Annotated in this window: 51 protein-coding genes and 1 pseudogene (2 of these 52 cut by a window edge); 42 read left to right on the top strand and 10 right to left on the bottom strand. The window is 35.0% G+C overall.

Features of this window, described 5'->3' with window-relative positions:
- The 7 genes from WAX78_RS04585 to WAX78_RS04555 form a co-directional block, all read left to right on the top strand.
- Nucleotides 1–134, top strand: partial view of a branched-chain amino acid ABC transporter substrate-binding protein gene (locus WAX78_RS04585; protein WP_336481083.1) — the 3' end only. Its footprint begins 1,069 nt before the window's first position; the window shows 134 of its 1,203 coding nt (coding positions 1,070–1,203); its start codon lies beyond the left edge, outside the window; the stop codon is at nt 132–134.
- Nucleotides 135–200: 66 nt separating this feature from the next.
- The gene (locus WAX78_RS04580) at nt 201–1,187 is read left to right on the top strand and encodes a branched-chain amino acid ABC transporter permease (protein ID WP_336481082.1); all 987 of its coding nucleotides are present in this window, start codon (nt 201–203) and stop codon (nt 1,185–1,187) included.
- Between the two features lie 9 nt (nt 1,188–1,196).
- Nucleotides 1,197–2,480, top strand: coding sequence for a branched-chain amino acid ABC transporter permease (locus WAX78_RS04575; RefSeq protein ID WP_336481081.1), 1,284 nt, complete (start codon nt 1,197–1,199; stop codon nt 2,478–2,480).
- Between the two features lie 10 nt (nt 2,481–2,490).
- Entirely contained in the window at nt 2,491–3,267 is a 777-nt protein-coding gene (locus tag WAX78_RS04570) for an ABC transporter ATP-binding protein (protein ID WP_336481080.1), read from the top strand.
- 63 nt (nt 3,268–3,330) lie between these two features.
- On the top strand, nt 3,331–4,032 hold the full coding sequence (locus WAX78_RS04565) for an ABC transporter ATP-binding protein (protein WP_336481079.1): 702 nt from the start codon (nt 3,331–3,333) through the stop codon (nt 4,030–4,032).
- A gap of 158 nt (nt 4,033–4,190) precedes the next feature.
- Nucleotides 4,191–5,219: an oxidoreductase gene (locus WAX78_RS04560; RefSeq protein WP_336481078.1), complete on the top strand. Its 1,029-nt coding sequence runs from the start codon at nt 4,191–4,193 to the stop codon at nt 5,217–5,219.
- A gap of 194 nt (nt 5,220–5,413) precedes the next feature.
- Nucleotides 5,414–6,565 carry a branched-chain amino acid ABC transporter substrate-binding protein gene (locus tag WAX78_RS04555; RefSeq protein WP_336481365.1) on the top strand — a complete coding sequence of 384 codons (1,152 nt, stop codon included), beginning with the start codon at nt 5,414–5,416 and terminating at the stop codon, nt 6,563–6,565.
- 27 nt (nt 6,566–6,592) lie between these two features.
- Here WAX78_RS04555 and WAX78_RS04550 read toward each other — a convergent pair whose 3' ends face one another.
- Nucleotides 6,593–7,183: a TetR/AcrR family transcriptional regulator gene (locus WAX78_RS04550; RefSeq protein ID WP_336481077.1), complete on the bottom strand. Its 591-nt coding sequence runs from the start codon at nt 7,181–7,183 to the stop codon at nt 6,593–6,595.
- A gap of 163 nt (nt 7,184–7,346) precedes the next feature.
- Here WAX78_RS04550 and WAX78_RS04545 point away from each other — a divergent pair, with 163 nt between their 5' ends.
- From WAX78_RS04545 to WAX78_RS04525, 5 genes are all read left to right on the top strand, one after another.
- Nucleotides 7,347–8,237, top strand: a complete 891-nt coding sequence (locus WAX78_RS04545; protein ID WP_336481076.1) for an ABC transporter ATP-binding protein — start codon at nt 7,347–7,349, stop codon at nt 8,235–8,237.
- The gene (locus tag WAX78_RS04540) at nt 8,234–9,040 is read left to right on the top strand and encodes an ABC transporter permease subunit (RefSeq protein WP_336481075.1); all 807 of its coding nucleotides are present in this window, start codon (nt 8,234–8,236) and stop codon (nt 9,038–9,040) included. Before WAX78_RS04545 ends, WAX78_RS04540 begins: the two co-directional genes overlap by 4 nt.
- 739 nt (nt 9,041–9,779) lie before the next feature.
- Complete coding sequence (locus tag WAX78_RS04535; protein ID WP_336481074.1) at nt 9,780–11,486, top strand: peptide ABC transporter substrate-binding protein; 1,707 nt, start codon at nt 9,780–9,782, stop codon at nt 11,484–11,486.
- A 532-nt stretch (nt 11,487–12,018) separates the two neighbouring features.
- Nucleotides 12,019–13,725 (top strand): peptide ABC transporter substrate-binding protein, encoded by a 1,707-nt coding sequence (locus WAX78_RS04530; protein WP_336481073.1) that lies wholly within the window; start codon nt 12,019–12,021, stop codon nt 13,723–13,725.
- 220 nt (nt 13,726–13,945) lie between these two features.
- Nucleotides 13,946–14,665 (top strand): class I SAM-dependent methyltransferase, encoded by a 720-nt coding sequence (locus WAX78_RS04525; protein WP_336481072.1) that lies wholly within the window; start codon nt 13,946–13,948, stop codon nt 14,663–14,665.
- A 141-nt stretch (nt 14,666–14,806) separates the two neighbouring features.
- Here WAX78_RS04525 and WAX78_RS04520 read toward each other — a convergent pair whose 3' ends face one another.
- On the bottom strand, nt 14,807–15,214 hold the full coding sequence (locus tag WAX78_RS04520; protein WP_336481071.1) for a hypothetical protein: 408 nt from the start codon (nt 15,212–15,214) through the stop codon (nt 14,807–14,809).
- Between the two features lie 177 nt (nt 15,215–15,391).
- Between WAX78_RS04520 and WAX78_RS04515 the strand changes: the two genes are divergently transcribed.
- The 5 genes from WAX78_RS04515 (at nt 15,392) to WAX78_RS04495 (ending at nt 22,889) form a co-directional block, all read left to right on the top strand.
- Nucleotides 15,392–15,727, top strand: coding sequence for a hypothetical protein (locus WAX78_RS04515; RefSeq protein WP_336481070.1), 336 nt, complete (start codon nt 15,392–15,394; stop codon nt 15,725–15,727).
- Between the two features lie 69 nt (nt 15,728–15,796).
- Nucleotides 15,797–16,837 carry a DmpA family aminopeptidase gene (locus WAX78_RS04510; RefSeq protein WP_336481069.1) on the top strand — a complete coding sequence of 347 codons (1,041 nt, stop codon included), beginning with the start codon at nt 15,797–15,799 and terminating at the stop codon, nt 16,835–16,837.
- Nucleotides 16,838–17,209: 372 nt separating this feature from the next.
- A complete protein-coding gene (locus WAX78_RS04505) occupies nt 17,210–19,312 on the top strand; it encodes a vWA domain-containing protein (protein WP_336481068.1) in 2,103 nt (700 codons plus the stop codon).
- Nucleotides 19,313–19,329: 17 nt separating this feature from the next.
- On the top strand, nt 19,330–22,692 hold the full coding sequence (locus WAX78_RS04500) for a tubulin-like doman-containing protein (protein WP_336481067.1): 3,363 nt from the start codon (nt 19,330–19,332) through the stop codon (nt 22,690–22,692).
- A gap of 56 nt (nt 22,693–22,748) precedes the next feature.
- Nucleotides 22,749–22,889 carry a phosphonate ABC transporter permease gene (locus tag WAX78_RS04495; protein WP_336481066.1) on the top strand — a complete coding sequence of 47 codons (141 nt, stop codon included), beginning with the start codon at nt 22,749–22,751 and terminating at the stop codon, nt 22,887–22,889.
- 665 nt (nt 22,890–23,554) lie between these two features.
- On the opposite strand, the gene WAX78_RS04490 is transcribed toward WAX78_RS04495, so the two are convergent.
- Entirely contained in the window at nt 23,555–24,046 is a 492-nt protein-coding gene (locus tag WAX78_RS04490; RefSeq protein ID WP_336481065.1) for a CarD family transcriptional regulator, read from the bottom strand.
- A gap of 243 nt (nt 24,047–24,289) precedes the next feature.
- On the opposite strand from WAX78_RS04490, the gene WAX78_RS04485 reads away from it, so the two are divergent.
- The 4 genes from WAX78_RS04485 (at nt 24,290) to shc (ending at nt 28,026) form a co-directional block, all read left to right on the top strand.
- Nucleotides 24,290–24,538 (top strand): DUF1294 domain-containing protein, encoded by a 249-nt coding sequence (locus WAX78_RS04485; protein WP_336481364.1) that lies wholly within the window; start codon nt 24,290–24,292, stop codon nt 24,536–24,538.
- 94 nt (nt 24,539–24,632) lie between these two features.
- Nucleotides 24,633–25,562, top strand: coding sequence for an EamA family transporter RarD (gene rarD / locus WAX78_RS04480; RefSeq protein WP_336481064.1), 930 nt, complete (start codon nt 24,633–24,635; stop codon nt 25,560–25,562).
- A gap of 78 nt (nt 25,563–25,640) precedes the next feature.
- Nucleotides 25,641–26,066, top strand: a complete 426-nt coding sequence (locus WAX78_RS04475) for a divergent PAP2 family protein (RefSeq protein ID WP_336481063.1) — start codon at nt 25,641–25,643, stop codon at nt 26,064–26,066.
- A gap of 100 nt (nt 26,067–26,166) precedes the next feature.
- On the top strand, nt 26,167–28,026 hold the full coding sequence (gene shc, locus WAX78_RS04470; protein ID WP_336481062.1) for a squalene--hopene cyclase: 1,860 nt from the start codon (nt 26,167–26,169) through the stop codon (nt 28,024–28,026).
- Nucleotides 28,027–28,046: 20 nt separating this feature from the next.
- On the opposite strand, the gene WAX78_RS04465 is transcribed toward shc, so the two are convergent.
- The gene (locus tag WAX78_RS04465; protein WP_336481061.1) at nt 28,047–28,196 is read right to left on the bottom strand and encodes a YfhD family protein; all 150 of its coding nucleotides are present in this window, start codon (nt 28,194–28,196) and stop codon (nt 28,047–28,049) included.
- Between the two features lie 134 nt (nt 28,197–28,330).
- On the opposite strand from WAX78_RS04465, the gene fabG reads away from it, so the two are divergent.
- Complete coding sequence (gene fabG, locus WAX78_RS04460; RefSeq protein WP_336481060.1) at nt 28,331–29,071, top strand: 3-oxoacyl-ACP reductase FabG; 741 nt, start codon at nt 28,331–28,333, stop codon at nt 29,069–29,071.
- Between the two features lie 226 nt (nt 29,072–29,297).
- Here fabG and WAX78_RS04455 read toward each other — a convergent pair whose 3' ends face one another.
- Both WAX78_RS04455 and WAX78_RS04450 read right to left on the bottom strand, forming a co-directional pair.
- On the bottom strand, nt 29,298–29,804 hold the full coding sequence (locus tag WAX78_RS04455) for a hypothetical protein (RefSeq protein ID WP_336481059.1): 507 nt from the start codon (nt 29,802–29,804) through the stop codon (nt 29,298–29,300).
- Between the two features lie 493 nt (nt 29,805–30,297).
- Nucleotides 30,298–31,782 carry an aldehyde dehydrogenase family protein gene (locus WAX78_RS04450; RefSeq protein WP_336481058.1) on the bottom strand — a complete coding sequence of 495 codons (1,485 nt, stop codon included), beginning with the start codon at nt 31,780–31,782 and terminating at the stop codon, nt 30,298–30,300.
- A 430-nt stretch (nt 31,783–32,212) separates the two neighbouring features.
- Between WAX78_RS04450 and WAX78_RS04445 the strand changes: the two genes are divergently transcribed.
- Together WAX78_RS04445 and panF are read left to right on the top strand one after the other, a co-directional pair.
- On the top strand, nt 32,213–32,491 hold the full coding sequence (locus WAX78_RS04445) for a YhdT family protein (protein WP_336481057.1): 279 nt from the start codon (nt 32,213–32,215) through the stop codon (nt 32,489–32,491).
- A 2-nt stretch (nt 32,492–32,493) separates the two neighbouring features.
- Nucleotides 32,494–33,933 carry a sodium/pantothenate symporter gene (gene panF, locus WAX78_RS04440; protein ID WP_336481056.1) on the top strand — a complete coding sequence of 480 codons (1,440 nt, stop codon included), beginning with the start codon at nt 32,494–32,496 and terminating at the stop codon, nt 33,931–33,933.
- Between the two features lie 155 nt (nt 33,934–34,088).
- Here the strand turns inward: panF and WAX78_RS04435 are convergent, their stop codons facing one another.
- Nucleotides 34,089–34,463, bottom strand: a complete 375-nt coding sequence (locus WAX78_RS04435) for a DUF3888 domain-containing protein (RefSeq protein WP_336481055.1) — start codon at nt 34,461–34,463, stop codon at nt 34,089–34,091.
- Between the two features lie 379 nt (nt 34,464–34,842).
- Here WAX78_RS04435 and WAX78_RS04430 point away from each other — a divergent pair, with 379 nt between their 5' ends.
- From WAX78_RS04430 to WAX78_RS04415, 4 genes are all read left to right on the top strand, one after another.
- Nucleotides 34,843–35,790, top strand: a complete 948-nt coding sequence (locus tag WAX78_RS04430) for a nucleoside hydrolase (RefSeq protein ID WP_336481054.1) — start codon at nt 34,843–34,845, stop codon at nt 35,788–35,790.
- 113 nt (nt 35,791–35,903) lie between these two features.
- Nucleotides 35,904–37,013, top strand: a complete 1,110-nt coding sequence (locus WAX78_RS04425; RefSeq protein ID WP_336481053.1) for a serine hydrolase — start codon at nt 35,904–35,906, stop codon at nt 37,011–37,013.
- A gap of 100 nt (nt 37,014–37,113) precedes the next feature.
- Nucleotides 37,114–38,622 (top strand): argininosuccinate lyase, encoded by a 1,509-nt coding sequence (gene argH, locus WAX78_RS04420; protein ID WP_336481052.1) that lies wholly within the window; start codon nt 37,114–37,116, stop codon nt 38,620–38,622.
- A gap of 71 nt (nt 38,623–38,693) precedes the next feature.
- Entirely contained in the window at nt 38,694–39,533 is an 840-nt protein-coding gene (locus WAX78_RS04415; RefSeq protein WP_336481051.1) for a GNAT family N-acetyltransferase, read from the top strand.
- A 24-nt stretch (nt 39,534–39,557) separates the two neighbouring features.
- Here WAX78_RS04415 and WAX78_RS04410 read toward each other — a convergent pair whose 3' ends face one another.
- A complete protein-coding gene (locus WAX78_RS04410) occupies nt 39,558–40,310 on the bottom strand; it encodes a (S)-benzoin forming benzil reductase (RefSeq protein ID WP_336481050.1) in 753 nt (250 codons plus the stop codon).
- A gap of 134 nt (nt 40,311–40,444) precedes the next feature.
- On the opposite strand from WAX78_RS04410, the gene WAX78_RS04405 reads away from it, so the two are divergent.
- The 3 genes from WAX78_RS04405 (at nt 40,445) to WAX78_RS04395 (ending at nt 42,251) form a co-directional block, all read left to right on the top strand.
- Nucleotides 40,445–40,900 (top strand): ferritin-like domain-containing protein, encoded by a 456-nt coding sequence (locus tag WAX78_RS04405; protein ID WP_336481049.1) that lies wholly within the window; start codon nt 40,445–40,447, stop codon nt 40,898–40,900.
- 247 nt (nt 40,901–41,147) lie between these two features.
- Nucleotides 41,148–41,576 (top strand): NUDIX domain-containing protein, encoded by a 429-nt coding sequence (locus WAX78_RS04400; protein WP_336481048.1) that lies wholly within the window; start codon nt 41,148–41,150, stop codon nt 41,574–41,576.
- Nucleotides 41,577–41,633: 57 nt separating this feature from the next.
- Complete coding sequence (locus tag WAX78_RS04395; RefSeq protein ID WP_336481047.1) at nt 41,634–42,251, top strand: acetate uptake transporter; 618 nt, start codon at nt 41,634–41,636, stop codon at nt 42,249–42,251.
- Between the two features lie 53 nt (nt 42,252–42,304).
- On the opposite strand, the gene WAX78_RS04390 is transcribed toward WAX78_RS04395, so the two are convergent.
- Nucleotides 42,305–43,417 carry a phosphodiester glycosidase family protein gene (locus WAX78_RS04390; protein ID WP_336481046.1) on the bottom strand — a complete coding sequence of 371 codons (1,113 nt, stop codon included), beginning with the start codon at nt 43,415–43,417 and terminating at the stop codon, nt 42,305–42,307.
- A 526-nt stretch (nt 43,418–43,943) separates the two neighbouring features.
- Here WAX78_RS04390 and cspD point away from each other — a divergent pair.
- The 8 genes from cspD (at nt 43,944) to WAX78_RS04350 (ending at nt 52,632) form a co-directional block, all read left to right on the top strand.
- Nucleotides 43,944–44,144 carry a cold-shock protein CspD gene (cspD, locus tag WAX78_RS04385; protein ID WP_035430809.1) on the top strand — a complete coding sequence of 67 codons (201 nt, stop codon included), beginning with the start codon at nt 43,944–43,946 and terminating at the stop codon, nt 44,142–44,144.
- Nucleotides 44,145–44,279: 135 nt separating this feature from the next.
- Nucleotides 44,280–45,128 (top strand): exonuclease, encoded by an 849-nt coding sequence (locus tag WAX78_RS04380; RefSeq protein WP_336481045.1) that lies wholly within the window; start codon nt 44,280–44,282, stop codon nt 45,126–45,128.
- Between the two features lie 1,001 nt (nt 45,129–46,129).
- A complete protein-coding gene (locus WAX78_RS04375; RefSeq protein ID WP_336481044.1) occupies nt 46,130–46,678 on the top strand; it encodes an AarF/UbiB family protein in 549 nt (182 codons plus the stop codon).
- 376 nt (nt 46,679–47,054) lie between these two features.
- The gene (locus WAX78_RS04370; RefSeq protein ID WP_336481043.1) at nt 47,055–47,711 is read left to right on the top strand and encodes a PIG-L deacetylase family protein; all 657 of its coding nucleotides are present in this window, start codon (nt 47,055–47,057) and stop codon (nt 47,709–47,711) included.
- Nucleotides 47,708–49,012: a glycosyltransferase family 4 protein gene (locus tag WAX78_RS04365; RefSeq protein ID WP_336481042.1), complete on the top strand. Its 1,305-nt coding sequence runs from the start codon at nt 47,708–47,710 to the stop codon at nt 49,010–49,012. Before WAX78_RS04370 ends, WAX78_RS04365 begins: the two co-directional genes overlap by 4 nt.
- A gap of 15 nt (nt 49,013–49,027) precedes the next feature.
- A complete protein-coding gene (locus WAX78_RS04360; protein ID WP_336481041.1) occupies nt 49,028–50,203 on the top strand; it encodes a carboxylate--amine ligase in 1,176 nt (391 codons plus the stop codon).
- Between the two features lie 5 nt (nt 50,204–50,208).
- Complete coding sequence (locus tag WAX78_RS04355) at nt 50,209–51,264, top strand: phosphotransferase (protein WP_413789168.1); 1,056 nt, start codon at nt 50,209–50,211, stop codon at nt 51,262–51,264.
- 39 nt (nt 51,265–51,303) lie between these two features.
- Complete coding sequence (locus WAX78_RS04350) at nt 51,304–52,632, top strand: glycosyltransferase family 4 protein (protein WP_336481362.1); 1,329 nt, start codon at nt 51,304–51,306, stop codon at nt 52,630–52,632.
- Between the two features lie 174 nt (nt 52,633–52,806).
- On the opposite strand, the gene WAX78_RS04345 is transcribed toward WAX78_RS04350, so the two are convergent.
- A complete protein-coding gene (locus WAX78_RS04345; RefSeq protein ID WP_336481040.1) occupies nt 52,807–53,607 on the bottom strand; it encodes a thermonuclease family protein in 801 nt (266 codons plus the stop codon).
- Between the two features lie 452 nt (nt 53,608–54,059).
- On the opposite strand from WAX78_RS04345, the gene WAX78_RS04340 reads away from it, so the two are divergent.
- The 3 genes and pseudogenes from WAX78_RS04340 to WAX78_RS04330 form a co-directional block, all read left to right on the top strand.
- A complete protein-coding gene (locus WAX78_RS04340; protein ID WP_336481039.1) occupies nt 54,060–55,322 on the top strand; it encodes an ATP-binding protein in 1,263 nt (420 codons plus the stop codon).
- A 187-nt stretch (nt 55,323–55,509) separates the two neighbouring features.
- A pseudogene (locus WAX78_RS04335) lies at nt 55,510–56,123 on the top strand (IS3 family transposase); the annotation flags it as partial.
- Between the two features lie 313 nt (nt 56,124–56,436).
- Nucleotides 56,437–57,671: the 5' portion of a hypothetical protein gene (locus WAX78_RS04330; protein WP_336481038.1), read on the top strand. 487 nt of this gene lie beyond the right edge of the window; only the first 1,235 of its 1,722 coding nucleotides appear in the window; it begins with the start codon at nt 56,437–56,439; its stop codon lies off the right edge, out of view.

The following is a 57,671-nucleotide window of genomic DNA, read 5'->3' as shown; positions in this document are numbered from 1 at the left end:
ATAATTTTGAAGGAGCGGTAACAAACGTAGGGTTTGATAGCAAAGGTGATAATAAGTTTGCAAAAGTATATATTTATAAATTTGCAGAGCAAAAATATCCAGGTAGACAAGAAGGAGAAGTAGAGAAAAAGTAAGGTGATATGGGTACGGTACTTATGTTCCGTACCTTTTTTAAAGAAAAATAAAAAGGAGGAAATTTTATGTTCGGAGAAATCATGCATACACTTCCTCAAGTGCTAATTGACGGATTAACACTTGGTGCAGTGTACGCAGTTGTTGCGTTAGGATATACGATGGTATATGGAATATTAGAACTTATCAATTTTGCTCATGGAGAAATTTTTATGACGGGTGCTTTTATTGGCACAACAATTTTCCTTGTTTTTATGGGGTTTGGTTGGATGACGGTTATGCCAGCTTTGCTAGCGTTGTTACTTGTTTTAGTTGCAACATCTCTTATAACAGGTTTTCTTGGGATGGGGATTGAAAGGGTCGCGTATCGACCGCTTCGAAAAGCACCGAAGCTTATTACGTTAATCACAGCAATTGGTGTTTCTTTTTTGCTGCAAGATATCGTTCGTTTTATTGCTGAATTAAAAAAAGGAAACTACATTATAACAGGTCCAACCTTATTCAATGATCAAATTACAGTACAGGCTTCAGTAATTATGTCTTCTTTTAATAACGCTCAACTTAAAACATCTTCACTTATACTACTCATTCTTGCGGTTATTATGATGCTCTCTCTAGACTTTTTCGTTAATAAAACAAAGTGGGGAATGGCGATGCGTGCTGTTGCGCAAGATCGTGACACTGCTTCGTTAATGTCAGTAAATGTGAATAAAGTGATTTCCCTTACGTTTTTTATTGGTTCTGCGCTTGGCGGAGCAACAGGTGTACTGTTTGCTGTACAATATGGAACAATAGACCCGTACATTGGCTTTATTTTAGGATTGAAAGCGTTTACGGCAGCTGTTCTGGGTGGGATTGGTAATATTCGAGGTGCGATGGTTGGCGGTATATTGCTTGGGCTGTTAGAAATGTTTGCGGCTGCAAATTTATCGATCTTGTCTTCTGGAATATTGGGAGCTGAATATAAGGATGTGTTTGCCTTTGGAATTTTAATTCTCGTTTTAATTTTTAAACCAGAAGGTATTTTCGGCAAAGCAGTTGCCGAGAAAGTGTAGGTGATGATAATGACAAAATGGCTAGAAATGATAAGGAAAAATACGAGAATGCAACTTATATTATTAGTCCTTTATATGGGCATAACTGCTGCGAGTCTATATTTTGCACAAAAGTCAGTAACGGCATTTCTACTATTACTATTGTCTCTTTTATTATTGTATTACACAAATTTGCACAGTAAATGGAAATGGTTGATAGGGTTATTTGTATTAGTTATATTGCTTCCATTCACAGCTAGTGGTGGTCCGGCTTATCAGTCTTATATGGAAGTGGCGACATTAGTTGGAATTTATATAGCAATGGCGCTAGGGTTAAATATTGTTGTCGGCTTTGCAGGACTGCTAGATTTAGGATTTGTCGCTTTTTTTGCAATAGGAGCTTACACATACGGTATTTTTGCAACAGCTCAAGCAAATAACTTTATGCCATTTGGTCACTACCCATTGTCAGGAGAAAGCTTTTGGATTTTTATTTTACTAGGCGGTTTTATTGCGGCAATATTTGGAGTCTTGCTTGGTATCCCAGTGTTACGTGTGAAAGGCGATTATTTAGCAATTGTAACACTTGGATTTGGAGAGATTATCCGTATTATTTTTAATAATCTAGATAAGCCGGTTAATATTACGAACGGTGCAATGGGTTTATCTTCTGTAAAACCACCTTCTTTATTTGGGTTTACATTTTTGCAATCAAGTCAAGTGTACTACATTGTACTCGGTATTTTACTACTTGTAATCTTTATTGTAAAACGACTAGAGTTTTCGAAAATAGGCCGTTCTTGGAAGGCAGTTCGTGAAAATGAAATTGCCGCCCAAGCGATGGGAATTCCGCTTGTGAAAACAAAGCTGTTAGCATTTGCAATCGGTGCATCATTTTCAGGAATGATGGGTGTTGTCTTTGCAGCAAAACAAACTTTCGTCGATCCAACCAGTTTTACGTTACTAGAGTCGATTACTATTCTTGTTATGGTATTACTTGGTGGTATGGGAAGTGTACCAGGCGTTATTTTAGGAGCAGCAGTTATGACGATTTTAAATTTACAAGTACTTACTGAATTAACAAACTGGCTAAACCAATTAAACTTAAGTGGAACAGTTGCAATCCCGGATGCACTTTCTCCAGCTAAAATGCAGCGTTTTATCTTTGGGGGAATTTTAATTTTATTTGCTTTGTATCGCCCGCAAGGACTCATACCTGCGAAAAATCGGAAATTTAATGAAGAGCAGCTGAAAAAAGGTAGGATAAAACAAATCGAATCGAAAACACAAAAAGAGAATGTATTTGGAGCCTAGGGGTGAGGATATGACGATTTTAACAGTTCGGAATATTACAAAGCGGTTTGGCGGGCTTGTTGCAGTGAAAAGTGTTGATATGAAAGTAAACAAAGGATCGATTACTGCTGTAATTGGACCGAACGGAGCAGGAAAAACGACCTTCTTTAATATGGTAACAGGCGTGTATAAGCCCGATGAAGGGGACATTCTACTTGGTGCAGAAAAAATAACTGGTTTGAAGCCGCATGGTATTTCAAAGCATGGCATTGCCCGTACGTTTCAAAATATTCGTCTTTTTAACAATATGACGGTACTTGAAAATGTAATGGTAGGACTTCACAATCATTTGAAAAGTAATCTTTTGGGGATTTTGTTACACCTGCCAGGGGTAAAGAGAGAAGAGGAAAAAGCCCAGCAAACAGCATACGACCTTCTAGAATATGTTGGTTTAGCTCACTTATTAAATGAAGAAGCGCAAAATTTATCGTACGGGGCACAGCGGTGCCTTGAAATCGCTAGGGCGCTCGCGGCAAAACCTCAAGTGCTACTATTGGATGAGCCAGCGGCCGGGATGAACCCGAAGGAAACGAAGGAATTAACAGCGCTTATTTATCGTATGCGTGAAGAGCTGGACCTAACAATTGTATTAATTGAACATGATATGAAACTTGTCATGGAGATTTCTGAGCATATCATTGTATTAGATCACGGTGAAAAAATTGCAGAAGGAAGGCCGGAAGATATTCGCAACAATCCAAAAGTTATTGAAGCGTATTTAGGGAAAAGCGCAGTGTTAGAGAAGTAATGCGGGATAAAGTAAAAAAATGCTATAAAATCGTTCGGAAAAGATAAAAAGGAGGGAAGTATTTTGCTAGAGCTTACCAATATAAATGCGTATTATGGTGGCATTCATGCGTTAAAAGCTATTAATATTTCTGTAGGAAAAGGTGAAATTGTAACGCTTATTGGATGCAATGGAGCTGGAAAATCAACGACATTAAAGGCGATTAGTGGCCTTGTTATACCGAAGTCAGGAGAAATTTTGTTTGAGGGTAAACAAATTACGAAACAATCCCCTCATGTAACAGCATTATCCGGAATTGCTCATGTACCAGAGGGGAGACGCATTTTTTCACGCCTCACAGTAAAAGAAAATTTAGAGATGGGGGCATTTTCAGTAAAGGATAAAAGAATAGTGAAGGAACGGATGGAGCGCACTTTTCACTATTTTCCAAAGTTAAAAGAACGGCTAGAACAAAAGGGCGGTACGATGAGTGGTGGCGAACAACAAATGCTCGCGATTGGACGTGCGCTTATGAGCGGTCCTCATTTACTTATGTTAGATGAACCTTCAATGGGACTTGCGCCAATTATTGTTGAGCAAATTTTTGAAATTATTTCAGAGCTTAATAAAGAAGGAATGACGATTCTACTTGTTGAACAAAATGCGTATCAAGCGTTACAAATTGCACATCGTGGATATGTGATTCAGACAGGGGAAATTAAAATGGTAGGAGAAGGAAAAACATTAATGCATAATGAATTTGTGAAAGAAGCGTATTTAGCATAGTATGAGGGCTACCCTAAGTAGGGTGGCTTTTTGGCATGTTAATCTATATTACCATTAGTACTAAAGAGCAATTTAAAAAAGCAAAACATTATGTAGAAAAAAGATAAGTTGATATAATAAAAGTTCATCATATTCCATACATAATTTGGAGGGGTTTTATGAACAAAATAGGTGTTGGTATTGTAGGTTACGGCTTTTCTAGTACAACCTTTCATATTCCGCTGCTACAAACAATTGAAGACTATGAAATCCGTACGATTGTTTCTTCACAAGAAGAAAAAGTAAAAGCATCATTTCCACATGCAGAAGTTGTGACAACAATCGATGAGCTTGTTATGCAAGAGAACATTGATCTTATTATTATTACATCTCCTAATACAACGCATTTTGAATATGCAAAAAAAGCAATTATTCACAGTAAACATGTTGTTGTTGAAAAGCCTTTTGTTGTTTCTGTTGAAGAGGGGGAAGAATTGATAGCACTAGCAAAGCAGCATGGCGTTGTCTTAAGTGTATATCATAATCGCCGCTTTGATAACGATTTTAGAACGGTTCAAAAACTATTACAAGATGATAAAATCGGTAAAGTTTATACGTATGAGGCTCATTTTGATAGATTTCGTCCGCATGTTCGCGATCGCTGGCGAGAACATAAATTACCAGGATCAGGGATGTTATTTGATTTAGGTTCACATCTCATTGATCAAGCGTTACATCTATTTGGAATGCCGGAAGCAGTTTATGCAGATATTGTCAATCAGCGTCCGGGGTCACAAATAGATGATTATTTTCATATTATTCTTCATTATGAAGAAATGCGTGTTATTCTTCATAGCGGTAGTCACGTTAAATATGCAGGACCACATTTTAGCATTCACGGTGAAAAAGGCTCGATTGTTAAATATGGAATGGATTCCCAAGAAGAGCAGCTAAAGGCAGGAAAGAAACCTGGTGATGAAGGATATGGAGAAGATGCTATGCATATGTATACTGTTCTTTCTACAGAGGAACAAGAAATTCATATTCCAACAGAAATCGGGTGTTATGAAAACTATTATAAAGGTGTCCGAGATGCGATAATGAAACGAGAAATGCCACCTGTTACTGCTGAGGAAGCTCTAAATGTAATTCGTATTATTACAGCTTGTTTACAAAGTAGTCAGCAAGGAATGATAGTGAAATGGTAGAGTCAGTGTATGCGCTGACTCTTTTTATATGTTAGCAAATCATGTCGGAATTTTACGAGAAAACGCTAACGATTTTTATTGTACAACCTTTAAGTATGGATTAATATTTTAAATATTATAAATATTAAGAATTTAGGGGGAGTACTGTGAAGAAAAAGATATCGCTTTTGTTATCAGGGGTTTTATTAGCGGGAATGATGGCAGGGTGTACGAGTAAAGGAACTGATAATTCAGCTTCTACGAAAAATGAAGCAAGGACAAGTAAAGTAATTAAAATTGCTTCTGAATCCCCTCTTTCTGGTGGATCAGCTGCGTTTGGAGAATCTATTAAGCTTGGAACGCAGCTTGCAGTAGATAAACAAAAAGAAGAGTTTAAAAAACTAGGTTTTGAATTGCAATTTGTTCCGCAAGATGATCAAGGTGACCCGAAAAAGGGGGTTGCTAATGCTCAGTCTGTCGCAGCTGATAAAGATGTATTAGGCGTTGTCGGACATTTAATGTCAGGTGTATCTATTGCCGCTTCCGAAACATATGAGAAAGCAAATCTTGTTATGGTATCACCATCAAGTACGGCAGTTGAATTAACAGAACGTGGATTAAAGACTGTTGCACGGCTTGTTGCAAGAGATGATTTCCAAGGCCCGGCGGCAGCTAAATATGCGATTGGAACAGTAAAGGCAAAAAATATTTTTGTAATTCAAGATAAAACGGCATACGGTACAGGCTTAGCTGACGCATTTAAAAAAGAAGCGGAAAAGCTAGGAGCAAAAATTGTAGGTTATGAAGGGATTACAGTTGGTGAGAAAGATTTTAGTGGTGTGTTAAACCAAGTTGTCGCGAAAAAGCCAGACCTTGTGTATTTTGGTGGTATGTATTCAGAAGGATCCGTTTTAGTAAAACAAGCACGTGAAAAAGGAGTTACAGCACCAATTATGGGTGGTGACGGTATCGATTCTCCAACGATGGCAGAAGTTGCAAAAGATGGATTAAAAGATACGTATTATACGACAGTAGCGACAGCACCAACAGTAACAGAGAAAGGGAAGACATTTGTAACAGAATATAAAGAGAAGTTCAAAAAAGATGTGGAAGCATACTCTGCATATGGATATGATTCGGCTGGCGTTATTTTACAAGGAATTAAAGATGCTATTAAGAAAAATGATGGCAAGTATCCAACACGTGAACAAGTACGCGATGCAGTTCGGGCTATAAAAGAATACGATGGCGTTATTACGAAAGTAGCTTTCGATGATAAAGGTGATAACAAATTTGCCAAAGTTTACATTTATAAGTATGAAGGTGCGAAATATCCAGGAACGCAAGAAGGAGAGGTAAGTAAATAAGGAAAAAGCCCGGCCTCGGCCGGGTTTTTAGTTTGGATTAGAAAGTCCATAGAAAAACATTGTGAGGATTTCTTTTGTTTGCTGTTCGCGATGTTCACCAACTAAGTGGGCAACGAATTGATCACTCATTTTAGAAAACGTATTGATATATAACAAAATCATTTCTTTTGAAAGATCTGGATTAATTTCTTTTTTCTGCTGTGCTTCTTCAATAAAGTGAAGAAAAAGGGGGAGCGCTTTTTCCATTTGATATGTAAATAGAAAATTACGCAATTCTTCATCTGTTTGCATTGCTTGTTCAATCATTTCAGGATGTAAACGGTTCACACTTTGTAATTTTCGAGTCATAATACGATGTATTTTTTCTTGAAAAGATAAGTCGCTCGTGAACAGTTCTTCATAATAATGAACCTCTTGCATGCTAAACTCTTGAATGAGTTCGCGAAATAAAGCATCTTTACCTCCGAAATGATTATATATTGTAACTTGTGAAACCTTCGCTTGTTTTGCAATATCTTCTATTTTTACATCTTTATATCCATATTTTGAAAACAGTTCTAATGCAGCCGCTTTAATAGCCTGTTTTTTCTTCTGTTTCACCTTTTCAAAACCGTTCATATGAATCACCTCCACTTAAATATACAAGATGATAAGAAAGGAAACAACATTTTTGAAATATAGGCTTTATTAAATTTCAAAAAATGTTGCTTCTCTTATAACTGAGGAGTATAATAATTTTGAAATATAAAATGTTTAATATTTCAAAAAATGAGGTGGAATCATGTTAATCGTTCAAAATGTCACGAAAAAATTTTCAAACGGAAAAGGCTTATTCGATGTTTCATTTCAAGTAAAAGAAGGCGAAGTATTTGGCTATTTAGGACCAAACGGAGCCGGAAAATCAACAACAATTCGTAATTTAATGGGATTTATACAGCCTACTTCTGGGACAGCGACGATGTTCGGATTGGATTGCTGGAAGGATGCGGCTGATATTCAAAAAAGGGTTGGATATTTACCAGGAGAGATTTCTTTTATAGAAGGAATGAATGGATTGGGATTTTTGCAGCTTATGCAAGGAATGCGCGGTATGAAAAGTAATGGTCGACGTGATGAATTAATTGAGCGCTTTCAGTTTGATGTGAAAACGCCTATTCGAAAAATGTCTAAAGGAATGAAGCAAAAAGTAGGGATTGTAGCAGCCTTTATGCACGATCCGGAAGTGCTCATTTTAGATGAACCGACTTCAGGTTTAGATCCGCTTATGCAGCAGTTATTTGTTGATCTTATATTAGAAGAGAAACAAAAAGGAAAAACAATTTTTATGTCGTCTCATATTTTTACAGAAATTGAACGGACATGTGATCGTGTAGGGATTATTAAAGACGGAAAGTTACTCACAGTAGAAAATATTCATGATTTGAGAGCAAAACAACGGCAAGTTATTGATGTGACAGTATCCTCACAAGAACAATTGCAAGCGTTAAAGAAAACGGCACTACAAATTGATAGCGTGCAAGGAAATACAGCTTCGATTATTGTACAGGGAAATTATAATGAACTTCTTCAAATATTAGCGCAATATGATGTCATTGGTTTTCAGATGAGAACAATGGATTTAGAAAATATCTTTATGCATTACTATGATGAGGAAGGAGTAGATCGGTTATGAGTAAAGCATTATTTGTTGCTAGTTTAAAAGCAAATGCCAAAATGATTTTGAACTATGCTATTGGTTCAGTTCTTTATTTATGGTTACTAATTTGGATCTTTCCATCATTCTCATCTGTAAAGGGATTAGATGAAGTACTGAAAGCGATGCCTCAAGGGGTATTAAAAGCAGTGGGATTTGAAAAAGGGATTGAACAATTGAATGATTTTTTAGCCGGAGAATATTATGGTTTAATCTTTGTTTTATTGTTGATGATATATAGTATTTTAGCATCAACACAATTAGTTGCTCATCTAGTTGATAGAGGATCAATGGCTTATTTATTATCTACTTCTGTTTCGCGTACAAAGGTAATTTTGACACAAGCATCTGTCTTAATCATAGGGTTATTTACGATCGTTATAGCTACTTATCTTGGCGGTTTAGTCGGGGCAGAATGGCTAATTGAAAAGGTATCTCTTGATAAAGTATTATTTTTTAAACTCAATCTTCTTGGTGGACTTGTATTTCTTGTAATTTGTGCATATTCATTTTTCTTTTCCTGTTTATTTGATGATGAAAAGAAAGCACTAAGTATTTCTACAGGTATAACAGTATTGTTTTATGGACTGGATATGTTAGGGAAATTGAGTGATAAATTGGAATGGATGAGAAAGTTATCTATATTTAACTTGTATCGACCGCAAGAAATTGTTGATGGAACATATAACATATGGCCTGCAAGCATTGGTCTACTTGCAGCATCTTGTATTCTCTTTGTAATGGCTGTTATGTTGTTTAAGAGAAGAGATTTGCCTCTATAAAGATGTTTTGTAAACATAATATAAAATACAAACAACCTTATTTCGCTATTTAACTGAAATAAGGTTGTTTTTTAATCTTTTCATCTTGTAATCAGCGCTTCATATTCAAAATAACAATACTTGTTTCTGAGAATGCTCATTTAAAATGATATATTCAAGTGCCCCCTGGGGAGGTCGAGAGCATCTGGCCGTGCATAGAAGCGATCAGGGGGTTTTCCTGCCACATGCGAGGTTTAAAACAAAGGGAGCAACTGAGTACAGGGCATGTTGTATTTTGTATAGCATCGACTTATATTTCGAGAAAATGGGATTATTTGATATCAGAGAGAATAAGCCATTGTTGTGAGTAGTAAAAATAAATTTATCCAATAAAACATGAGCAAGTTTTTTCAGCAATTCGAGAGGAACAAAGAAAAGGGCTAAAAAGAAGATATGTATAAGAATACAATAGCACTCAAATGATTGTTTTGAATGAGCTTAACAAAGTATTAATAAATAAAAGAGTTATAGCACACATTTAGTGAAGGACTGCTTTTTTCTTAGTGTATTTCATAGAATTATTATTAATGTTACTGTAATAAAATAACTTTTTGATTTTTTTGACAATATAACTTTACAAAACAGGAAAAAATAGTAGAATATTAATTAGTAGAAATTTTCTGATAATTATATAGAAACATAGAGCTATCAAAAATTTTCTCGTAGGTAGTATCGTACATAATATTAGGGAGGGTACAAAATGAAAAAAAAGATGAAAAAAATCACAGCTGTAGTAGCGCCTGTATTAGCGATGAGCGTAGCACTAACAGCTTGTTCTGGGGCAGGGGACAAAAAAGCAAGTACAGAGCCAAAAAGTGGAGACAAACAAACAGAAGGTAAGTTAGCGGCAAAACAAGTATTAAACTTAGTAGAAGCAAATGAAATTCCTACAATGGATGTTTCAAAATCATCAAATACAGTTTCTTCCCTTATGTTAGGGAATACGATGGAAGGTTTATATCGTCTTGATAAAGATAATAAGCCTACTCCAGGTGTCGCAGAATCTTATAAAAAGAGTGATGATGGTAAAAAATATACATTTAAACTTCGTAAAGATGCAAAATGGTCAAATGGTGATCCTGTAACAGCGAAAGATTTCGTATTTGCGTGGCAACGTCTGCTAGATCCAAATACGGCTTCTGAATATGCATTTATTATGTATGATGTGAAAAATGCAAAAGCAATTAACGAAGGAAAATCACCAGTTGACTCTTTAGGTGTAAAAGCAGTAGATGATAATACATTAGAGGTAGAATTAGATAATCCTGTTCCATATTTCCTTGGCTTAACAGCATTTACATCTTTCTTACCATTAAATGAGAAAGTTGTAAAAGAAAATGGAGATAAATACGGTTTAGAAGCTGATAAGATGGTTTATAATGGACCATTTAAAATGACAGAATGGAAGCATGAACAAGGCTGGAAAGTAGTGAAAAACGACCAATATTGGGATAAAGCGACAGTTAAGTTAGATGAAATTAATTGGAGCGTTGTAAAAGAACAGTCTACTCGTGTAAACCTATATGAAAGTGGCCAACTTGATCGCGTCGGTTTAACAGCTGAATACGTTGATAAATACAAAGCAAATAAAGATGAATTTGGAACGCTGTTAGAACCGGCAACATTCTTCTTACGTTTAAATCAAAAGCGTAACGGTCAAGATACAGTACTTAAGAATAAGAAAGCTCGTGAAGCAATTGCAATGGCCTTTGATAAAAAAGCATTAACAAATGTTATCTTAAATGATGGTTCTAAACCAGTAGACGCTCTTATTCCAGAAAAGTTTGCTGCTGGCCCAGATGGAAAAGATTACCGTGAAACATTTAAATCCACAGGCGTAAAAACTGATGTAAAGAAAGCGAAACAGCTTTGGGAAGAAGCAAAAAAAGAATTAGGTAAAGAAGAAGTAGCAATTGAGTTCTTAAACTATGATACGGATAGTGCAAAGAAAATTGGTGAGTACATAAAAGAACAGCTTGAGAAAAACTTACCAGGTTTAAAAGTGAATATTAAGCTTCAGCCGTTCAAGCAAAAATTAAAATTAGAAACAGCACAAGATTATGATATGTCTTATGCGGGCTGGAACCCAGATTATGCGGACCCAATGACATTCTTAGATATGTTCCAAACAGGAAATCCACAAAACGAAATGAGCTATTCAAATGCGAACTATGATGAAATTGTTAAGAAATCTCAAGGTGAATGGCTGACAGATCAGAAAAAACGTTGGGAAGAAATGGCGAAAGCTGAAAAAATCCTACTTGAGGATGAAACAGCAATCGTACCGATGTTTCAAAGCGCAAAAGCATTCTTACAACGTCCTACTGTACACAATATTTATAAGCACAATGTTGGTTCCCAATATAGCTACAAATGGGCATATATCACTGAAAAAGAAGGTAAATAATCATTTGAAAAGAGGAGGATGCGATATCGTATCCTCTTTTCGCTGTGCACATTTTGAATCGGGATGAGTACATATGCAGTACTACACTAATTGGAAGTTCCGCATTATTTCATAGAATGATTATAAATATTACTGTAATAAAATATTTTTCTGAATTTTCATAATAATAGGAAATCTTTGTTAGAAATACAAGAGTACAAAATGAAGGTATACAAAGTAGATATGTATAAGAATGCAATATCTAGTAAATAATTGTTTTATATATTTTTTAAAAAATAGTAATAAACAAAAGGATTTAAGCATCCATATAGCAAAGGGATGCCTTTTTTTCTTGAGTTATTTTACGGAATGATTATAAATATTACTGTAATAAAATAATTTTTTTAATTTTTTTAATAATATCACTTTACAAAATCGAAAAAATTAGTAGAATATTAATTAATAGAAATTTTCTGATAACTATATAGAAACATAAAGTTATCAAAAAGTTTCTCAAAAGTAGTATCGTACATATAATTAGGGAGGGTACAAAATGAAAAAGATTAAAAAGATCACAGCTGTAGTAGCGCCAGTGTTGGCGATGAGCATGGCTTTAACAGCTTGTTCAGGGTCAGGGGACAAAAAAGCAAGCACAGAGCCAAAAAATGATGAGAAAAAAACAGAAGGTAAGTTAGCATCCAAACAAGTGTTAAACTTACTAGAAACGCAAGAAATTCCGTCTATGGACTCTTCTAAAGCAACAGACGCAGTGTCTTTCCTTGCTTTAAATAACGTAATGGAAGGATTATATCGTCTTGATAAAGACCAAAAGCCAACTCCAGGTATGGCTGAATCGTTTAAAAAGAGCGATGACGGTAAAACATATACATTCAAGCTTCGTAAAGATGCGAAGTGGTCAAATGGCGATCCTGTAACAGCGAAAGATTTCGTATTTGCATGGCAACGTTTATTAGATCCAAAAACGGCTGCTGAATACGCATTTATTATGTATGATGTAAAAAATGCACAGGCAATTAACGAAGGGAAAGCACCAGTTGATTCCTTAGGTGTAAAGGCTGTTGATGATTATACATTAGAAGTACAATTAGACAACCCAGTTCCATACTTCGTTGAATTAACAACATTCGGTTCTTTCTATCCATTAAATGAAAAAGTTGTAAAAGAAAAAGGCGATAAGTATGGCCTTGAAGCAGACAGCATCGTATACAATGGTCCGTTCGCTATGACAGAATGGAAACACGAACAAGGTTGGAAGCTGAAGAAAAATGATCAATATTGGGACAAGAAATCAGTTAAGTTAGAAGAAATCAACTTTAGTGTTGTAAAAGAGCTATCTACTCGTATTAACTTATATGAAAGCGGCCAAGCTGATCGCGTTGGTTTATCTGCTGAATATGTTGATAAATATAAATCGAAGAAAGATGAATTTGGTAGCTATTTAGAGCCATCTGTATTCTTCTTACGATTAAACGAAAAACGTCTGAAACAAACAGACACACCGCTTCAAAACAAAAAACTTCGTCAAGCGATTGCAAAAGGATTTGATAAGAAAGCATTAGCGAACGTAATCTTAAACAACGGTTCTAAGCCAGCTGACTATCTTGTACCAGCTGAATTCGTAAAAGGTCCAGATGATAAAGATTTCCGTAAAGTCAATGGAGATGTAAAATCTGTAACATATGATGCGAAAGAAGCGACAAAACTTTGGAATGAAGCGAAGAAAGAGTTAGGTAAAGATGAAATCACACTTGAATTATTAAACTATGATACTGATGATTCGAAGAAACTTGGTGAATACTTAAAAGAGCAATTAGAGAAAAACTTACCAGGCTTAAAAATTACCCTGAAAAACCAACCGTTTAAACAAAAATTAAAACTAGAAACAGATCAAGACTTTGATATCTCTTTCGCCGGTTGGGGTCCTGACTATGCAGATCCAATGACATATATCGATATGTTTGAAACAACAAACTCTCATAACCAAATGAGCTACTCAAATAAAGAGTATGATGACATTGTTCAAAAAGGTAAAACAACATTGTTAACGCAAGAGAAAACTCGTTGGGAACAACTTGCAAAGGCAGAGAAAATGTTACTTGATGACGCTGCAATTGCACCGCTGTACCAACGCGGAAGTTCTTACTTACAACGTCCAACTGTACACAACATTATTAAGCATAATGTCGGTGGAGATTTCAGCTACAAGTGGACATATATCACTGAAAAAGAAGATAAATAATGATTCAAAAAGAGGATGCGGTGACGTATCCTCTTTCTTTATGTGCACATTTTGAAGTGTGATGAATACATATGCAGTACGAAATAAAGTGCAACATCCATGAATGAATGTTGCACTTTATGATAGTCAATTCCACTAATGGGGTCTTTACGGGCAAGAATCTTCTATCGATAGCTCTTTTTAAATATGCCCGTTACATGTGAGATAGAAGGAGATGAATATGAAACAATATTCTTATTTAGATTTCCTTGCAGCATTTGGTATTGGCAGTGCACATCCAGGAGGTTTTACGCTTACAAAGCAATTGTTAGCACAGCTTTCATTAGACCAGCATACAAAATTATTAGAGATTGGTTGTGGAACGGGCAGGACAGCTTCCTATATTGTGAAACAATATGGCTCAAGTGTAAGTGCAGTTGAAATGAATGAAACGATGATTGAAAAAGCAAAGAAAAGATGGTACAAGGATGGAGTGAATATTGAACTCATTGCAGGAAACGCAGAAGAACTGCCATTTCGTGATGAAGTGTTTCATATTGTATTAGGAGAATCTGTTCTTGCGTTTACAAATAAAAGAAAAGCGATAGATGAATGTTATCGTGTATTACAATATGGCGGGACGCTGCTTGTGATTGAATTGGTAATTGAGCAACATTTACCAGTACATGAGGAAAAAAATATAGTAACTTTATATGGAATGGAACAACTGTTAACAGCGCAAGAATGGGTTATATTCTTTAAACAAGCAAATTTTAAAACAGTACGTGTACTTGGAGGCGGAACAATTGCAGCAACGACTTCTGCACCTGTAGAGGAACAAGAGTGGGATATATCAGATTTTATTTCACAAGATCTGTATCATGCATGGATTGCGCATGAACATATTTTACATCAATACAAGCATATATTAGGGCACCGGATTTTTATTTGTCAAAAATAAAGTGGAATTTTGATTAATGGTGGACTTCATTCCCCGTAAAAGTCCGATTGGGCGAGCTTTCCATCAGTGGTGGATGAAGAACCCCCACTGATGGAAGTTTCACTTTATTAAAAAAGCCAACAAAATATAGTTGGCTTTTCTTTAAATAAAAAATAAAGCAGCTAATGTAATACCGAAAATAAATCCAAAACCAAGTTCAACGGCTCCAAATCCTCCACCAAATCCACCAAATCCTCCACCAAATCCGCATCTACATTCATCAAATCCACATCTACCACATCTATCACGTCTACCACGTCTACCACGTCTACCAGATCTACATTCATCAAATTCACAATGGTTACAACCTAAACCACCGCAGAAATCACAGCCGAAGCCACCAAAGCCAAACCCGTGGTCAAATCGCTTACGATGAACGGGTTCAATCCAAACTGATTCATCCGTTACATCAACAATTCTTCCAATATGGATATTGCCTTTATGGTCTTCAATACGTACGACTCGCCCATAATAACGCCGACATGTATCAAAATATTTATGAGAACTCATATAATTTTGCCCCTTTCTCTTTCCAATATTACGATATGTTAAAGGGACAAGAGCGGCTTGTACGTTTGTCTATTCCATCATAATTGCAGTGAAAAACGGGAATGATAAGGAAGGACTGTTTTCTAGTAATGAAAAATGTTACTCCCTGTTAGAGTGAGATAAAAAGGAGAGAAAAAAATGAATCATTCAGATACATTTCAAACGTATGAAGTGTCATGGAATGCATTAACGGATGCACTTCGAAAAGAGATGACACGTCAAGTAGGGGCTGATATTATTGATACCATTGTCTGTGATTTACAAGATGGCTTTGAAGTGTATACATATATACAAGGAGATCTTGCGTTTGAATATAAGGAAGCACTTGAACGAAAATATGGCACAGATAGCAAATTTCCTAACATATTAACAGTATTACTATTGGCGGATATCTACAATGTAAAAGAAAGTAACATTCGTCTTCATGCTGATCACAAAGAAAATCCAGTTGTAGAAGTATACGTAAAACAATGAGAGTGCTTGTAGATTGCACTCTCATTTTTGTTATAATAAAAGATAGAAAATTAAGAAAAAGGTGAAAGTATGAAGCGAGTGCGGTTACGTGAACTAGGAGTCGAAATTGGAAAATATGATGCGGGAAAATGGAATGCCATTACTGATGTTAAAGGTGTTTTAGTGGGTCATGTTACTTTGAAGGAAGAAATGCATATTCGTACTGGTGTCACGGCGATTTTACCGCATGATGGAAATATATTTCGTGAAAAAGTATTTGTTAGTTCTTATGTTATTAATGGCTTTGGAAAAACGATTGGAACGATTCAAATACAAGAACTAGGTGTACTTGAAAGTCCGATTATGCTGTCCAATACATTTGCAATTGCTCCGGTATTAGAAGGGACATTACGATATATGCTAGAGCAGAATGAAGAAATTGGTGATACAACTGGAACTGTAAATATTGTTGTTGGAGAGTGTAATGATGGATATTTACATGACATTCGAACGCTTTATGTAAGACCAAAGCACGCAATTGAGGCCATTACAAACGCAAAGAATGGTCCAGTAAAAGAGGGGTGTGTGGGAGCCGGTACAGGAATGGCTTGTTTTGGATATAAAGGCGGAATTGGTACAAGTTCACGCAAAATAACCTTTACAAAAGAAACGTATACAGTAGGTGCTCTTGTTGTTACGAATTTTGGGAGAAAAGAAGACTTATATATTCGAAATGAGAGCGAGGAAACTATGCCAGATGGCTCTATCATGATTGTTATCGCAACCGATGCACCATTAAGTGATAGACAATTACATCGCATAGCAAAGCGAGCGACTTTTGGACTTGCAAAGGCAGGTTCTTATGGAGCTCATGGGAGTGGAGATATCGTCATTGCCTTTTCAACAGCACATCGTATTTCTCATACGCCCACTACAGAATTATTACAATATCAATTTTTACGTGAAGATGGGGAAGAGATTTCTCATATATTTGCGATGACAATTGAAGCCGTGGAAGAGGCAATATGGAATGCTTTATCTATGGCAGAAACGATGGAGGGTAGAGAGAAAAGAAAATTAGAAGCCATACCTTATGAAATTTTGAAAAACATAGCAAAAAATAGATTGTGATAATTTAATTATGTAAACTAAATTAGGCTATAAAGGAGAGTTTCAATTATTACCATTGCATACAAACTACAAAGCACAAATGTCAGTTTTTTCATTGCTAAACAGAAACGAATAGAATTTAAACCGGAAAGTGACATATTATATTTAGCCTAGGAAGTTGAAATGTACTTCAATAGGAAGGGGCAGAAGTATTGAGAGAGAAAGAAATTTAGGAGAAAATAAAAAACTGCATATGAACAGTTTTTTATTAAATTACAGTTTACATAATAATATTATGTTTTTAATTGTTTTTCGAAATACAAGTCATATCTTGTATTTCTTCTCATAAGTTTAAACATAGGAATTTGTCTACAAAGGTGGCGAAGCTTCAACATGTATATTCGAATCATAGCCACATCTATTTTGTTTTTACTACTCATATGTATTAGTCCTTTTTCTAGTTTAGCGAAAGGAGAAGAAGCGAGACAGCGCGTTGTTTCACTTGTGTATGATGATTCTGGTAGTATGCGTAATAATGATCGTTGGAAATATGCAAATTATGCATTGCAAAGTTTGATTGCATTGTTAGATGAAAAAGATACGTTTTCCTATGTAGCAATGAGTCATCCATCGCAAGAAAAAACAGTTTCTCTAGCGAATAACAAACGGCAAGAGGAAATTGAGAAGATTCAAACATGGAATGAACATGCTAATACACCTTTTCAATCAGTAGAAACGGCAATCCAGTCTATTAAGAGGCAAGCTCAGGTAAATGCCAATCGTGAATTCTGGCTTATTATTCTAACAGATGGAGCATTCAATGAGCTAGAAAAACAAGATGATAGTGTGAAAAAACGGATTTCAGAAACGCTCAGCACTTTCAAAAAAGAAATGGAAGTAAAAAATATTTCTTTACATGCAGTATTAATTACAATGGAAGAAAATTTAGGGGTGCAAGAACAAGCACAAATGAATGTCTTTAAAGATATTTGGAAACAACAGATAAATGGAATCGTGCTCCCTACAAGTGGAGAAGACGGGGTTATCAACAGCGTCAATCAAGCAGCTGCCTTAATAGCAAATCGTGATCCATTTTCATCAGTAGAAGAGGCGGTGAAAACAAATATAATAGAAAACAAGGTTGAAATTACAACGCCATTTCCGTTAAAACAAATTACACTTGTTGATCAATCTTCTCAGAACATACCGTATCGTGTCCAAAATATACAAGGAACACTCAATCTACAATCGAAATTTTCGATTCAAGCACCGGTGGGAATGGGGTTATATGGTGGAATTACACATATTATGCCTAAAAACAAAGCTGTAATGGAACCAGGGAGATATATAGTAGAAATGAATCAAGCAGTGACAAAGGAAAATATGAAAGTACTGGCAGAACCAGCATTAGATTATACTGTTTCCATATATGAAAAAGGAAAGGACCAGAAAAAAGAGACAGAACAAATCTATGAAGATCAAACAGCAATTATAGAAGCAAAACCAACAAATGTACCAGTAGATGCTTCATATTTTACCGCTCAAATAGAAATAAATAATCAAATGTATTCGATGCAATGGGATGAGAAGCGAAAAGTCTTCTATTATGAAATAAAGATAGGAAAAGACGCGGTACATGGAAATGTGCATATGAATATAAAAGGGTTTTATCGCCAAACGAAAGAATTTCGCATTCAATCCGTTCCAAAACAAAAATTATCATTCAAAGTTGTTACAAAAAATTATAAAGAAAAAGTAACAAATTTGGAGCATAGCGCACCATTTATTATACAGCCATTGCTAAATGAAGAATCAATGTCAGAAGCAGAAGTAAGGGAATTGTTGAAAACAGCAACCATTACATTTCATAAATCTATCAACTATGAGTTAAAGCAAAATAGAAATCAAATATATGTATATCCTCGTCCTTATTACTCCAACACATTTAATTTTACAGATACCGGCATCATAGAAGCTACCATCACATTACGAGATTCACAATCGCAAAAAGTTAGTAAACAAATTTCGTTGTCTATTATTGACGTTCCTTTTTTAGAGCGTTATGCGACCATTTTTCAGTTCGTTTTACCGTTTAGTATCATCTTATTCATTATTGGAACTCTTATCATTGGGTGGATAGTTCGTCCGCGTTTTCATAAGAAAGCGCTTATGTATTATGAATGGGATCAATCTATTGCGGAAGATTGGTTATATAAATCTGAACCAGAATTGCTAAGAACGAAATGGTGGAATCATTATTTTGGTATTCCATTTCGAGCGGAGCGGAAAACAGTGCAGTCGGTTACATTTATTGCAAAAAAAGGCTCAAAATCTATATTTGTTACGAAAGATTCTCAAGTACCAGGCATGGTAATTGATGGTATGTTTCTAACAGATGAAGAAGTAGGACGTGAGCATAAAACGTTATATCCGAACGAAATGGTTGTTATTGACCGCGGCTATGGAAAAGAAGTATACAGATATGAATGTGAATAAATAGGAAGGTGGTTCACATGGATTTTCAAGTGCCAACAATTTTAATTGGACTTGGAGGAATTGGAAGTACAGTTACACATGATATTTACCGGAAACTTCCGAAAGAACGGCGTAAAAAAGTAGCGATGCACGTATTTGATACAGATATTAATACGTTAAGTCACTTTCAGCATATACGTAAATTTGTGACACAAACGAGCTCCAGTAAAACACCACGCGAATATATGGCAGAAGATCCAACGATTCCAGATTGGTTTCCAATTGATCCGACCGTACTAGATAAACCATTAACAGAAGGCGCTGGTCAACTTCGGGTTATTTCTCGATTGGCACTGCGCGCAGCGATGAAGGAAGATAAATTAACAACTTTTTGGCAAGAAATTGAGAAGATTTTCCCAGTAACAAGTGATACAACGGAATATGGTGTGCGCGTTATTATTGTTACGTCACTAGCTGGTGGCACAGGTTCCGGTATGTTTTTACAAATTGCTCTATATTTACGAGAAATGCTTCGGAAAAAGTTGCAACATCACAACATTTTAATTCGCGGTGCTTTTTTACTTCCTGATGTTCTCGTTAAAACACGTACAATAAGTGGCAAAGAATTTGAATCAGTACAGGCAAACGGGTATGCATCATTAAAAGAATTACATGCAATTACTTTAGGATCAACAGGAGAATTATCACGTCGCGGGGGCGTTACAATTGAGTTAGAATATCGTCCTGATCAAGTGGATGAAGATGGACGCACAAATCATACCATTATGCAGCATCATTTACCGTACAATTATTGCTTCTTATATGATTATGAAAATTTACATGGTCATCATTTGCATAGTTTGTCTGATTATATGGAACAAATGACAAATACAATTTATTTACAATTATTTAGTCCGATGTCAACGAGTCATTTTGCACAAGAAGATAATCAAATTCAACAACTTGCTGATTCAAATGGTAAAGCTCGTTATTGCGGAGCAGGAGCTGCAAAACTTATTTATCCATACGAAAATGTTCTTCGTTACTGCGCTTTAAAATGGGCGGTGCAAGGACTAGATGAATCATGGCTTCATCTAGATCGACTTTTTCAAGAGAAGAAAAGTCGGTATGAGCAAGACGTTCGCCGCGGCATGCAGCGTGAAAAGCCTGAGCGGGGAAAAAGTTTCTTGGAAGATTTAGAGCATTTGGCGACTCGTCCAGAACAGGCACATGTGTTTTATAAGCAAATGTATTATGAAACACGTGAAGGAGCAGAAGGCGGAAAGATTGGTATATCAAAATCAAAATTATTTTTAGAAGCAGTAGAAAATTATGTGCAGCGTACAGTACAAAAAGATGAAGAGTTAAATCGCTTGCAGCGAGAGTGTAAAATTTCAGCTGCAAAGCTGAAAATTGCTGAACAAATGAAAGGTGAAGTGGCACGAGTAGACCATGCTGCACGTTTATATGCGTATGCAATACCAAGCCGCGTGCACGAGCATGTAACAACGTTGATATATGATATGATTGAAGCTGATCGATTTACACCAAGCGGCTCAGAAGGACAGTCATATCAGTTGAATACATGGTTTTTAAAGAAAACAGATCCTGTTCACCCTGTTGCTGCACGTTACATGTTATACGAAATTCGTAAATTGTTAACCGAAAAAATGAATCGGTTACATGAAAATAATGAACAAAAGCGCAGTCTTATCCAAAATTATGATAAAAAATTTAATGTAAGTAATATTGAAGGAACGGTAACAGCTGTTAGACGTGTTGAATTGGCGCAACAGCAAAATTGGTTTGGGAAAATGTTTCACAATGACCAGCGGACATTTCGAAAAGAATTTCAAGATATTATAACTCAATATATACACAAATTAAATGAATATCGAAAAGAAATGCTACTAGAGCTTGTATATCAATCTTTATATCAAGCTGTTGATAAAATGATTCAATATTGGGAGCGTTTCTTTGATAATTTGCAAGAAACTCGTGAAAATTTATTATTAGACATTCAAAAACGTAGTAAAGAATTTGAGGGGAAAACAAATCCAACAAATGTATATGTATTAGCAGATGAGCGAATGCAGGAAGAAATGTGGAAGGATATTCATCACCATGTAAACAATGGTGTGCTGCCAAAAGAGATATCTGCTGAAATTTATATGAGTTTATATCGTGAATATTGCAGGGGAGCGCAAGCAGAGGAAGGGCAATCACAAAAAGTAGAAGATTTTTATCGGAAACATATTTTGACATATTGTGAGCAGGAATTACAAGATCGCTACCGAGATAAATTAGAATTAAATATTATTGATGCATTGCGGAAAGAAGCGGCTATTCAAAAGCGCGATATGACAGAGTATGTAAGTGAGAAAATTGAAGATTTGCTGCATCTAGCAAGTCCATTTATACCGAAAGTTGCGCATCATCGTGAATTGCAATATTGGGGTATTCATCCACTCGTTCATCAAGGATTAAATGAAGAAACGTTACAAGAGATGTTCCAGGAAAAAGAAACGGTTGATGCAGCCTTTTCACCGTATGAAATTGTATGTTACCGTGCGCATTATGGATTGTCGCTGCAAGATTTTCCGAAATTATCGTCTGGACATATTGCAAATGGTTATGTGAATGAGAAGGGAGATTACTTTCAGTCTTATTATCGCCGTGTAAATAAATTAAACGTTCGCAAATCGAATTTAACACCGCATCTTGATAAGTATTGGCACTTACCTGCTTTTATGCCAGACTTAAATGCTACACAAACAAAACTGGATTATGATAAGTGTAATCGTGCTTTATTGTATGCATATATATATCGTTGGATTAGTCTAGCCGCTGTGGACGGTCAGTTTGTTTACCAATATAACGGGGTGGGGAGAAGCTCTCTTATTCAATCGATGGGGAAAAATGTAACAAATGAAGGATATAAATTGCATCGTGCACTGCTTCATAACCCATTTATATATGAAAATATCATTTCTCGTTTTGAAGAGGAACAAGAAAAAGCATTGCAGCACGGAGGACATTTATATACACATTCCTTTCTGTTAGGTGCGCAAGATATAAAATGGCTTCGAAAAGAACATGTTCACAATATTTTAGATGTTATCTTGATGTACGATAAGGAAGCAAAATATGATCCGACATTAGAAGAAACATCTGATGAATTGTTACGATTACTTGTTAATGAAGTTGAACAATATTTTAAAGCTTATTACGGGACCGGAGCGGAAACAGCAGCAAAAAAAGAAGCGACTTTATTTGTAAAGCAACTATGGAATCGCTCATATGCAAAAGAATTTGTAGATCCAAACAGTGCACCGTATAAGAAATGGTTACATCTTCTTAACGTTCAAATAGAAGAGGAAGATACAAATGCGAATGTTTAGGAAAAGATAGGGAATCCTTAACTTTGGAATTTATTATTTGGAAAAGAGGGATTCTCATGCCGTTTCTTGGAAGTGTATATCAAGTGTTTGGCTTATATTCAGAAATTTATCATGCGATGATTTATATGGAGGGAAAAGATAGTCAACCTATTGATGAATGTATGAATCGAGATGAAAAAGAAACTGTAGAAGAATAATAAAGAACATGCAGTAAATTACTGCATGTTCTTCTCGTTTTCTTATAGTTTTACAACATTCTTAGGTTTTGACCTCTGTTAACTTGTTTGAATGCAATTTACTGTAACATTACTATCATTTGGTACTTCGTACATTCAAATCCTTTTTCACTATTAAACCATTTTACTGTCTTGATTGTTTTCATATAAAAAACTTTTAAAATATTACTAAAGATGTGTTTCCTATTTATATGAACCGAGCAAATATAAGCATATATTTAAATCTGTTATCGTTTTTACGTTAAAATGGAAGATAAGAACAGTAAATGTTCATTATCGTTTTTGAAACCTCAAAACAACGAAAGCCCTACCTCTCTTTCGTCCTTACGGCTCCGATGACCGTGCCAGTATGAATCGGGATATCCAAAAACAATGCTTGGATAAATGAACCTCATCGTATACTTAGAAGTATGAGAATAAAAAGTGGTGAGAATAATTCATTTAGAGGAAAAAGAATTTTTTCTTAGAGGGTAATGTTCCTATAATCAAATCGTATTTGTAATCATATCATATTGAGGTACATAAAGCAAAAAAAAAACAAAATAGATGTTAGGCTATTTTGTCGTTTTAGGTATCTTATATAATTTAAAATCAAGTTCAAAACGGTTTTAAAAGGATTTCTTTACCTAACCGACTTTCGTATTTAACAAATCAATTGCCTGATTTTCAGTAATTCCTTTAATTAAACTCAATTCACTAATTAAAATTTTTTGTGCGTTGTCTAACATTTGTTTTTCACTTGCATTAAGCGCCCTTACTTTATTCCTACGTATTAAGTCGCGAACTACTTCAGCACCTTCTTGTATTTCACCCGTCTTCATTTTCTCCATGTTTTGGGTATATCTTTGCTTCCATGAGAGTGAATCATCTGATTCACCGTACTGAAAAATAAGTAATACATTTTCTAATGTAAGCTTATCGGCAATTAATCGTATACGTGATTGTATCATTTTTTTCATCGGAATCATTACTTCCATATTACTAATTGGTATTCTTATTACATAATATTTTTGTCTTTCTCCTAGGACTTCTTTTTCTTCTATGGCTTCAATCACACCTGCTCCGTGCATTGGATAAACAATTTTATCGCCAATTTGAAACAAATAATCCACCTCCATATGGTAACCTTTCTAAGTTTATCATATATAAGATGATAAGTAAAATTATTTATAATATCACAAAAATATTATCATAGTCAATATTTTTTGTTTGATTAGATAAAATCATTGTTACATATGTATAAAACTAAAAATAAAATGAGTGTATAATAAATTGAACCTCCTATCAGTGGGGGCTTACTGCCCAAAAGTAGCGGGATAAATAATTGATTGAAAAATGTATGAAAGAGGTTTAATAATATGCTGAAATGGAGTTATTTTGTATTTATTAATATTCTCGCTTTTATGATGATGGGACTAGATAAAAGAAAAGCAAAGAAGAAACAGTGGCGCACGCCGGAGAGTACGTTGTTTTTGGTCGCTGCAGCAGGGGGAGGAATTGGAGCTTGGATTGGGATGTATGTGTTTCATCATAAAACACATAAAAATAAGTTTGTGTTTGGTATTCCATTTCTTGCGGCTGCGGGGGCGTATATCTTTTGGATATTATAGTAAGGTGGTCCGTGTAAAAAAGTTATGTAGCGGAAAATTGTAAAAAGGTAGAAGGACACTTTATAATGAAGAAAAAAGAAAAGAGGGGAGTCAAATGGAAGCGCAAAAAAAGGGGATCATATATGCGACAAGTGCATATATGATGTGGGGAATTCTGCCGCTTTATTGGAAATTGGTAGATGAAGTTCCTGCAGAAGAAATTTTAGCTCATCGCATCGTTTGGGCATTCGCTTTTATGTTACTTGTTTTATTGGTTTGCAAACGTTTTGGTCAATTTACGAATGAGCTTGCGCAGCTTTTTAAACGTCCTAAATTATTCATGTCATTAACTGTTGCTTCTATATTAATTAGTGGAAACTGGTTTGTGTACATATGGGCTGTTAATCATAATCATGTAATCGAAGCAAGTCTAGGTTATTATATTAATCCGCTTGTTAGTATTTTACTTGGCACGCTCGTTTTAAAAGAAAAACTTAATTTTTGGCAATATATTGCCGTAGGGTTAGCGGCATTTGGGGTTGCAGTTTTAACAGTTCACTATGGATCCATTCCGTGGATTGCGATTTCGTTAGCATGTACATTTGGTTTATATGGTTTATCAAAGAAATTATTAGATTATGATTCAATGATTGGGCTCACGATGGAAACGATGATTGTAATGCCGATTGCTCTTGTGTATTTAGGGATGTTAGGTGTTCAAGGAATTGGTTCGTTTGGATCAGTTTCAATTACGTCGACGTTACTTTTAGCGGGTGCTGGTATAGTTACTGCATTACCGCTTTTATATTTTGCAAAAGGTACAAAGCTTATTCCGTTATCAATGGTCGGATTTTTGCAATATATTGCACCGACAATCAGTCTTGTATTAGGAATTTTCGTCTTTCATGAACATTTTACAGGGACTCATATGATAGCATTTTTCTTTATTTGGATTGCGTTATTTACATTTTCGATAGCGAAAACGAAATTTATGTTAAATAAGCAGCCGAAATTTATAAAAAATAAATCTGCAAAAGTTTCGTAAAACGGCATAGTATTATGTATGCCGTTTTCTTTATAATGTAAGTAAGGATATTCCATTATAAGCGGTGAGGTGCAAATTATGGAAACAATTTTACATAACAATCCATTAATGTCTGCAGTGATTGCTTGGTTCTTAGCACAACTTACAAAAGTTATAATCACTTTAGTAAAAAAGAGAGAATTTGATTTTGCACAGTTTTTTGCTTCTGGTGGAATGCCGAGTTCTCATTCTTCTACTGTCACAGCATTAGCAATAGCAATTGGGATTGAAGAAGGAATTACGAGCTCCGTATTTGCAATAGCGACGATTTTTGCGATTATTGTCATGTATGACGCATCCGGAGTGAGACTTGCTGTAAGTAAACAAGCAAAAATTTTAAATGACTTTTTTCATGGAAGACAAACGGATTATAAAAAATTGAATGAACTTGTCGGTCATACGCCATATCAAGTCGTTGTCGGGGCGATTTTAGGAATTGTTGTTGCGATTTGGTATTGTTCGTAAGCAAAGTGAAGAATGAACTTCACTTTGCTTTTTTTGTTTTACACATATTTACGTAAATTATGGAATATTGTATATGGATTCAGTGAAGAGGGGGGTATCTATGCTACTACATGACAAAGTGAAATATGAAATGGAGCGACAGGTTACAGCATTACGTACGATGCAACATAGAGATGGAACATGGCGCTTTTGCTTTGAAGGAGCCCCGCTTACGGATTGTATGATGATTCTATTGTTACGCACGTTAAAAAAAGAAAAAGAAATAGAACCCTTTGTAGCAAGACTTATTTCTTTACAAGCAAATGAAGGGACATGGAAATTGTATGAAGATGAGCTGAATGGAAATCTTTCTGCTACAATTCAAGTGTATACTGCATTGTTAGCTTCTAGGAAATTTAAGAAAGAAGACCGTATGATGCGTCGTGCAGAACAATTTATTCTTGAACAAGGTGGCATTACAAACGCTCACTTTATGACGAAGTTTATGTTAGCCTTACATGGGCAATACGGTTACCCTGCATTGTTTCATTTTCCCATGACTTTTTTCTTTCTACCGGATCATTCCCCGTTTAGTATGTATGAATTGAGTAATACTGCACGTATTCATTTCGTTCCTACGCTCATTTGTATGAATAAGAAATTTGTAATAGAAGAAAATATTATTCCTAATCTTAGTTACATAGTGGGTGCGAATAAATCAAATTGGTTTCATAATAAACGCTCTTCTGTTTTGCAAACAATTTTATCAGAAGGGAAAAAGCTCATTTCTTATCCATATTCTCTTCATCAAAAAGGATATAAAGCAGCGGAACGTTTTATGCTAGAACGTATAGAAGGAAATGGAACGCTTTACACTTATGCGAGCGCTACCTTTTATATGATTTACGCTCTCCTTGCTCTCGGTCATTCTATACATTCTCCTATTATTGAGAAAGCTGTATCAGGGATACAGTCGTACATATGGAATACAAAAAATGGTGCCCATTTGCAAAACACACCTTCAACAGTGTGGGATACTGCTCTTTTAAGTTATGCTCTGCAAGAAGCAAATGTGCCAGAAGATGATGCGATGATTGAACGAGCAAATCGTTATTTATTAAAGAAGCAGCATACTTCTTATGGGGATTGGCATGTTCATGCACCTTCTTTACCTCCTGGCGGATGGGGATTTACTGATACGAATACCATTGTGCCAGATTGTGATGATACAACAGCGGCGCTACGTTCACTTACTTACATTGCGAAGAAAGATAAGAAAGTAAAACAAGCTTGGAATAAAGGGATACAGTGGATTCTTGGAATGCAGAATAAAGATGGAGGCTGGGGAGCGTTTGAGAAGGATGTTGATAAGCATATGTTTACGCATGTTCCTCTCGATAGTGCAGAAGATATGATTCTTGATCCGTCTACAGCAGATTTAACAGGGAGGGTGCTTGAGTTTTTTGGAACGTATGCGCCAAATAAAATAAGTACAAATGATTTACAACGGGCAATGCAATGGCTCCTCCGTACTCAAGAGCAAAATGGTTCTTGGTATGGAAAATGGGGAGTTTGTTACATATATGGTACATGGGCTGCTGTAACAGGTCTGCGGGCAAACGGATTGCCAGCAAATCATCCAGCGTTAGAAAAAGCAGCGCGGTGGTTAGAAACGATTCAACATCGTGATGGTGGATGGGGAGAATCGTGTAGAAGTAGTAAAGAAAAGCGGTTTATTTCAATACCTTTTAGTACACCTTCTCAAACGGCATGGGCTTTAGATGCCCTAATCGCTTTGCATGATACAGAAACAGCATGTATTCAAAAGGGAATCAATTATTTGTTAGAGCATTCTTTAGAACATATTGAATATCCGACTGGAGCAGGATTGCCTGGGGAATTTTATATTCGTTATCATAGTTATCATCGTTTATTTCCCTTACTTACCTTTGCGCATTATGTAAAAAAATACAAAAAATAAACCGAGAATATGTCCTCGGTTTATTTTTTGTTTGGTTGGTGTTTTTGACGTGCATCTGCAGCATCTGCACGAGCTTGAGCTTCTAAGTCATCTTGGTCAGCGAGTTCTTGAGAAAACTCAACATCAATGCCATCAGACACTTTGTTTTGCTGTAAATTCTTATTTTTCATCTCACACAATCTCCTTGTGTTTTGCTAAGTTGCAATTATAGTGTGACACAAATAGACTTTTTTATGCAAAAAAGGAGAATGAAATATATAAGACGAAATATATAGAAAATACATAGAAAAAGCGAGGGAGAAAGATGAATTTTTTAGAGGGGAAAACAGCTGTTGTTACAGGTGCAGGGCAAGGGATTGGAAAAGAAATTGCACGTGTATTTGGCGCTTTAGGAGCGAAAGTATTACTAAGCGATATTAATCAAGAAGCTTTAAACAGTGCGACAACACAATTGTTGCAAGAAGGATATGATGTAGGGGCGTATGTTTGTGATGTAAGCAGCCATACGGATGCAAAATCGCTAATTGAATATGCGATTCAAACATACGGTGCTTTGCATATTTTAGTAAATAATGCTGGAATTACACGAGATGCAATGTTGCATAAAATGGAAAAAACAGCATGGGAGCAAGTATTGCAAGTAAATATAACGGGTGTATTTAACTGTATGCAACCAGCGCTTTTGCATATGCGTAAACAACAATATGGACGTATTATTAATATTTCTTCAATTAGTTGGCAAGGAAATATCGGTCAAGCAAACTATGCGGCTGCTAAAGCAGGTGTAATTGGGCTTACAAAAACAGCATCAAAAGAAGCAGCTGGATTCGGTGTTACATGTAATGCAATTTGTCCTGGATTTATGGATACCGATATGACGCAAGCTATACCGGATAAAGTAAAGGAAAAGATGATTGCAGCCATTCCAGCAGGGCGAATCGGAGCACCGCAAGATATTGCACATGCAGCTGCCTTTCTAGCATCAGATTTTGCTTCTTACATTACTGGAGAGGTACTAAACGTAAGTGGTGGGTTACAAGTATAAAAAGAAGTAAGGCATAAAGCAGGGAAAAGGTCTTTCTATCCTTTTAGCTTAATTGTTGCTTTGAAATAAAGTTTGATCAAAAGTATCTTGGAAACACGTATTTAACAGTAAATTAAAAGGATTCATTTTGGATATAGTTTAGTCAAAATGAATCCTTTCTTTTAAATAATCTTTCAGTTTTATAAAAAAGTTTAATCAAAACTCGTTAGTTTCAAAATATGCTTGATTAAATTATAGTTTCGGCAGGGGTAAATGCCCCAGAAGGGTTATATTTTGAAGTTATCTTGGTTATAAACCAGTTAGTGCTGCCTGGATCTGGATTTTTTTCTACAGTAATAATCTTTTGTCCTTTTTCAACTTTGGAAAATGAGGTTATTAAATCATATGCAATTGTAAATCTCCATTTTGTATTACTAATCTTATCTACTTTTACAAAACGGAAATTATCAACCCACGGACTTGATTGCCCGGTTACCCAACCACTTTGCTCGAATTTCTTCTGTGTCTGTTGCTGAAGTGACGGTGACAACATGGCGAATTGAACAGCACCGCTTCGGTTTTTCACACCTAATATCCACAATTCTATAGCTTGTCTAGGTGTTTTTGCTTGCAAGCCCGACATAAATGAACTTATTTGCTTTTCTAATTGGTTAGATTCCGTTTCAGCAAATGTGGCATTGGTATGTGATAGCAGAATCAACGGAAACAAAAAGCTAAGAAATAATATACGCATAAAATCACCTCTAAAGGTATTTTTTTCTCAAAGTTTATTAAATTATTCTGCTTTTTATTGCGGAATTTAGATCTTTCTGGGGTTAGTCCCATCGCCATCAAGTTAAGATTTTATAATACCCCTGAATGAAAATTTTGTGTCTTTTATAGAAGTAAGGCTCATTTTTATCACTTTGGGGGCAATCTGTTCTGTTAGGTTGATGGGCATGTGGCGAGATCCAAAAATGTAAGTTCTCCTGGCTAAATTACTCTAAGTTTCATTAAATGTTTTTTTCAACAATCGGGGCTTTATTTGAGGACAGCCAATACAAATGTTGTGGTAAATGAGGGCATTTGTGGTACAAAAAAAGGATAGAACATACAGAATTATTCTGCTTGTATCTATCCTCTTCTTTTATTCATATATAATGTGTAACATTATATATTTGCTCTTGCTGAAACAAAGATTGATTCAAATTTCTTGAATCTAAATAAAACAATTGGCAAAACCTTTTTTAGTTTAAGTTAATCCAAACGCTTTTTACTTCTGTATAGTTATTTAACGCATAAGAACCCATTTCACGACCAAGACCTGACTGTTTATAACCTCCAAACGGAGAGGCCGCATCAAAGACGTTATAACAGTTTACCCACACTGTTCCAGCTCGTAATTTACTTGCAACATAATGCGCATTCTTCAAGTTTTCTGTCCACAAACCAGCAGCTAATCCATATGCTGATTTGTTAGCACGTTCAATAACTTCATCAATGTCATCAAATGGCATTGCAGCAACGACAGGACCAAAAATTTCTTCTTTCGCAATTGTCATTTCATCTTGTACAGCTGCAAAAATTGTTGGAGCAACATAATAACCTTGTTCGTAAGGTTTAGTTCCACCAACTAATATTTCTGCTCCCTCATTTTTTCCTTTTTCAATATAGCCCATTACTCGATTTTGTTGTTCTTCTGATACGAGGGGACCAATATTTGTTTGTGGATCTAATCCAGATCCTTGCGTTAAGCTCTTTGAGTATAAGGCAAGATCTGCAACAACATTATCATACATTTTCTTTGGAATGAACAAGCGAGATCCAGCACAACATACTTGTCCTTGGTTAAACATAACACCAGAAAGCGCTGCTGGAATTGCACGTGATAAATCAGCATCGGGTAAAATAATATTTGGTGATTTACCACCAAGCTCTAATGTTACGCGCTTTAATGATTGGGATGCTTCTTTCATAATGTGTTTTCCAACTTCAGTTGAGCCTGTAAAAGCAATTTTATCAACGAGAGGATGACTGACAAGAGCTTGACCAGCTGTTTCACCATATCCAGGTACAATGTTAATAACACCTTTTGGAAATCCAGCTTCTTCTATCAGTTCAGCTAAATATAGTGCGGAAAGAGGAGTTTGTTCTGCTGGCTTTAGTACGACGGTACATCCAGTTGCTAGTGCTGCACCCAACTTCCACATCGCCATTAAAAGCGGGAAGTTCCATGGAATAATTTGACCAACAACACCAACGGGTTCATGACGTGTATAATTAAAATAATCTCCTGAAACAGGAATTGTTTGACCGACTAATTTTGTTGCCCATCCGGCATAATAACGCATATGTTCAATTGCAAGAGGAATATCTGCAGTTGTCGTTTCTTGAATTGGTTTTCCGTTATCAAGTGTTTCAAGCTGTGCAAGCTCATCTTTATGTTTTTCCATTAAATCAGCAAGCTTGTACATGCAGCGGCTGCGCTCAGCTCCGCTCATACGTGACCATGGTCCTTCATCAAATGCTTGGCGTGCCGCTATGACTGCTTTATGGATATCTTCACGACCGCCTTCATATACAACAGCTAACGTATCGCCAGTTGCTGGATTTGGTGTTTTAAATGTCTTACCGGAAGCGCTTTCAATAAAAGCTCCATTTACATATAGTTTCTTTGTTCCTTGTAAAAATTTCTCTACTTTTTCATGGAGATTCACAGCTAGTTGACTCATTGTATAACCCCCTTAAAAATATATAATGTAAATGCAGCAAAATACTGCATTTATTCCAAATAAAAGAGGAGTTGCGGGATAAAATGAAACTTCCATCAGTGTTTTTTCTTCATTGTCCACTGATGCTTAGTCGAATCAATTGGGCTCTTACGGACAGTTATCTCCCATCTATCTTTTTTGTTCTCTTAAAATCCTGAGAGGGTAGTTTTACTGACCGTTAGTGCGGTATAAACTAGGTGAAGGACATCTAATTTCAATCGTAACTTAAAAATTCAGAAATTTCAATCTCATTTATATTAAAATTGTTAAAAATATGTAATTTTATAATGTAAGTCTAATATTATTCACAAGAGATATTCATTTTGCTTTTTTTATAGGAAAAACGATACAAACAATGGTACAATAATACATCGTGAAAGGAGGAGAAAAAATGAATCAACATCATGATGACCCACGTTTTCGCATCGCACATCGTGAAGCGTGGATCGGAATTGGACTTGCTGTTATCAACTTTCTAATATGGTACGGTTTCGCATATGGATTAGGTAGTGGCAATCCAAAAGAATATACATATATACTAGGGTTTCCGGCCTGGTTCTTTTATAGTTGTATAGTAGGGTTTATTGTAATGGTTTTACTTATTGTATTTGTTGTCCGTTTCGTATTTCAAGATGTTTCGTTTGATGAGGAAGAAAAGAGTGAGGAATGAAAATGAACTGGTATGTAATTATTCCAATGATGTTATCTTTTGTTGTTGTGTTTTTAATTGGTGTATATGCGGCGAGACGTGTTCAAACGACTGCGCATAACAAATTTTTGCAAGAGTATTTTCTAGGCGGGCGCGAACTTGGTGGACTATTATTAGCAATGACGATGATTGCGACGTATGGAAGTGCAAGTAGCTTTATCGGTGGACCTGGAATTGCATATAACATGGGGCTTGGTTGGGTATTGTTGTCGGCTATACAAGTTGTAACGGGTTACATTGTACTAACTGTACTTGGAAAGAAATTTGCGATTACTGCAAGAAAAATGGAAGCTATTACGTTAATTGATTACTTGAAAGGAAGATACAACAATAAAGCTGTTGTTATTTTATCAGCGTTATGTGTTATTATTTTCTTGTTTTCGGCAACCGTTGCGCAGTGGGTTGGCGGCGGAAGATTAATTGAATCGTTAACAGGTCTTTCTTATACAACGTCTTTATTTCTTTTTACGTTTTTTGTACTTGTTTATGTTTTGATTGGCGGATTTCGTGCTGTTGCGCTTTCGGATACAATACTAGGTCTTATTATGCTGCTTGGTACGACAATTATTTTAATTGGTACGATTATTGCAGGCGGTGGTATTTCAAATATTATGCACGAGCTTGTACAGATTAATCCGAATTTAATTACACCATTTGGCGTAGATGGGAGTTTAACAAAGGTATATGTGTCTTCGTTTTGGATTTTGATTGGTGTTGGAGTGGTAGGTTTGCCGCAAATTAGTGTACGTGCCATGTCTTATAAAAATTCAAAAGCGATGCATCAAGCTTTAATTATTGGGACTGTTGTCGTCGGTACAATTATGATTGGTATGCATTTAACGGGTGTATTTGCCCGTGTTGTTTTACCAGGAGTGAGTGTGCCTGATAAAGTAATGCCATTGCTTGCGATGAAAGTATTGCCTCCTTGGCTTGCTGGTATTTTCTTAGCAGCTCCGATGGCAGCTATTATGTCGACAGTTAACTCATTGTTATTACTTGTGAGTTCTTCCATTATTAAAGATATTTATGTAAATTACATAAACGAAAATGCTGCTGCTCGAACAGTAAAAAGAGGAACGCTATGGATTACAGCGATTGTTGGATTACTTGTTTATGCTGCAGCGATTAAACCGCCTGATTTTTTAATTTGGTTAAATTTATTTTCCTTTGGTGGTTTAGAGGCAGCGTTCATTTGGCCGCTTGTGCTTGGATTATATTGGAGAAGAGGGAATGCTACAGGAGCACTTGCTTCGATTGTTGTTGGAGTTGGCTCTTATATGGGATTTCATTTGCTGCTTCCTAATCCTTTTGGTGTTCATACGGTTGTATTTCCAGTTTGTTTAGCACTTATTGCTTATATTATAGGAAGCACGTTGTTTTCACGTAAGTTGCAACGAATTTAAAATCTTTTTATAAAAAGAGCAAGAGTTGTCTCTTATTAAGAACTAAATTAAAAAAATCTCGATTAATAAAGGACAATACATATTTTATATAACTAATATGTATTGTCCTTTTTATTAAAGTAAAGCATCCGTTAGCTGAATAATAAATTCAGAAATTACCCTTTGATTTCAATTACAGTAACCCCTTCAATTTTCACATCAAAAGTTATAGTAACAGGACCTTCTGGTGGATTATGCGGCCCCGTATAAGTGTCGTATTTAACTTTTACTATAAAATCAAATTGAGAAAATCCACCTGTTATTCGTGTAACCTCTAATATTTCTGCATTCCATAATCCATAACTACGATTTGGATATTTTTTATTAATCACTTCTCTGGCATAAGGGTCTAACAATACTAAAAAAGCATCATAAAAATCAGTATGTTTTTCTTCGACACTGATTTCCTTGGTTTTAGTGCTTCCTCGATTCGGTAAGATTAATCCTAAAACTGACAATGTTATCATAATGACGATGAAACTGTATTTCATATTATTAAGCTACCTCCTTATTTCATCAGGTAGCCTTTCCACTTGATAAAATAGTATGTGTTAGCTGAAGAAATAACACGAAAATAACATTCGGTACTTTGTATGATATGTGCTTTTAAGCAACCTTTAATTGCTCCCGCAACTGATTGTATTGGTGTTACAGCATCTTAATGCGACGTTGTAACGAAGTCATGATGGTATCTTTGTTGTTATCGTCCATCTCAAGTTCTTTTTTATGAAATAGTTTTTTGAAAATAAGCGTCTAACACAATATGTCCAACGCTATAACTTGCTACTAACATAAATATTGTTAAAAAAATCATTTGCATTTTACTTCTGTACATTTTTTTTCATTCATATAGTAATAGCAGTTGATAGGATGGAGTTGAATGCTTTGAAAAAAGTACTGTTCCTTGGAGATCCTGGTATTGATGATTCGTTAGCAATCATGTATGGGTTATTACATCCTGATATTGATATTGTTGGTGTTGTAACAGGATATGGCAACGTTACTCAAGAGCAGGCGACAAATAATGCTGCTTATTTATTGCAAATAGCTGGAAGAGAAGATATTCCAATTATTAATGGGGCAAAAATTCCTTTATCAGGAGAATTTATAACATACTATCCAGAAATACATGGACCAGAAGGATTAGGACCTATTCGTCCACCTGAAACAATTAAAGCGAATGTGAAACTGTTTTGTGAGATATTTGAGATTATTAACAGATATAAAGGAGAGCTTATTATTGTTGATGCAGGGCGTTCAACAAGCTTAGCAACGGCTTTTATTTTAGAGAAAGAATTGATGAAAAGCGTAAAAGAGTATTACATAATGGGTGGGGCATTTCTTGTTCCTGGCAATGTTACCTCTGTTGCAGAAGCAAATTTTCACGGAGATGCGATTGCTTCAAATTTAGTAATGCAATATGCTGAGAATGTTTCGTTAATTCCGCTGAACGTAACAAATGAAGCAGTCATTACTCCTGATACTGTTACATATATTACAAAGAATGCAAAAACAAATTTTAATAAATTAATCGAACCAATTTTTAATTATTACTATAAAGCCTATAAAAAATTAAATCCGAACATAGCTGGAAGTCCAATTCATGATGTTGTAACAATGATGGCTGTTGCTAATCCTTCCTTGATAGAATATGTATATCGTCGTGTTCAAGTTGATATTGATGGTCTTGCAAAAGGTGAAAGTATTGCCGACTTTAGACCACAGCCAAGGGCAGAATCGATGAAAAAATGGGTCAGAATTGGCTGGGAATTACATTATAAAAAATTTCTTGAAGATTTTATTCGAGTTATGACGTAGACAGTATACAAGTTATAGTAGAGGCGATCTGTTTATAGATTGCCTCTATTGTTTTGCATATGAATAATATATTATAATAGATTACAAGACAAAGTTTAGGAGAGGAATTCCATTTGAAGACAATTGGGTTATGTATAGGAATACTTTGTTTATTTGTATTTATTATCTCAAGTAATTTTTTTGTGAAAAAAGCATGGAGTTCAAATAATGATGATGCACAATATGTTGCATCATTTGTAGAAGAAAATAAAGATCAAAAAAACAGCGCATTGCTAGTGATGCGAAATGATAAATTGGTGTATTCTATAAACCCTAATGTTGTATTACCTGTAGCGAGTACGATGAAGCTCATTGTCGCGTTGGAGTTTACAAAACAAGTAGGGGAAGGGAAAATTGATCCAAATGAGCTTGTGTCGATAGACGATATTAATCGTTATTACGTTCCAAATACGGATGGCGGTGCTCATGAGAAATGGCAAAATGTTTTAATGAAAAAAGGACTTTTAGAAGAAAATGTAGTTACGCTAGAACAAGTAGCAAGAGGAATGATGAAATTTAGCTCAAATGCAAATACAGAGTATTTAATGGACCGCCTTGGTATAGAGAATATTAATGGAAATATAAAACAATTGGGATTACCATCACATCAGCCATTATTCCCAATTGTTTCATCTTTGTATATTCCGGGCTATCTATACAAGGAATTACATGTTCCAAAGCAACAATTAGCACATACGTTAAGAACGATGCCGCAAGAAGAATATTGTCGTTATGCGATGCTGATACATGAGCGTTTAAAACAAAAAGGTCCGCAACTACAAAATGAAATTCCGCTTTTCTTAGGAGAAAAGTACGAGAAAATTTGGTCAGATAGACTTCCGGCTGCTTCTGCAAATGACTATATGATTTTATTAGAGAAAGCAAACCATCAAAAAGGTTTTACAAAAGTGGAAGAAAAAGAATGGTCACAACTTGTAGAATCAGATATGGAAGGGAAAAAGTATCGTCAACATTTTCGACATGCAGGTCAAAAAAATGGGTATACGCCATGGTCTTTATCTAAAGCTGTATATGCAACAGACAAACGTGGAAACTGCACAGAAATTGTCTTTTTGGCAAATAATATAAATGAGGAAGACAGTGCTGAATTGCGTAAACATTTATCAAATTTACATTTTCAAATATTACAAAACGATAAATATAAAGCAACTGTTATTAAGTGAAACCGATGTATATACATCGGTTTTTTTCTTTGGATAAACACATTTTTTTAGGAGCTGGGTATGATGATTAATAATTAATAAGCGAGGGGAGTTATTTAAAATGCGGGAGGGAAGCGAGGAGTTTTTACAGCGAGAAGGTGTAGTCTTTCCGGGGAGAACATATGCTGATTGTATACTACAACATATATTCTGTTTTCAAAAGAATTATTTATTGGATGACATGTTTCAAATTCATCATGCGCATGTCATTATGTTGCTAGAAGAAGGGTTGCTAAAAAAACAAAATGCTAAGCAAATTGTAGCAGCGGTAGAAAAAGTAAAAACTGTCCCATTAGACGAGCTAGTATACAGAAAAGAGTATGAAGATCTCTTTTTTCTAGTTGAGCATCTGATTCAACAAGAAGCAGACAGTGATATGGTTAGCAATATGCACATTGGGCGAAGTCGAAATGATATGGGGGTGGCGATGTATCGTATGAGCTTACGACGTTATCTCCTACAATACATCGAGCATTTTATGCTACTGCAAGAGAGTATTCTAGGGCGAGCTGAGGAACATATGGAAACGATTATGCCGGCATATACACATACACAACCAGCGCAACCAACGACATTTGGTCATTATCTGCTTGCTATTTATGATGTGATGCAACGCGATACGGAGCGTTTATGGAACGCTTATCATGCTGTAAATCAATCTCCCTTAGGAGCGGCAGCGCTTGCGACCACAAGTTTTCCAATTAATCGAAAGCGTGTTGCGGATCTTCTAGGTTTTTCGAAGGTAATTGAAAATTCATATGACGCAATTGCAAGTACAGATTATTTATTAGAAGCAAGCAGCGCGCTTATGATGACGATGACAAATACAAGCAGATGGCTCCAAGATTTTTTATTATTAGCTACGAAAGAGTATAACGGTATTACAGTTGCAAATCCTTATGTACAAATTAGTAGTATTATGCCGCAAAAGCGCAATCCAGTATCAATTGAGCATGCAAGGTCTCTTGCAAGTAGCGCTTGGGGAGAAGCATCTACTGTTTTTCAAATGATTCATAATACACCGTTTGGAGATATTGTCGATACAGAAGATGATTTACAGCCCCATTTATATGAAGGGTTTGAGAAAGCGATTCGAGTTATTTGTGTAATGAATGCGGTAGTGCGCACGATGACAATTGAAAAGGAAATATTACAAAGTCGTGCAAGAAAGCATGCAATTACCATAACTGAGTTAGCTGATACACTAACCCGGCAGTATGATATTCCATTTCGCCGTGCTCATTATACAGCAAGTTATATAGCTAAACTTTCAGAAGAACAGAAAAAAGATTTACACGAACTAAATATTTTTGATATTAATATGTATTTACAGAAGGAATTACAGGTTGTATTAACAAAAGAGGAGTGGAGTGAAATCATTTCACCACATTCGTTTGTTGCAAAGCGAACTGTATACGGTGGACCGAGTTTACAACAAATGCAGCGAATGATTAAAGAGAGAAAAGAGAATGTTTCAAAGCAGGAAGAGCGGCTAGAGAACGTGAAGAAACAACTTGCTGAAGCTGAAGAACAAGTCAATAAACTTGTTGCAACTATCATTCATTTATAAAATAAAAGAAGGATTTACCTTGTAAATCGCCAATATATCACTATAGATTAGGAAAGAAAGAAGAGATTATAGTGATACAACTAAATGTATATACGAATTTTGTACAATTTAAAAATGATATTCTTCCTTTTTTAGAAGCATATGAACAAGAGAATAATTTAATATTAGGTGTGTTACGGTCTTCGCAGCTTCCCTTATTTATGGCAACGGCTACAAAAGGGGAAGAGCTTGTATTCGTTATGCTTCAAACGCATCATCAGCAAGCCATTGTAGCAAAGTCTGCGCCTTTAGAAAAGGATGCAATAAGAGAAATTGCACAGCAACTAGCAATTGCATATCCTAATGTGCCCGGATTAATTGGGGAAAAACAGATGATAGAATGCTTAGCAGAACAACTTGCGGATTTTCAAAATAAATCGATTCAAATCAAAATGAAGCAAGGGGTATACGGGTTAAAGCAGGTAATGAAAAAAGCCGGAAATAATGGGGTTTTCCGTCGAATAGAATTAAAAGAACAAGATCTAATCGAAGATTGGGTATACTGCTTTTGTGAAGAAGTAAATTTATCAATTACAAAGGAAGAAGCGGTGCATACTGCTGTTGAATTAATTGAAAGTCAGCGCCTGTTCGGATGGGAAGTAGAAGGACAATTAGTTTCAATGGCAGCTGTTACAAGACCAACAAAGCGTAATATCACAATTAATTTTGTATATACTCCAAAGGCAGAACGTAAAAAAGGTTATGCTTTAAACTGTGTATCAGCACTCAGTCAATGTATGTTAGACAATGGGTATGCAACGACTTCATTATATACTGATCTAGCTAATCCTACATCTAACAAAATCTATCAAGAAATTGGTTATGAACTAATTATGGAGTCAATTCTATTATTTTTAAAATCTAAACAATAGAAAAACTCGCTAATAGCGAGTTTTTTATTGTTCATCAATGCGTACAACGCCACCTTGCTGAAAATTATCTGTTTCTAATAAGTCAATAACGGCTTTTGCTACATAATTTGGTGAAAGTAAATGGTCATCTTCTTTCAAAGCTAAGAAACGGTCTACATGAATAAAGTCTTCTTTTGATGTTTCTCTTATTTCGGTTTGCATCCCTGTATCTACAACACCTGGCGCAAAAGAAATAATTTTCACAGGATAGCCTTTATCAGTTTCTTCTGCTGCAACACATTTTGTAAACATATTAATACCAGCTTTGGCGGTGCAGTATGCTCCCCAGCCAAAGTATGGTTTTTGTCCGGCGCCAGAAGAGATGTTAATGATACGTTTGTCTACATTCCAGTCTTTCGTATGTTTCATAAAGGCTGAAGAAAGTAACATAGGAGCTACTAAATTTACATGGACATTTGCAATTAATTGCTCACTTTCTGAGCGCTCAATTGGTTTCATTGGCGCTAACATACCAGCGTTATTAACAAGGTGAATAGAAGAAACCGTTTTTACATCGATGTTTGAAAAAATATTTTCCATTAATGATTCAATTTGATGAACCTCTTGTAGATCAAACGAATAAAAATCAAATGGAATATGAAGGTGTTTTGCTTTTTCGATGAGTTGCTCGTTTTGCTTACGTGATATAGAAATGAGTTTCGTTCCTTGTTGTAATAATTGTGTAGCAATTGCTTCACCTAATCCTCGAGAAGTTCCTGTTAATATTACATAACGCATATATTTAAAGCTCCTTTCACTATATATGTAATAGTATAAGATATTCTTTTTTAATAAGCGAAAAAAACTAAACTGAACGAAATGAATGCGTCTACATACAATAGAGTAATGCATGATTTCGAGGAGGAGTAGGTATGTACTATGTAATCCCTAATTCGTATAATCATCTATATCGGGTATATGAGGGAACGTATAACCAAGTGTCACAAGCTATTTTAGAAGCTATTAAAGGTGAAGCTGCTGCGATTGATTTTTATAGTCGGCTTGTAAACGAAGCACCAAATGCAAGACATAAAAAAGATATTTTACATGCATTAGAAGACGAAAAAGTACATTTACAACAATTTATACAATTGTATACAACACTAACTGGACAGCAACCAACGTATCAAGTAGTGCAAACTCAATATTCTTCTTATAAAGAAGGGTTAGAACGTGCTTATGAAGATGAACTGGAAGCGTATGAAGATTATCGAAATGCTTATTTATTAACGCAAAACTTAGCAGTTCGAGATGTTTTCTTTCGGGCGATGACAGACGAAATAGAGCATGCTATACGCTTTGGTTTTTTATTATCTTCGCTATCATAACTTAAAGATACTAGACAATTTTGTCTAGTTTTTTTATGATCGATGAACGAAATTTCTGGAAGAAACAAAAATACATAAAATGAGTTTATCCCGCTATTTGCGAGCAGTAAGACCACTACCTCAAGATTGAGAGAGAAGCGAGGAAGATAGGTGGGGGGAAATCACTGATGAAAGTTTCACTTTATACGATCAAGTATTTGGGATGATCCTAGTAAGAAAATCTTAGTTACATGGAGGCGTTATTAGAATGCGAGACCGAAGTGCAGCAATTATTGTAGAAGAAGGAAAATTAGCTCTTATAAAACGCATTTGGGATGAAGAGGTATATTACGTCTTTCCTGGAGGAGGAATTGAGGAAGGAGAAACCACTGAAGAAGCAATAATTAGGGAAGTGTATGAAGAACTTGGCTTACATGTACAGCTCCAAAAACTTGCAACAACAGTTAAGTACAACGGAACACAATATTTTTACGAAGCAATAATTGTTGGTGGTACATTTGGCAACGGACAAGGTGAGGAATATGTGAAAAATGACAGGAAACGAGGCGAATATATTCCGATATGGGTCTCGGTAAAGGACTTATTAAACATAAATATTAAACCGTTAGAAGTAGGGAAATATGTGTATGAACTATATGAAGATTCACAATTCATAGGTATTAATAAAAAGGATTGACAGCGCCTTCTGATTTCAGTATTGTATTCGAGTATGTGTTTAAATCAGGAGGGTTTTATGGAAAAGCAAACTACACATCATGTGAAAATGACAACAGCAGATCCGTCTGCACTTGGATTATTTGGACTTGCAATGGTTACACTTGTTGCGTCCTCACAAAAACTTGGCTTAACAAGTGGCGTTTCACTTGTATTGCCATGGGCAATCTTTTTAGGAGGTTTTGCTCAATTATTTGCATGCATTAACGATGCAAAGCATAACAATACATTCGGTACAACAGCGTTTGGTGGATTTGCATTGTTCTGGTTTGGTGTTGGGACTTCATGGTTAATTCAACTTGGAGTATTTGGTGAAAAGTTAGCAGCAACTGCGGATCCAAAGCAACTTGGAGTAGCATTTGTTGGTTACTTAATTTTTAGCTTATTTATGACAATTGGCGCAATGGAAACACATAAAGTATTATTTATGATTTTTGTACTTATTGATTTCTTATTTATTGGTCTTTCATTTAGTACTTTAGGTGTTATGCCACATGCGATGCATAAATTAGCAGCAATTTCTGAAATGCTTATTTCACTGTTTTCATTCTATGGATCAGCAGCTGCAGTATTAAATACGCACTTCGGAAAAGTTGTATTACCTGTTGGTAAGCCATTTGGTATCTTCAAAAAGTAAACCACAACAGTATAAATGAAACAGAAAAAAGCAACTAAGTATCTGTAAGATACTTAGTTGCTTTTTGTTTCGCTAGAAGCAACAGTAGATGTTCCCATAATTTCTGCAATTTTTGTAGTGTCTGCTGCGTGACCGTCAATTGTTACATCCACTTTTTGATTTTCATTGGCAGTTACAACCCAACAGTTTGGGAGATAACGAGACTTATGAGATAAAGTGGAAGGGATATTTAATATATCTCCTAGGGCATACATAGTTGCAGAAGAACCACCATCCATAGCCATCGCATTTACAGCTCCCTTGTCATATAAAAGGTCCTGACAATCTTTTAAAGAAGCGCCAATGCTGTGAGGTTGTCTACCATCTACGATAAGAAACATAATCGAGCCATCTTTCTTTTGAGCCATAATGCTTCGCGGACCATATCCCCAGCCTCCGTCATTTGTAAGCATTTTTTCGCCATTTACGATAAGCTGCGGCATAAAACCGGCTGCAGAAACAACATTTTTATTCATTAATTGCTGTGCAGAGTAATTACCTGTTATCATTTGCCCATATTTTGTTAAACCAGTAATAATAGTCGGTGAATTTACATCTTCTGGTGTATGGATAACTTGTCCGTTCGCGATAACAATGCCTAGGCCGACTTTACCGCCCCCATGTCCCGTTTCATCTGCAAATCCGCTAGCATTTACTGCAGCAAGTGCGTGATTTCGCTTTGCCATCACGTAAATTTTTTCACCAACATCTTTACCTTCTGTACCTTGTTGTGTTACAAGTTTTACATTAAAAGGATTACTAATTGTCATGAGCTTACCTTCGAAATAATGATCCGCATACTTTTCTTGAACGGTTTCGATTTTCACATCAAGCGGCATACGTTTTTTCTCTTCCAATTGTTTTTTTGAAAGCTTCTGCAAACCAAGAGATTCGCTATTTTGCCATTTTGGATTATTAATAGAATTTGAAATATCATCCAGTTCTTGTTGTGATAAGAAAGTGAACTTTGCTAAATCACGGTGTTGTGAAGTTAAAATACTTTCCGCAGCAATTACACGTAATTTATGTCCATATGGAGTACCAAACAAAATACCTGATCCAATTAAAATGAAAACAAGTAATAAAATGGAGGATATTTTTATTGCTCTTTTTAGATATTTTTTCATTTCGAGAACTCCTCTTATATAATTCATTATTTAGTTTTATGTGTAGCAAGCTGTTTTTTATTTGATTTGTAGAGTTGTAGACTTTTATACAATAGAATGATATGAATAATTTGACAAGAGGTAAATATGAATGCATATCGCTAAATTATAATAAAAACAGTCAGATTTATAAAGACTGAATGAAAATAGTGATAATAGTAAGAATGCACATGATATGGTGACAGGGCAAAGAAATGTAAGATAAATCAATAGAAAAAATAAAGAAGTGAAAGGTATTAAACCAGCCAACTGCTGAAGTTACGAAAAAAAACGAAATAAAAATTTGCTTTTATTCTAATAAAGGTGTATAGTGGTGTTAAACCATTTTACTTTTAATACCATAGAGATTTAAATAAGCTGTAACTTAAGAGGGGATAGCAATGTTAAATCTTCTCTGGGTTGCAGTTTTTTAATGTCTAATTATTATTTGTAAAGTGGTTGAAAATGGACATGTACATGAAGGTACATACTTTAGGAGGATTTTTTCATGCAAAACGGTAAAGTAAAATGGTTTAACGCTGACAAAGGTTTCGGTTTCATCGAAGTTGAAGGTGGAGAAGACGTATTCGTTCACTTCTCAGCTATCCAAGGCGACGGCTTCAAAACTTTAGAAGAAGGTCAAGAAGTTACTTTCGAAGTTGAACAAGGTAACCGTGGACCACAAGCTACTAACGTAACTAAAAAGTAATTGAAATGAAAGAGAAGGGAACTCCCTTCTCTTTTTTTTGTATCTTAAAATAGAACAGCTACAATATTGTTTTTTTAATACATATTAGAGATTGTGGATATAATGTTAAGAAGAGATAAGGAAGAGGTATGTAGTATGTATGAACCAAAATATTATATTGTATTTGATATTGAGCGGAATTTTAGACCTTACCAATCAGATGCTCCAACGGAAATTGTTGATATTGGTGCTATTAAGATTGAAGCAAGTACAATGAGCATTATCGAGTTTTTCTCTTCGTTAGTGAAACCATCGGCATCCCTATCTCGTCATACAACAAAATTAACAGGAATTACAAAGCAAGATGTAAAAGGTGCAGAAAAATTCCCTAAGGTAATTGAGCGATTTCGTGAATTTGTTGGAGAAGATTATATGTTTGTAACGTGGGGGAAAGAGGATTACGGATTTCTCACGGAAGATTGTGTACGACATAATGTGGAATGTCCTGATCTTGGGAAAGAAAGAAGATTTGATTTACAGAGATTTGTATTTCATGCATACGAAGGATTATTCCTAAATCCACCAAGTTTGAAACTTGCAGTGGCACAATTGGCTTTAGAATGGGAAGGAAAACAACACCGTGCCTTTTCGGATGCCAAGAACACCGCGAATATATTTCTCACAGCAGCTAAGCAAAAGGATATTCATAAACAATATAAGAAAAGCTTAGAACTCATACTCGTAAAAAATGGCTCTTTAACAGATAAGGGTAAAAAGAAAATGAAGAGATGGGTATTTAAAGAAGTAAAGAAGAATGGATATTCCCACCTCACATGGGATGCATTCATAAATAGTAAGACATGGGAGAATGTATCTGATCAATATCATTTCGATCATACGACCTTACTACTGTTACAAAATTACTTTAATACTGCTTTGAGGAAAGCTAAACAGCAACTTCAAGTATTGGCCGCAATGAATAATCAAGGGAATAAAACACACTAGAATCCATAAGAAGAGCGAGGATTCTGGAATAGTTTCCTGCGAAGGTGAAAGCAAAAAGAAATGACATTATGGCTTGTTGTAGAAGGGATTTTTGATCCTGTTATTTGTAGGCTGTAATACTTACCTTAAGATTATGAGAGAGCAAAGAATATAGGTGGAGATAAAAGCCTGTAAAAGCCCGATTGGTGAGAGCTTCCATCAGTAGGAGATTCAAACTGTTATTGATGGAAGTTTCACTACCTTATATGAATTGAGTGGATATGCCATCTTATTCATTTAAGTGTATTAAAAAGAAATAAGATACAAAATGTGGATACCTATGGGATCTATTCAAAGAAAGCGAAAAGTAACAAATATGGAGTAAGTATTACGAAATAAACGCGTCTCCAAATTTTTCGCTCTTGTAAAATTAATCGATCAAAGGTATAACCTGTATGTTATTCTAAAGTACTGATTTGATTACACGTTAGGACCAAATAATTAAATAACTTCAATACATCCCCACCATATAGATTTTTCATATCCATACCAACGAAAAGTTACCCTCAATTGTAATATACTCCTTCTTGGATTTAAAAATAACTATGAATGTAACTCACATTTGATAATGGAGAAAATTCTTCAACTTTCTCTAATAAGTACCGAATAGACGGAGAGATACGCATCATTTTAATTGGCTTTTTTCCTATTAATTCAAAATGAATGACCTTTTTCAATTTTTATTTTATCCCGCTATTCGCGGGCAGTAAGATCCCCACCTCAAGATTCGGAGAAAAGCAAAGAAGATAGGTGAGGGATGAAAAACCCTTCCCACTGATGGAAGTTTCACTTTATTATTTTTTAACGTATTTTAAGAGTTTAAAAGAGTATCTATTAAAAGAATATATGAATTGAATTCATTCATAAAAATATATATTAGTCTATGTTACATATGTAAGTGATGAATCATAGAATATGAGATAATATATAAATTTACGAAATTCTAATGAAGGGGCAATAAAATGAAAGTATTTAACAAAAGAAGAGTAAGTAGAAAAGATGTGGAAGAATATAAGCTCATTGGAGATGGGAAGGATGGAGAAGTATATCAATTAACCCATGATAAATGTGTGAAAATATTTTTCCTGGAAGAAACTCAAAAAAAAGAGTTGGAAGCTTTGAAAATTGGACAATCCTCACCTATTATCCCACGACTTTATGAATATGGAGAAAATTATATTGTTATGGAGTATATACATGGAATTTCACTTGCACGTCACTTGAAAAGAGAACAAAAAATAACAGAAGAATTAGCCGAGGAAATATTAATAATGTTGAATGAATTAAAAAAGATAGGATTTACTAGATGGGACACGGAAGTGAGACATGTTTTAATAAGTGAAAAAGGTCAGCTAAAAGTCATCGACCATAAAAGAGCTTTTACTTCAAATAGTAAGGTTCCTGTCAAGTTATTAAAGGGCTTTGAAAAATTTGGACTAGCACAGAATTTTTTGAATCATGTGAAGAATATACAGCCATCTATTTATAAAAAATGGATGTATTATCGGTGAAAAACGAGGTGTCCTGGACGTAACGCTTTTTTACTGTAAAAACAACCGCAATTTTTTTTGATTATTTCTTTTTCAAAATTTGTGGGCGATAAAACTCCGCCGCTCAAGATTGAGAGGAATAAAAAAAGAGATATGGAAGATAACTGCTGGTATGTGCTTAATTGGTAAGACATCTCCATTGTTGAGGAGTAAAGAAAACTTTCAGTGATGGAAGGTTATCTTTATCAAGTAAGACAGAATACACATGTAAACCTCAATAGATTATAAGGCTGGAGTATTGATTATTAGTAATAAATAAAAGCAGGTTTTCCGCTAATGACGGTTTCTTTTTGCAGTGTAAATCATAAATTAAGTAATACAAGGAGTGAGAATACTAATGAAAGAGTGTATTTTAGTCATTGGCGCACATCCTGACGATGAATTATTAGGATCTGGCGGAACTTTAAAAAGATTAGTAGATGAAGGACATCGAGTAATTTCAATCATTACTGCTCTAGGAAGAAAAGAGGAAGCACATCACATACAACACCTAGGCCGGTGCGCAAATAGGGAGATAGGTATTGAAGAAGTGATATTCCTCGAGAATCCTAATTTAGAGTTAGAATTGATCCCGCTGCATCAATTAACGAAAGAAATAGAACGATTAATACAGACTTATAAACCGAACAAAATCTTCACCCATCATTATGGAGATCTCAATATGGATCATTATATTACTTTTCAAGCAGTTTTGACTGCGACTCGACCTCTACCAAACCAACAACCGATAGAATTGATTACATTTGAAACCGTTTCCTCTAGTGAGTGGAATATCCACACGAATGATAAATCTTTCAAGCCTAATTATTTTGTTAACATTACAGATCAAATAGATTCAAAGATTGCTGCGCTAAAACATTACGATGTAGAAATGAGAGATTTCCCTCATCCTCGTTCATATGAAGGAATTCAATACTTAGGGAGAGTTAGAGGAATGACGATTGGTGTGCCGTATGCTGAAGCGTTTGAGGTAATAAGGAGGGTTTGGAAATGAAAAAGAGACTTGAGTTTCCGTATCCATATGTAATCAACACAATGGATAAATATTTTGGAGTTCGTTCATTTTTATCGCAACAAAAGAAGAATACAAAACAAGAACGTTATACAAATAAAGAATCAAAGATGTATAAGAAGAAAAGTCTTTCTATATTAATTGCTACGTTTTGGGATTATCCTCATACTGGTGGATTATCTAATTATATTACAGCACTAAGTGAAGGTTTAAGACAACAGGGCCATCATGTCGACATTGTCTCACCTAACCAATTTTCTCAAAGCCGAGTAGAAGACATACGTGAAGAAGTTGTTCCACAATTAAAAAAATTTTTGAAAACACGTTATGAAAATTATAATAGTACAATTGTCAGGAACCTCAAAAATATGTATACCTTCGAAAAAATGCTTCTTGAAAATATCAAATTAAAAAAATATGATATCCTCCATGCACAAGACTTGTTTACAGCTAATATATTAGGAAGAATTAATGAATATTACGGAAAAAAATTACTATTTACACCTCATGGGATGTTTACTTTTAACCGACTGAGATTTGGCTTATTTCAAAAAGGTTCGCTAGAAGAAGCCTATTATACAGTATTGGAAAGAAAGGCGATTGAATTTGCCGATCACCTTATTATTCTTAGTGACTCATTTCGTGATCCATTAATGCAGTTAGGTGCCAAACGAGAGAACATGACAACTGTGTTGACGGGTATTGATTATCCTGATAAGTACAATACGAAAAATACTTCATCAGTTCATAAGAAAATCGTTATTACATGTGTGGCCAGATTAGGCCCAAGAAAAGGCCATAATGTATTACTTGATGCCCTTTCAAAGATGGAAAGCCAATATATTGATAAAGTTAAAATGCTCATTGTCGGAGACGGTGAGATGAGAGATAAATTAGAAGAGCAAGTCAATCATTTGAATCTTTCTATGGTGGAGTTTTTAGGAGCAAGAGATGACGTTCCAGATATTTTAAGTGAAACTGACATTTTTGTACTTCCGACTTTAAACGACAGTCTACCTCTTTCTGTTATTGAGGCCATGCATAGTGGGGTTTGTGTCATTTCGACGCCATCGGGAGGTATACCTGAACTGGTTAAACACGGTGAGACAGGGATACTTGTTAAGGCAGGAGATGCAAATCAACTAGTACGCGCATTAAAGTTCGCCATTGAAAATCAACAAGCTCGAGAACAGTTAGGTAAAAATGCAAGAAAGTTCGCTAAGAAGCATTTAACTAGAAAGACAATGGTAGCAAATATCGAAAAAGTCTACAAAAGTATTTAGGTGGGGAAGGATTCTATGAATCATGAACATGTAGCAGTTGTACTGGATTTAAGTGCTAATGGAATCGGAATTATTAGAAGCTTAGCGAGAAAAGGAATTAGCGTGTATGCATTTGATGTAGAGAAACCTTATAAAATAGGAAAGTCACGCCTCGCTTCATGTGGAATATGCCCAAGCCCTTTATATGAAGAAAAGAAATTACTCGTTTTTTTAATTGACTTGGCTAAAGAATTTAAACTGAAACCCGTTTTGTATACAGGTGCAGATGATTATGTGGTATTCATTTCAAAATATCGAATGGAGCTGTCTAAATACTATTTATTTTTGTTTCCTGAGCATTCGTTGATTGAAGAAACGCTAAATAAATATAAAATGTATGAACTCGCAGTCAAACATAATATTCCATGTCCTAAAACGTATGTGATTGAGAAGGGAGAACAATTGGAAGAAGCGATACTGAGCCTCGATTTCCCTTGTATATTAAAGCCGATTTTAGGACATGAATTTCGAAAAAAGATAAACAAGAAGGCCATTCTCATACAAAATCCAGACCAACTTAGAAATGAGTATAAATTGTATCGACAGTATGGAAAACTCATCCTGCAGGAAATTATTCCTGGCGACAATCAATGTTTTTATAAAGTTGCCACATTTTATGACGATAACATGGAGTTACTAGCGTTATTTTCTTTACAAAAGAATCATCAATTCCCAGCAGAATTTGGAACGGGGGCTCACATCGTTAGTAAACAAGTTCCAGAATTAGTGGATATATGCTTACCTTTTTTCGAAAGTATTAACCTTAAAGGGATCGCTATGGCAGAGTTTAAAAAGGACCCTCGCGATGGTGTTTATAAGTTTATCGAAATAAACCCTCGTTTTTGGTTAACACATAGTTTAACAGGGCCTGCTGGCATCGATTTTGTTTACATGTATTATTTATATTTAACTAGGCAAAATCCAGCGCCGAGACTCAAACAAATAGACGGTATCAAATGGATCTATCTTGTGCGGTATTATTTAACATTTCGCCATAAGAAAAAAAGAGCTGAAATGACGTTGAAGGACTTTTATAAAGGATTGCGAGGCAAAAAAGAGTTTGCTTTGTTTGCGTGGGATGATCCGATGCCATTCATTAGAAGCACATGGTCGCATTTGAAAAACGCCTGGAAACGAAAGCGAAAGGAATGAAAACATTGTACGAAGCAAAAACATTATCTGGTTTTTTTGGAAAGTTAAGAATTGCAGAAAAACTCTCTTATTCAATGAATGAGAGAGTTGTAATCGATTCTGATAAAATCGAGTGTCTAAAATCAACAAGAAGAAGCAGTATATACAAATTATTACTTCGAACAAAAGCCGATTACTACCCTATTATTTTAAAAATATATAATTCAGGAGATTACAAAAATGAAATAGAGATTAATATATATGATAGAGCTTATCCTATATTGAAAGAATTTCTTCCTGAAATATATCTCATTGAACAAAATGGAAATGAAACATGGATATTCATGGAATTTGTACGCCAAGTACGTGGTCAGATCACCTTCTCCCCGAAACATTTTGACTACATTATCCCCACTGTTGCCAAGCTTCATGCACACACATTTGAAGACAAGGTTAAAAAACATAAAGATGTTTGGGAATCTTGGCTCCCTATTTATGAATCGAGCCGCATGAGGAGCGATCGAGCTAAATACATTAGAAAGACAATTGATTTTCTCGATGATGCGATGAAAGACGACCGGTTAAGGGTGGTTATTAAACCTCATTATAAATCGCTAATAAAACTATGTAATAAGGGACCAGATTTTTTTCCGGAACTATTTGAAAATGGTTCATCGATAACGCATGGTGATCTTCATATGCAAAATATATGCAGCAACAATGTGACACTAAATGCACCATGGAATATCCAGTTTATCGATTGGGAATCAACTAAATATGCACCCGTCTGGTTTGATATGGTTGTTCTAGTTGAAATATTAATGGGTTTCAGAAAAGATTGGCAGAGCCGTGCAGAAGAAATTCGCACACATTGTGTGGAATTCTATGCAAAAGAAATGAAGAAGAATGGTATTACATTTAAAAATGCTCCAATTGATCTTTATAAAATGGCGTATTTGCAGAGAACATTAGAAAAGGGACTGCATACCCAGCTACGAAGAATATTCGATAACCGCGGCGGTGAGTTATTGCCGTATCACCTTGAAAAAATTTCTACCTGGGGAAAAGAATTAGGTTTATAGCATATATAAGACTTTTATCATCAGTTGAGTTAAGGGGAGATACTTCTGAATACAACAAAGGAAGAGCAAAATGAATGTATTTGTCCCTTCCATGCGAGCCTACTAAAAATTATGGATGAATTTTATCAAATAGATAGTAAAATGAATCATGTAATAAAACCGTTTCAGACATTTGGAATCAAAAAAGATAATATACCCAGTAAAACAAGAAAATTAAAAATTCTTTATGTAACATTTTTAAAATATCCTAATACAGGGGGATTATCAAACTATATTACTTCCTTGAAAACAGGTTTTGAAAAATATGGTCATGACGTTGATGTTATCTCTCCTACTCAAATGACATCAGTTCATCTAGAACAAGATATTCCGCAAGCTGCTGAGCATGCCAGGGATTTTATGCTACAACGATATGGTACAGTTAATGAAAAAATTATAAAAAACACGAGCTTTTTGAACGTGTTTAAGTCTTTTTTAAGAGAAAGAAGTCTAGAACAATATGATGTGTTTCATGCACAAGATTTATTCGCTGTCTTTTTATTAGGACAACTAAATCTAGAATATAAAAAACCTCTTTTTTTTACACCACATGGGCATTTTACAAAAAGTCGATTAAAATTCGATAAAATAAAAAAAGGATCAATTGAAGAAGTGTATTTTAGTGAAATTGAAAAACAGGGAATAAGAGCATCGGATCAAATTATAACGATCAGTAATTCCTTTCATTCTCCTTTAGAAGAATACGGGGCAAAGACAGAACAACTGATTACTGTTCATACAGGTATACATTTTCATCCACCTTCTATATCTAAAGAGAAGTGTAATGATAATGTTGTAATTTCCTGTGTTTCCCGTCTTTCTCCTCGAAAAGGTCATGATATTTTTTTAAAAGCGCTCTCGCGAATTCGACAAGATTTGTCTAATGTTGAGGTATGGATTGTTGGTGATGGTGTTATGAGAGAAAGATTAGAAAACCAAGTGCTACAACTTGGTCTCGATAATATCAAGTTTTTTGGTAGAAGAACAGATATACCAGAAATTCTTTCTTCTTCTGAAATCTATGTTTTACCTACCATTAACGACAATTTTCCAATTTCAGTTATTGAAGCGATGCTTTCTCGTCAAGCTATTATTACAACAAATTGTGGTGGTATACCAGAAATGATCCAAAACGGAAAAACAGGGATCATTTGTGACCCAGGCAATGTGCAGCAACTTTCCGATGCTCTTAAATTGCTTTTAACGAATAAGGGTCTTCGTGAAACTTTAGGAAGAGAGGCTCAGACCTATTCACGACAACATCTTACGCAAGATGTGATGGTCTCAAAGATAGAAAAAATCTATCAATCTTTTATGAGCGATATGTAGAACCTGTATGGAATGCCTTCGTGGAAGGAATGGTGAATCTATGTATACCCTAAATGAAAAAACGAAAGTATTCATTCTTGTGATGATGAATGAGAGAAAAGGGTAACAGACGCTGTCTTCTACCCTTTTCTCTTATTGTAAAGCAAACATAGCTTTGTCGATAAAATGTAACTATCACCTTTCGCAAGCGATACCGTCACCATCACGATCTAAATGACTGGCATAACCTGGTTCCCCACGATGTAAAGGAGCCTTGCCTGCTGCTCTTACTGCAGAACAATTTTTGTAGTATACATTATTATTCTGAGATGGTTGCGGTGCTGGTTCTGGTTCTGGTTTAGGCTGTGGCGCTGGTTCTGCCTTAGGTTGTGAAGTTGGAGCGGAATCAAAATCGCTATTTTCACATGCTATCCCATCACCATCACGATCTAAATGACTGGCATAACCTGGTTCCCCACGATGTAAAGGAGCCTTACCTGCTGCTCTTACTGCAGAACAATTTTTGTAGTATACGTTAGTATTTTGAGAAGGCTGTGGTGCGGGTTGTGCAGCAGCAACTTGTGGCTGTTCTACATTATCAGAAAATCCACTACCCATTACGTAATTTTCTAAACTCCAAATATTAGCCTTTGTTTGACGTGCGTGGTCTTGAATAGTACGGAACTGATCTATGTATTTCGTATTTGATGGAAATACTTCAACCCTAGCAAATCCTTTATCTACAAGTATCGCATTATAAAGTTTGTCCCCAAGCCATACATATGCCAGTAATCGACCATATTGATCACGTTCCTGAGCATCTAGTTCTAATCCTACTGTTTGGCCTGTAAGTTGTTCCTTTGTGAAGTCAGATGCTTCTTTTCCGAATGGTTGTACAGGTTTAGACGGATGAACAGTCTCTGGAGTATCTTTCTTGCCGTTTATTAACGCTTTGAAGGTATCGCCACCTGTTACAGACTGAATTGTTACAGTCATAATGTTTGGTTTTTTTAAACTAAAAATGTTAATTCTCTCGTTTTGGGGTACTTAATTTTATTAACTTGATGGTGATGTGGTAAGATCCCAATTACCGCAAATAAAAATTACTGATAACATCAATTGGTATTTTTAGGTACATGTCATTGGTTAAAATTTACATTTTTTAAAGATATTAATAATTTTACTATGATTTGCATTTTCGTTAAGCATTCAACCCCTTTTAAGAATTTGATATTATGAAATTGAGTAATCTCGATCATCCTTTTCATTCTCTCATATGAAGTAAGTTTGATTAATATCATAAGATGAGGTTAATAGAATTGGAAATCAGGTCACTTCTTTTTTGTGTAATCAAATCGTATAAAATGGCTCAAAATTAACTTATCAAAAACATCGGGATTTTGAGATATTTATAGTAAGTATTGGTCAATTGGGAAAGGAATCTATAAATGAAAAATAATGTTAGCCGTAGTAGGGAAGTCTCGTTTAAAATATCTAGTATATATATTTTATCTAGTATTTTTTGGATTAGTATAACTGATTGGACATTAACAAAGTTTAATACATATGGTGTTGTTTGGATAAGTATTGGAAAAGGATGTCTTTTTGTTATTGCAACGGGATTTTTATTATATAAATTAATTCAAAGAAATATTAAAGATATTGAAGGTCGGGAGCAGCAGTTAAATAGCCTTATTGAAAATAATATGGATGCAATCATACATTTAGATTTAAATGGAAATTTTATATCTGTTAATGATGTAACTGGGAAAATAACGGGATATAGTGAAGAAGAGTTAACAAAAATGTCTTTTAAGGATCTTATAAACAAAGAAGATTTGTATAAAGTTCAAGAGCACTTTTTAGAAATAGGAAAAGGGAAGTCTTCAATGGTAGAGTGCAGGTGTATGATCAAAAGCGGACATTGTATACTAGTAAGCATGAAGAGTGTACCTATCTTAATAGAGGATAAAATGGTAGGCATTTTTGTAATTGTTAGAGATATTACAGAATTAAAAGATAAAGAGGAACTCATAAGGAGATCTGAAAAACTTTCGATCGTAGGTGAATTAGCTGCAGCAGTAGCACATGAAATTCGAAACCCCCTAACATCTATAAAAGGCTTTCTCCAATTACTTCAATATAAGGATTCAGAAGATAAAGAGAAACATTATTATAACATCATGTTATCAGAAATCGAGCGTATCAATTTCATTGTTAGTGAATTTTTAGTACTTTCCAAACCTCAAGTTACTACCTATCAGAATGAAAATATCACATCTTTATTATTAGATGTAATAACTTTGCTTGAGACAATCGCCAATGTTAAAAATATAGGGGTCATGAAAGAGTTTGAACCGAACGTTATTTTGGTCAAATGTGAAAGAAATCAAATAAAGCAAGTTTTTATAAATATTTTTAAAAATGCAATAGAAGCTGTTCCAAATAACGGTAAAATATATATTGAGGTTATACAATTAAAAAAAGATAGCGTACGTATTCGTTTTATTGATAATGGGCCTGGGATCCCAAATAACTTAATATCTAAGTTGGGCGAACCCTTTTATACAACAAAAGAAAATGGGACCGGTTTGGGTTTAATGGTTAGTTATAAGATTATCAAAGATCATCGAGGAAGTATAAATATAAAAAGTGAAATGAATAAGGGAACAACAGTTGATATTATACTTCCAGTTTCCATAGGTGAATGAATTTTCTCAGATTAGTTCTAGAATACGCTGAGAGATGTAGAAAAAATTGATTCTAGGGTCAAAAAATATAAAATAGCTATCAATTAGATTAAAGTGAACCCTATTAGTGGGACATGAAAAAATACTGAAGTGACCCAATGAAATAAGACAAGGAAAAAACACCTCCGTATATTCGTATTTAATTTAAATGCGAATATACGGAGGTGTTTCTTTTGTGGGAACGAGAAAATCTTATTCAGAAGAAATTAAATGGAAAACAATCGAGCTGAAAAAACAAGGGTACACAAACAAAGAAATTATGGATCAATTAGGAATTAAAAATAAAGCACAAATTAAAACTTGGATGAACTGGTATTGTACAAACCAGACGCACCGTTTTCAACAGCCAGTAGGAAAACAATATTCTTATGGGAAGGGATTTCAAGAATTAAGTTAAATAGTACAACTACAGTTGAATAATAAATAATTGAAACCCAAATTACTTGTATAGGGAAAGTATCTGGAAATCTAAAGGCGTTGAAACCCATTCTAGTCGTTCAGCTATGGAATGAAGTGAAACATAAAATGAAAGCAAAAGAATTGTGTAAAGTGTTAGAATTACCGCGCTCGACATTTTACCGTTAGATAAGAATGGTACAGGGCTCTAAAAATAAAATTGAGGAGATAATTAAGAGAGTTTGTCTACGTCATAAGCTCTGTTATGGATATCGAAGAATTACAGCCACCCTTAGAAAAATGAGGATTTGTATCAATCATAAAAAGGTATTACGCATTATGAAACACCACCACTTATTATCAAGGGGGTTTATTATTCTGTATTAATGATCCCGACTGGATTCGAACCAGCGACCTCCACCCTGTCAAGATAAGAAACATATATTTTATGTTTCGGAAATATCGAGCGGAAAGGTAGTTGTATCAAGGGTTTATAGGGTATTCTATGTTTCTGGATGCAAATCCTGTAACGTAGAAAAATGAAATTTCTTGACCAGACTCTTGACCAACTGTTACAGGTCTGTTTTATATTTTTTGATGATTTTAATTCAATCATTTTTGTTAATGAATTGAAGTGGTATTATAAAATTAATATATTAGAAAAGGAGTATAATGAATTATGTCTCTTAAAAATGAACCTGCTGTTCGTTATGCAATTTGGACAGCTTATAACCGCCGTTGTCAAATCACAAAAAACTTAATCGAAAATATTACAGATATGGAAGTTGATCATATTATTTCTGTTGATACTTTTAAAAATAAAGGGAAGATAGAAATATACGATTTGCCAGAAGATTTTAATGTGAACGGATTAGAAAATTTGAGACCGGTATTACGAGCATGGAATAGAGAAAAAAGTAATCAAGAACTTCCCTCTGAACAAGTAATTCTAAATTTAATGAAAGCGAGAAAAATTAAAAAGTTAGTTGAGAGAGAAATAGCTAAATTTCATGAAGAGAAAAAATATGCCTTAAGTATTGAGGCGATTAGAGAAGCAATTCAAAATAAAGAAATAACATTAGAAGAATATATGGATCAAATAAAAGGTTATCAAGTAGACTTTGGGGATGAAGTAATAAAATTTGAAAGTGAATTTACTAAAAGTGTTGAGGTCAATTCTCATAGTGTTAGAATATCAGGCCATTTACCTAGATTGGAGGAAAGAGAAGGAAGTTGTTTATTTACTTTTAATAGTTTTTATTTACGTCAAGTTAATATAAGTCTTTCACATCAAGAGATATTAAAGACCTTGTATAGAGGTTATAAAACTCCCTTAACCCTTTCAATGAGACCTTATATAATGGAAAATACTTTAAATCAGGAATTAAAAACATATAGTATTATTATCGGTGGATGTGTATTTAATTTAGAATTAGGTGAGGTCAAGCATTTAATAAGGGCTATTGATATTTTTATAGAAAACTATATTGAAGCAATAAAAGAGATAGAAAATAAAATTGAGTCGAATAGCTTTTATCCAATGGTACACGATCTAAATAATTATAAATTAATTTGTATTCCATCGAAACTTTTTGAGAAAATTATGTTATTTATTCAGAAACATGATTATGCAGAAGGTGATAGTAAATGGCACATCTTTGATGCACATGGGAGCATGATAAAGGTATATGATAAAAACACAGGAGAGTATCGTTGTTTTATTTATCCAATAGCAGATAATAATGATGGTTATAGCTGGTATAATTCCAATGATAGGGTATGGTTGGTTTCGGATTATATGAGTATTTCTGGAAAGGAACTTTGGAGTGTGCAAAAGACCTACAGATGGTTAGTAGAAGATTTAATACCGATAGTTGAAATGTTTTTTACCCCGTCACGAGGTTCTATTTTCAA

Source organism: Bacillus yunxiaonensis, assembly GCF_037104695.1.
In the GTDB taxonomy this organism is placed as follows: Bacteria; Bacillota; Bacilli; order Bacillales; family Bacillaceae_G; genus Bacillus_A; species Bacillus_A yunxiaonensis.
Note: the sequence above shows the minus strand (reverse complement) of the source record. Positions and strands in the feature narration are given on the sequence as shown.

Coding starts and splice junctions, on each gene's coding strand:
- WAX78_RS04575 (WP_336481081.1), top strand. CDS start 1,197: ATGACAAAATGGCTAGAAATGATAAGGAAAAATACGAGAATGCAACTT.
- rarD (WP_336481064.1), top strand. CDS start 24,633: ATGGAAGCGCAAAAAAAGGGGATCATATATGCGACAAGTGCATATATG.
- shc (WP_336481062.1), top strand. CDS start 26,167: ATGCTACTACATGACAAAGTGAAATATGAAATGGAGCGACAGGTTACA.
- WAX78_RS04345 (WP_336481040.1), bottom strand. CDS start 53,607: ATGACTGTAACAATTCAGTCTGTAACAGGTGGCGATACCTTCAAAGCG.
- WAX78_RS04535 (WP_336481074.1), top strand. CDS start 9,780: ATGAAAAAAAAGATGAAAAAAATCACAGCTGTAGTAGCGCCTGTATTA.
- WAX78_RS04450 (WP_336481058.1), bottom strand. CDS start 31,782: ATGAGTCAACTAGCTGTGAATCTCCATGAAAAAGTAGAGAAATTTTTA.
- WAX78_RS04405 (WP_336481049.1), top strand. CDS start 40,445: ATGTACTATGTAATCCCTAATTCGTATAATCATCTATATCGGGTATAT.
- WAX78_RS04375 (WP_336481044.1), top strand. CDS start 46,130: ATGAAAGTATTTAACAAAAGAAGAGTAAGTAGAAAAGATGTGGAAGAA.
- WAX78_RS04550 (WP_336481077.1), bottom strand. CDS start 7,183: ATGAACGGTTTTGAAAAGGTGAAACAGAAGAAAAAACAGGCTATTAAA.
- WAX78_RS04435 (WP_336481055.1), bottom strand. CDS start 34,463: ATGAAATACAGTTTCATCGTCATTATGATAACATTGTCAGTTTTAGGA.
- WAX78_RS04340 (WP_336481039.1), top strand. CDS start 54,060: ATGAAAAATAATGTTAGCCGTAGTAGGGAAGTCTCGTTTAAAATATCT.
- WAX78_RS04490 (WP_336481065.1), bottom strand. CDS start 24,046: ATGGAGGTGGATTATTTGTTTCAAATTGGCGATAAAATTGTTTATCCA.
- WAX78_RS04390 (WP_336481046.1), bottom strand. CDS start 43,417: ATGAAAAAATATCTAAAAAGAGCAATAAAAATATCCTCCATTTTATTA.
- WAX78_RS04525 (WP_336481072.1), top strand. CDS start 13,946: ATGAAACAATATTCTTATTTAGATTTCCTTGCAGCATTTGGTATTGGC.
- cspD (WP_035430809.1), top strand. CDS start 43,944: ATGCAAAACGGTAAAGTAAAATGGTTTAACGCTGACAAAGGTTTCGGT.
- WAX78_RS04400 (WP_336481048.1), top strand. CDS start 41,148: ATGCGAGACCGAAGTGCAGCAATTATTGTAGAAGAAGGAAAATTAGCT.
- WAX78_RS04455 (WP_336481059.1), bottom strand. CDS start 29,804: ATGCGTATATTATTTCTTAGCTTTTTGTTTCCGTTGATTCTGCTATCA.
- WAX78_RS04495 (WP_336481066.1), top strand. CDS start 22,749: ATGCCGTTTCTTGGAAGTGTATATCAAGTGTTTGGCTTATATTCAGAA.
- WAX78_RS04410 (WP_336481050.1), bottom strand. CDS start 40,310: ATGCGTTATGTAATATTAACAGGAACTTCTCGAGGATTAGGTGAAGCA.
- fabG (WP_336481060.1), top strand. CDS start 28,331: ATGAATTTTTTAGAGGGGAAAACAGCTGTTGTTACAGGTGCAGGGCAA.
- WAX78_RS04580 (WP_336481082.1), top strand. CDS start 201: ATGTTCGGAGAAATCATGCATACACTTCCTCAAGTGCTAATTGACGGA.
- panF (WP_336481056.1), top strand. CDS start 32,494: ATGAACTGGTATGTAATTATTCCAATGATGTTATCTTTTGTTGTTGTG.
- WAX78_RS04520 (WP_336481071.1), bottom strand. CDS start 15,214: ATGAGTTCTCATAAATATTTTGATACATGTCGGCGTTATTATGGGCGA.
- WAX78_RS04380 (WP_336481045.1), top strand. CDS start 44,280: ATGTATGAACCAAAATATTATATTGTATTTGATATTGAGCGGAATTTT.
- WAX78_RS04515 (WP_336481070.1), top strand. CDS start 15,392: ATGAATCATTCAGATACATTTCAAACGTATGAAGTGTCATGGAATGCA.
- WAX78_RS04540 (WP_336481075.1), top strand. CDS start 8,234: ATGAGTAAAGCATTATTTGTTGCTAGTTTAAAAGCAAATGCCAAAATG.
- WAX78_RS04530 (WP_336481073.1), top strand. CDS start 12,019: ATGAAAAAGATTAAAAAGATCACAGCTGTAGTAGCGCCAGTGTTGGCG.
- WAX78_RS04560 (WP_336481078.1), top strand. CDS start 4,191: ATGAACAAAATAGGTGTTGGTATTGTAGGTTACGGCTTTTCTAGTACA.
- WAX78_RS04500 (WP_336481067.1), top strand. CDS start 19,330: ATGGATTTTCAAGTGCCAACAATTTTAATTGGACTTGGAGGAATTGGA.
- WAX78_RS04365 (WP_336481042.1), top strand. CDS start 47,708: ATGAAAAAGAGACTTGAGTTTCCGTATCCATATGTAATCAACACAATG.
- WAX78_RS04395 (WP_336481047.1), top strand. CDS start 41,634: ATGGAAAAGCAAACTACACATCATGTGAAAATGACAACAGCAGATCCG.
- WAX78_RS04510 (WP_336481069.1), top strand. CDS start 15,797: ATGAAGCGAGTGCGGTTACGTGAACTAGGAGTCGAAATTGGAAAATAT.
- WAX78_RS04505 (WP_336481068.1), top strand. CDS start 17,210: ATGTATATTCGAATCATAGCCACATCTATTTTGTTTTTACTACTCATA.
- WAX78_RS04430 (WP_336481054.1), top strand. CDS start 34,843: ATGGAGTTGAATGCTTTGAAAAAAGTACTGTTCCTTGGAGATCCTGGT.
- WAX78_RS04465 (WP_336481061.1), bottom strand. CDS start 28,196: ATGAAAAATAAGAATTTACAGCAAAACAAAGTGTCTGATGGCATTGAT.
- WAX78_RS04370 (WP_336481043.1), top strand. CDS start 47,055: ATGAAAGAGTGTATTTTAGTCATTGGCGCACATCCTGACGATGAATTA.
- WAX78_RS04555 (WP_336481365.1), top strand. CDS start 5,414: ATGATGGCAGGGTGTACGAGTAAAGGAACTGATAATTCAGCTTCTACG.
- argH (WP_336481052.1), top strand. CDS start 37,114: ATGCGGGAGGGAAGCGAGGAGTTTTTACAGCGAGAAGGTGTAGTCTTT.
- WAX78_RS04360 (WP_336481041.1), top strand. CDS start 49,028: ATGAATCATGAACATGTAGCAGTTGTACTGGATTTAAGTGCTAATGGA.
- WAX78_RS04545 (WP_336481076.1), top strand. CDS start 7,347: ATGTTAATCGTTCAAAATGTCACGAAAAAATTTTCAAACGGAAAAGGC.
- WAX78_RS04445 (WP_336481057.1), top strand. CDS start 32,213: ATGAATCAACATCATGATGACCCACGTTTTCGCATCGCACATCGTGAA.
- WAX78_RS04475 (WP_336481063.1), top strand. CDS start 25,641: ATGGAAACAATTTTACATAACAATCCATTAATGTCTGCAGTGATTGCT.
- WAX78_RS04570 (WP_336481080.1), top strand. CDS start 2,491: ATGACGATTTTAACAGTTCGGAATATTACAAAGCGGTTTGGCGGGCTT.